This is a genomic window from Candidatus Methylomirabilota bacterium, from assembly GCA_003104975.1.
GTDB lineage: Bacteria > Methylomirabilota > Methylomirabilia > Methylomirabilales > Methylomirabilaceae > Methylomirabilis.
The window spans coordinates 1-56,341 of the sequence record PQAM01000012.1 but is presented as its reverse complement, the minus strand read 5'-3'; the positions used below and the strand labels follow the sequence as shown (position 1 = coordinate 56,341).

Sequence of the window (56,341 nt, the reverse complement as noted above, 5' to 3'; positions counted from 1 at the left end):
GCTGATCACGCCCCCTCGAGTGCCGCCGCTAAACGAGCCGCCGCTCCGACCGCCCCCGATAATGGCGCCACCTCCAAAGCCACCGGCGCGGCCTCCCCCTCCGCTCCCTCCGCCACCACCTCTGGCGCCTGCTTGAGCGAGATCCGCTGGAGCCGCGATAAGCAGCAGAAGGATCAGAGCCTCCGCAACGATCGCGGGAATCAGTCTGCGGTACTTCATGTTCGCTCCTTTACAGCGACTGAGCCGTCTTGATACGACCGATGGGCGTGCGCCGGTTTTGTCAGGCTGACCAGCCCCTACTGAAAGTCTCCCTCCGAAAGCTGAAGTCGAAAGCTTCGATCTCTCGGGTCGATCTGAATCTGCCGCTCGTAGCGCGCGGGCGGTACCCCTGCGGCCGCCGTTGGCGTGGCGACGACTCGATGGGGCCCGGCGACCAGCGCCAGTTGCCGGGCCTCGCCCGGTCGAAGTGTCACGAGAGGCGGAACGCCCGGGCTGGCAGGGTCGAGATACACATTGACGGTCCATTTCGTTGCGTTAACCACTGTTCCCGGCGTCCTGGGTATACCGGCAGTTGCCGGCGGACCCTGCCACGCAACCGGTCTTGGCGGCGGGCAGAAGCGCCATCCCTCCATAGCCTCGATGGCCTGTTCATGTTGGATCCCGGCCTCGGAAATACCCAGCGTGATGATACCGAGAAAGAACCGTGCCGCGTATTTCGAGTCGCGAGTTCCCACCGAATCACAGGGGCGGACTGCGAGACTGGCGCAACCGGTCAATCCGATGGCTAACATTGCGAATACAAAGGCACGTTTCACAGCAATCCCCCCGCGCTGTTCGGTCACAGTCTGATGGCCGGGTTACGCGTTCTACGCCGGTTGGCGCACCCGGGCAGTCTCAGTAGCCGTAATACCCGCAATCGTAGCGATAGTACCCAAACACCCAGTTGCCGTAGCCGTCATAGTACCCCGGGACCCAAACCCGCGCGCATGGAGGATAGACCCGATAGTGTGGAACCGGCGCATAGTGTACGGGTGGCGGATAGGGGTAGGCATACACAGGATAGGGCGCAAGGGGAACCCCAACATGTACACCGAAGGAGAAATTCGTCCGTGCTGAGGCAGAGTTCGCGGCTACGAGAATAAAACCGGTCGCGAGTAAGATTCCGATCATCAGGACCGTCACGCTCCTCCTGAAGGCTTTCATGTTATCCACCTCCTCTCAATTCTAAACTACGTCTCGATGCTTTTATGGTAACATGCTTCATCAAACTTTCGAAGAATCACGGGGTCAGGGACCATGATCATGACGTGTCCGATATCATCGGTATCGTCGTATCATCTGTACGATACGCAATAAGCCGCGCAGGGACTATCCGACCTATTTGATGTCGTCTCGGGGTATTGGGTTTACTGGTCTGATCCACTAGAGAGGGTGGAGGAGGATTGATGGTTCACGCCTATGTCTTCATTACGACGAACAAGGCCAGGGAGGAAGAGGTGGCCGATACGATCAGAGAGCTGCAAATGGTGAAATTTGCACATACGGTAACCGGCAACATCGATGTTGTTGCCTTCATTGAGGCCCCGGACCTCAGCGCGCTCTGGGATACGGTGAATCATATCCAGGCGCTTCCGGCGGTGACGCGTACCACCACCAGCCTGGTGATCGAACCCGTGTAAGGGATTCCGACCTCAAGCGAGGTCGGCCAGCGATGCGGCTGAGGCGGCCGCAACCGCCGTTACCTGCTGCAGAAAGCGAAGATTAAGCGTATCGAGGGTGTCTGAAGCAAGATGATAGTGTGGATTGCGTAGGAAAGCGGTATCGGTAATCATGAGGGCCGGGTACCCGGCATCCCAGAACGGCGCATGGTCGCTCTGGCGCACAAGCGGCAGGTCCTCCCCGTTTCCCTCAACCACGAACGTCCGTACAGGCAACGTAGGGGCGACCAGGGTCGCCGTCTTCGTAAAGAGGGCAACCAGTCCATCCGAACGCCGATTCCCCACCACGCCGATGAAATCGCCCACCGTAGGCGCATCGATTCCGGCAGGGATCCGTTGGTTCGGCCCGGTATAGCCGATCATCTCCAGGTCGAAGACTCCGCCTATCGGCGTGCCATTAGCCGCGGCCTGCTCGACATAATGCAGACTGCCGGGGTTCCCGTACTCCTCGAGGGCGAAGGCGATGAAGACCAGATCCTGCGCGAATTGACGGCCGGCCAAGGCCGCCGCGGCCTCAAGGAGGCCGGCGACACCGCTGGCATTATCGTCAGCCCCAGGGCTGTTCGGAACGGTGTCGTAGTGGGCAACCAGTAGGACCTGTCTATGCCGGATCGATCCCGGCTGTAAGGCGATCACATTCCGGTACCAGCGACGCTCGCACCTGAAGCGATCCTCGGTTATCTGCAGGTCCAGGCCCCTGAAGCCCTCTGCGATCGTCTCGGCGGCTGCCTCCATGCGACCATAGCCGTCAAACGGATCCCTCGCCCCGACAAGTCGCTCGAGGTGGGCCCGAACCCCTGCCTTGGAGACGGTGTCCGCGATTCCGCGGAGACGATCGATCTGTGTCACGTACTCGGCGCCTCCAGGAATCCGGCGCGAAGGGAATTACCGGGTCGGCTGATTCACGCCTACGCCGTCCAGCGCCTTGTTATTCGCGTAAATGGGGACCCCCGACCGCAGCGCAAGGGCAATGGCGTCGCTCGGGCGGCTGTCGACTGTAATCTCTTTACCGTCGATCTCGATAGAGAGGGTCGCATAGTAGATATTATCCTTGAAGTCGCTGATGACGATTCGTCCAAGGTGAGCACGGAGGGCCGTCAGGATAGACAGGGTCAGATCGTGCGTCAAGGGACGGGGAGGCTTCAGTTGCTGGAGTGGGACTGCGATGCTTTGGGCTTCAAGAGGTCCGACAAAGAGTGTAAGCTCGCGCTTGGCGCTCTTGCCGCGAAGGAGCACCGCGGCCTGCTCGCCTCCAGACGTCGGAGCCACGCCCAACACTTCCATTTCATAGAGGCCGTTCGGTTCTTCGGCCAGCACGGCGGTCAGAGGGACCAGCAACCAGAGGGTGAGCAACGAGACAAACGCGACGGTCGGCCCTGGCGCCCACCCGTGTCTCGGCCTATTCATTCAGACAACGGACGAGACGCCATCCGTTCAGGAGATTCACGCGATGCAACTGCTCCGGGATCAGTTGCGCCGCCCTGAGGACCGGCATCAGCTTCAGGTCGGTTTTAAACCCGAGCCTCGTACAGAGCGGTGCAATCAACTCCTCCATGGTGCCGACAACCGGGTTCTCACTCTTGAAATGGTTCAAGATCACGATGTGACCCTTCTTCTTGCACACCCGCTTGATCTCTCGAAGGACCTGAACCGGCTCCGGAACCGCACTGATGACGTATGTGGCCAATACATGGTCGAAATGTTCGTCCGGGAACTCCAGTTTCGATGCGTCCATCTCTTTAATGGTGACGTTGGTCATCCCGTATTCCCTGACCTTGTCTCTAGCCTTGCTGAGCATCTCCGAGGACAGATCGATCCCCACAAGGTGGCAATCTTGCGGGTAGAGTGGAAGGTTCAATCCTGTGCCGATCCCTACCTCGAGTACCACGTCGTTTGGTTTGATTCCAAGAAGCGGTATCGCCGCGACCCGTCCCGGAAGAAAGATCTTATCGAACAGGAGATCATACATAGGGGACAATATGGCATAGGCCCGCGTGATCTGCTTGTAATCTAAGGCAACCATTCAACCCTCCGACAGCCGTGTTCCGGTTCAATCGTTTGTCACGATGACACGCTTTACTCGGGAACGCATTATACTCTACATGGATTGCCGCGAAAATAGGTTTTCATCAAAATCGACCGGCAGCCGGACCGCTCGCCCCTGGATGTCCCGGTACAAAAGATAGCCGTGCTGTCGTCCGAAGTCATACAGCCGTTTGGTCAGGAAGACATCCTGTTTGCAATATTCGATGACCCGCTCGATCTCGCCCGCCTTAAACCAGGCCAGGCTTTGGAGACCATCCGCCGACTTCCTTTCTCCCAGCGTCTCTTGGGTCAGATGATCCAGCTTCAGCCGGAAACCCAATCGTCGGTAGATACACTCCAGGATATCCAGTGTGGGTAGGGCATTCCAGTCGAGGTCGGCATACGCCCGCAAGACATCAAAGTCAAAACGTCGCAGGTTAAATCCAATGATGAGACGCGCGCCGACCAGATCGCGGATCAATGCCTCAACCTGCGACTCGGTATAGACGCGAAACTCTGCCCGATCCAGGTCGTAAACGACGCCGACCGCAAGGCCCATCCGATCCCGATGCTCCCATCCACCGACCTCGTCGGCGCTGCGCTGCGTCTCCAGGTCAAAGACCAGGGCAGAGGGTGCCGTAGAGGCGGCCCGAGGTTCTTCCACGACCCGTGGGTCCGATACAGTCATCGACAGGTGTTGAGAGCGCGGCTGTGTCGTCTCGGCCCATGACGCCTCCCCGAGCAGTCCTTGCAGCGTCAGGTGGGCGCCGGGTTTATCGAGCGGTTTATTGCCCGAACCGCACTTGGGCGAGTGAACGCACGAGGGGCATCCCGTTTCGCACAGACACTCTTCCAGGAGTTGTCGTGTCTTCAGGAACAGCTCCGGCAGGACCCGAAACCCGCGCTCAGTCAGCCCGATCCCGCCGGGATAACCGTCGTAGATAAAAATGGCCGCGCGGCCGACCTGGGGGTGGATCGGGTACGAGATCCCGCCGATATCAGAGCGATCGCAGAGGGCATAAAGCGGGAAGAGGCCGATCATGGCATGTTCTACCGCATGAATACTGCCCATGAAGTGGCACCCCGCCTGATCGACGGCCGCCCTCAGGCCGTCGGGCACCTCGAACCAGAGCCCGACCGTTTCAAAGGTGTGAGGCGGCAGATCCAGGCGATACGAGCCGATCTTATCCTGACCGAGGATCCGTCTGCGCTCATACCCAAGCACCCGCTCGGTCACCTTCAGCCGACCGAGGCGATAAGGGATCCCCCGGTGGTCCCTGGATTCCAGGATCTCAAGGATCTCCGTATCCTTTTCGGCGAGTGGTGTGGTGTAGTAATCGACAGTCACCGGTCTGGCGTGGACCTTGTGCTGAATCAGGTCCAGGTTCAAGACCTCGTACTGTTGTCCCTGATGAAGATAGACGGCCCCCGGATGACACTCGTGGACGGCGCGTATCCCGTCAATGGTACCGATCGCCCGGCCGGCCTCGTTCAGGATTGTGCAGCTCTCCCCGAGGGAGCGGATATTGATGCGGCGCTGGGGGTTGCGTTCCCTGGCGTACCATTCCGTCCCATCCGCCGACAACAGCAACCGTCCTTGGTCGTGCAGCGCCTGGATGAGTTCCTTTTCGGCGGCATAGAACGGATCATCCGAACGTAACGGCACCTCCGAGGCCGCCGCCACCACGTGTGCCGCCAGAATCTGATCGTTGCCGGGATCGACGATCGCCGCTTCGTAGGGCCGACCGAAGAAGTCGTCCGGATGGCGGAAGAAATACTGATCGAGGGCATCAGGCAGCGCGATCAAGATGATCAGCGCCTCTCGTCGGCCACGGCCCACCCGGCCGCCCCGTTGCCAGGTACTGGTGATGCTGCCGGGATACCCGACGAGGAGACAGGCGTCCAGTCCGCCCACATCGATTCCAAGCTCGAGGGCAGAGGTTGTTACAACCCCGGCTAGTTGTTCGCTGAACAACCCCCGTTCGATGGCTCGGCGCTCGTCGGCCGTAAAACCGGCTCGATAAGCGGCCAGTCGGTCGCCGAGCGTTCGATCGGCTTGGCGGGCCCACATGGCGATCAACTCGGCGATCTTTCTGGCCTTGGCGAAGGCGATGGTCTTGAGCCCGTTTCGGAGGCATCGGAGCAGCAGATCGGTCGCCTCGGTGTAGGGGCTGCCGCTCGGATTGATCAGGAGGAAACGCTTGCCCTGCTGGGGCGCGCCATCGGCATCGATCAGGTGAAAGGCATGGCCGGTCAGTTGCGCCGACAGGCCGAGGGGATTGCTGATCGTCGCCGAGCAGGCGATGAACTGCGGCTGTGATCCGTAGGCAGCCGCTACCCGCCGCAGGCGTCGCAGGACGTGGGCGATGTGCGAGCCAAAGACCCCGCGATAGGTGTGCAGTTCATCGAGCACGACATAGCGGAGGTTGCGCCACAACTCGCGCCACTGCGCATGATACGGCAGCAACGACAGATGCAGCAGGTCCGGGTTACTCAGCAGAAGCTGGGGCGGATTCGCTCGAAGCTTCTCGCGCCGAGAGGCCGGCGTGTCGCCGTCCACGATGGCGGCCTCGATCCCTGCACCGGGAGGCAGCAGTGTCTGCAGCGTCTTCAATTGATCCTGCTCCAGCGCCTTGATCGGGAACAACAGCAGGGCTCGGGCCGAACGATCGTTCAGCAGGTGTTCGAGGATCGGCAAGAGATAGGTGAGACTTTTCCCGGATGCGGTGGAGGTCACGACCAAGGGATGACTGCCGGCGCGGGCCGCCTCGATCGCCGCACACTGATGCGTGTAGAGCCGCTCAACGCCGATTCTTCGCAGTGCGTCATGAAGCGGCTCGGGTAAAGGATGAGACAGATCAGAAAAACTCGGTGATTTTGAAGGGATGTGTCTGAGGTGGACAAGGTGGCCCCGGGTCGCGTAGCCTCGGCGCAACTCGTCGACGAACCGATCGACCTCGAGGGTGATGTGAGGCGCAGAGGATCGCCCAGCGGGATGTGCCGTGACAGGTCGCATCATGCTCAGGCGGGCTGGATCGAATCCCTCATACTATCTGCCATGATTCTTGGCCACATATGCGCTATTCCTTTATCATGGCGTGTGAAAGCGTGTCAAGGCCAAAACCCATTTCGACCTTGACAAAGATGGCGGTGAGTTTATGATAGCCGTTCGACGGTCAAGTAACCGCTGTCCTTTTCGAGCTTACGACCCATCACTATTACCGCACAGCTATCAGCTATTCGCTGATGGCCGACAAGCTGCAGCGATGAAGATTCATGAATTTCAGGCGAAGGCGATCCTGGGCGCGTACGGGGTGCCGATCCCAAAAGGGGAGGTAGCCACCACACCCGCTGAGGCCAGGGACGCGGCCGAGCGACTTGGCGGCGCCGTGGTGCTGAAGGCCCAAATTCACGCGGGCGGCCGCGGGAAGGCCGGCGGGGTCCAATTAGCATCGTCACCGCAAGAGGCCGAAGGAATTGCGCAGCGACTCATCGGTTCGCGCCTGGTCACGCATCAGACCGGTCGCGAAGGCAAGGTCGTGAAGCGAATCCTCGTCGAGGAGCAACTGGCCGTCGGTCGCGAGCTGTACGCCGGGATCGTCCTGGATCATCAGGCGGCGCGGCCGGTCATCATGGTGAGCGCGGCCGGGGGGGTCGAGATCGAAGCGGTGGCGGCGACCGATCCGGGCCAGATCAGCAGGGTCGTCGTTGATCCGGCCATTCAGCTTCAGCCCTTTCATATTCGTCGACTGGTGGCGGGTTTGGCATTGCCGCCGTCGATCCGGCGAACGGCCGGCGGTCTCCTGTCCGCCCTGTATCGCGCGTTTCAGGAGAAAGACTGTTCGTTGGTCGAGATCAACCCCCTTGTGGTGACTACCGACGGCAGCCTCCTGGCGCTGGATGCCAAGCTGAATGTCGACGACAACGCCATGTTTCGCCACCCGGAGCTGGCGGCGCTGCGCGATCCGGACGAGGAGCTCCCGCTCGAGGTAGAGGCCTCGCGATTCGGACTCAACTATATTAAGCTGAACGGGACCGTGGGATGTATGGTCAACGGGGCCGGCTTAGCCATGGCGACGATGGATCTGGTCAAGCTGGTCGGCGGCGAGCCCGCTAATTTTCTCGATGTTGGAGGCGGCGCCAGTGCCGACCAGATCGAACGGGCATTTCGTATTTTGGTTTCGGATCGGTCGGTTAAGGCGGTGTTGATTAATATCTTCGGAGGCATCCTGCGGTGCGACCGGCTCGCGGAAGGGGTAATCCGCGCGGCGCGGGCGCTGCAGGTGAGCTGGCCGATCGTCCTTCGGATGGAGGGGACCAACGTGGACGAAGGCAAGCGCATGCTGGCCGAGTCCGGCCTGAATTTCATCACGGCGGACGGGATGCAGGAAGCGGCCGAGTTGGCGGTGAACGCCGCCAAGGCGACAGTCTGCGGGTGAGAGAAGTTTACCCTTGACCGAGTGGCGTGGTGGTTGGCTCTGCTTAATTTCGCCATACATCCATGTACGGCTCAAATCGGCGCTGGCGGGCTGCGCTTTCCGTGCTGCGCCTGCCATCGACGACGCTTCGCCAACCACCACTATTCGAGTAGGGCTGTTCGGGAAATACGTTAGGGGCTATGAGCGTACTCGTTGATCGACAGACACGGGTGGTGGTGCAGGGGTTGACCGGCAAGGAGGGGACCTTCCATGCCCTTGCGTGTCGGGCATACGGGACCCGCGTGGTTGCCGGGGTGACGCCGGGCAAAGGGGGCATGCACCACGAAGGCTTTCCGGTCTTTGACACCGTGCGCGAGGCCGTGGACCGCGAGGGCGCCAATACCGCCCTGATCTTTGTCCCGGCTGCCTTCGCCGCCGAGGCCGTCTTGGAAGCGATCGATGCAGCGGTCCCGCTGGTGGTGTGTATCACGGAAGGGATCCCGATTCAGGACATGGTGCGGGTGAGCCGTATCCTCAGCGGATCGAACACCCGTCTGATAGGACCGAACTGTCCTGGAATTATCTCTCCGGGAGAAGCGAAGGTCGGGATTATGCCGGGACACATCCACAAGCAAGGTTATGTCGGGGTCATCTCGCGGAGCGGAACGCTCACCTATGAGGCGGTCAATCAGCTCACGCGCCTCGGTGTAGGTCAATCAACCTGCGTGGGGATCGGTGGCGATCCAATTATCGGGACGACCTTCGTCGATTGCCTGGCACTCTTTGAAACCGATCCGACGACCCACGCCATTCTGATGATCGGCGAGATCGGAGGTGTTGCTGAAGAGGAGGCTGCGGTATTTGTGCAGCGTCACGTCTCGAAACCGGTCATTGCCTACATTGCCGGGGTCGCGGCGCCTGCAGAGCGACGCATGGGTCACGCGGGGGCCATCATATCCGGCGGAAAAGGAACGGCAATGGAGAAGATCGCTGCGTTGGAACGCGCCGGCATCACGGTCGTTCGCAACCCGACCGAGATCGGTGCGACGGTGAAAAAGCGTGTAGCTGACAGTTGACAGCTCTCATAACGGAGTAACGACATGGAGCAAACCTTAGTGATTGTGAAGCCGGATGCCGTCGCCAGGGGTCTGATCGGCGAGGTCATTCGGCGGTTCGAGGCGGAAGGGTTGGTGGTCTGCGGGTTGAAAATGCTGTGGCTTGGACAGAAAGAGGCGGAAGGTTTCTATCAGGTGCATCGGCAGCGACCATTTTTTGGGAGCCTCACCCATTTCATGGCCTCCGGTCCGTGCGTCGCCATGGTCCTTGAAGGGGAAGAGGCGATCGGGCGTGTGCGGACGCTGATGGGTGCCACCAACCCGGCTGAGGCTGCGGAGGGGACGTTGCGGCGCAGCTTTGCGACCAGCATCGAGAAGAACGTTGTGCATGGCTCCGACTCAGCGACGTCTGTCGCCTTTGAGATCCCCTACTTTTTTAATCGTCTGGAGATTCAGCCCACGATCGAGCGGCGAGGGATCGGTACGACGTAGAGGCAAGAGACGAGTATTTTGCCTGAAAAATCCTTGACTTGAGCGCGTTTCCTGTGTAACATGCCGCTGGACTGGTGGAGTATTGAGCATGTTGGTGGAACGGTCACAGATTCCTCCCGAAGGGCTGGATCTGAGGCTATGCGAGGAGCCTCAGTGGGAGGGGGTCGAAGGATTATGGCTGTCGCTGGCGCCGGTAGAGGTCTCGCTCCATTTGGAACGAGAAGCCCAGGGCATCCTGGCAACCGGAACCTTTGCCACTACGGCCGTTGTACCGTGCAGTCGATGCTCCGAACCGGTATCGATTTCGATTGCTGACTCGTTCACGGTTCTCTATGCGGAGGCGCGGGAAGCCTTTGATGCCGACGAGATAGAGCTGAGCGCCGCCGAGATGGATGTCGATGTCCTGCAGGATGATCGACTCGACGTCAGTGAGTTGCTGCGGGAGAATGTCCTGCTGAACCTGCCGCTTCAGCCGCTGTGTCGGGCCGATTGCCAGGGGCTGTGCCCTCATTGCGGAATCAATCTGAACGAACGCTCGTGTCAGTGTCGCGCCGAGGAAGGCGATCCACGATTGCTTCCTCTTCAACAATTACTCTAGCCTGAGAAGTCCAGGAGGACTCGGATGCCCCTGCCAAAACGTCGTCACAGTAATACCCGGTCGCGAAAGCGACGCTCCCATGACGCCTTGACGACCCCCAATCTTGTGGAGTGTCCCAACTGCCATGAGCGGAAGCTGCCCCACCGGGCGTGTCCGGCCTGTGGGCATTATCGTGGTCGGGAGGTCGTGAAGCGGGAAGAGGCCTAGTCCCGCCCGCTTCTCAATGCGCAGACAGGTATGGGAATCCGAATAGCCCTTGACGCGATGGGCGGCGATCGCGGCCCCACAGTGACCGTCGGGGGCGCTGTCGCCGCGGCTCGCGAGTTCAACCTGTCTGTCGTGCTGGTGGGAAACGAAGAGGAAATCGGTCCGGCCCTGCAGCAACACGCGACACGGGGTCTGAGCATCTCGATTCGACACGCACCGGAGGCGATCGGGATGCAGGAGTCACCGTCCGTCGCCCTGCGAAAGAAGAAGCAGTCCTCCATTCGAGTCGGCTTGGAACTCGTGAAGAATGGGGAGGCCGATGCCTTTATCAGTGCCGGCAATACGGGGGCAGTGATGGCCACCGCATTGGTGACCCTTGGCCACCTTCCCGGCGTCGAGCGTCCCGCCATCGCCCTCATGATTCCAACGTTGAAGGGTCAGTCGATCCTGTTGGATGTCGGTGCCAATGCCGATTGTAAGGCGCGCCATCTTCTCCAGTTTGCGATCATGGGAAATGTCTACGCGCGGCAAATCATGCGGAAGTCATCGCCGACCGTCGGTTTACTGAGCATCGGTGAGGAGGAGAGCAAGGGGAACGAACTGACCCGCGAGGCCTTCAGGGGGCTTGAAGAGGAAGATTCCCTGAACTTTATCGGCAACGTCGAGGGCCGCGAGGTGTTGACAGGGGCGGCTGACGTCATCGTGTGCGATGGCTTCACCGGCAATATCGCCTTGAAGATCATCGAGGGCGCAGCAGAGTTCTTTACGCGCCTGTTGAAGGAGGAGCTTGGCAAGGGGCTGGCCGGGATGGTCGGCGCCTTGCTGGCTCGCGGCGCCTTTAAGCGTTTCAAGAAAGTGGTGGACTACACCGAGTACGGCGGGGCGCCGTTGTTGGGGGTCCGGGGTATCTGTATCATCAGCCATGGCCGCTCGACCGCCAAGGCTATCAAAAATGCCATTCGGGCCGCCGCGGAATGCGTCGAAAATCGCGTGATCGAGCATATTACCGAAGGAATCGCCGTCAGTTAACGACAGGATGTGTGTGATGTACGGTAGCAGGATTGTCGGAACGGGGGCCTGGGTTCCGGATCGGGTGCTGACCAATGCCGAACTGGAGGGGATGGTCAGTACCAGCGACGAGTGGATCGTCACTCGGACGGGGATTTCGGAACGGCGGATTGCGTCCGACGATCAGGCGACGTCGGATCTGGCCGAGGTGGCCTCGAGACGCGCGCTTGAGGCGGCCGCCGTCGATCCCCACGACCTGGACCTTATCCTCGTCAATACGGTTACCCCAGATATGTTCTTTCCGTCCACCGCGTGCGTGTTGCAGGAGCGGCTTGGCGCCTCACGGGCGGCGGCCTTCGATCTGTTGGCGGCGTGCGCCGGCTTTGTCTACGGCCTCTCGGTCGCGGATGCCTATCTGCGGGCCGGGGTCATGCGCAATATCCTGGTCATCGGGGCGGACATCATGTCGAAGGTCGTCGACTGGAGCGACCGCGGGACCTGCGTCCTGTTCGGCGACGGCGCCGGAGCCGTCGTCCTGCAGCGGACCAGTGCGGAGCCCTCGATCCTCTCCACGCACCTGTATTCCGACGGATCCAAGGGGAAGCACCTGATTATCCCGGGAGGCGGTTCGCGACGACCTGCCACTCACAAGGTTGTTGACGAGAAGCTCATTACGATCCAGATGCCGAACGGCAACGAGATCTTCAAGACGGCCGTCCGATACATGGAAGAGGCAGCGATAGCGGCGCTGAAGGCGAACGGGTTGGAGGTCTCCGACATCGACCTCTTTATCTCTCATCAGGCCAACGCCCGCATCATCCACGCCGTTGCCGAGCGGCTCGATCTGCCGCGGGAGCGGATCTTCATGAACATCGACCGGTATGGGAACACCTCTGCAGCCTCAATCCCGATCGCTATGGATGAAGCGGTCCGAATCGGACGGTTGAAACGGGGCGATCTGCTGTTGCTGACGGCCTTTGGGGGCGGGATCACCTGGGGTTCGGCGCTCATCCGATGGTAAGGTTAGACGCGGCCTGCCGATGAACGGGATTGCGCTGGTGTTTCCCGGCCAGGGCTCCCAACGGGTCGGTATGGGCCGGGATTTCTGGGCGCAGGTCCCCGATGCCCGCCGGCTGTTCGAGCAGGGGAGCGAGGTACTAGGGATCGATCTTGCCCGTCTCTGCTTTGACGGGCCTGATGAGCAACTGACGCTGACGACCAACGCCCAGCCGGCCATCATGGCGGTCAGTATGGCCGCGTACGCCGCGCTCCGACACGAGGGGGTCGCCGCAGACTATGTGGCTGGCCACTCGCTCGGGGAGTATTCGGCGCTGGTGGCCGCCGAAAGCCTCGCGTTCGAGGATGCCATTCGTGTGGTGAGAAAGCGGGGCCAGTTCATGCAGGAGGCGGTCGCGTGGGGCGCCGGCGGGATGGCGGCGGTGTTGGGTCTGGACACCGGGAGCGTCTATGCCGCGTGTGAGGAGGCCGCGTCGTATGGGATCGTAGAGGTGGCCAACCTGAACAGCCCCGGCCAGGTGGTCATTGCCGGACAGACGGAGGCGGTCGATCGAGCGGTCGAATCGGCCAAGCGGCTGGGCGCCAAGCGGGCGGTGCGATTGCAGGTCAGCGCCCCGTTTCACTGTTCACTGATGCGACCGGCGGCCGAGCGACTGGCCAACGAGCTTCAGACGATTGCGATCGCCGACCCGATCGTCCCGCTGGTGAATAATGCCGAGGCCGAACTGCTGACGCGTGGGAGCCAGATCGCCGACAGTCTGGTCCGGCAGGTCACCAATCCGGTGCGGTGGGAGGACGTGGTGCGGCGGCTGGTAAAGGAGGGCGTTACCCTCTTTCTGGAATTGGGGCCCGGCAAGGTGTTGACCGGTTTGATCAAGCGAATTGCGCCGGAGGCAGCGGCGCTGCACGCGGAGGATCTGACTTCGCTGCGAGTCGCGGCGAACGAAGTCGCGGCGCTTCGTTAGTGTCCTGTTTCCAAAAAACGCTCACACACTAACCAATCGATTTCGGCTACCCCAGCTTGGCGGGCGTGAGTCGGAATCCGAAAAACAACGAGATTTCGCGATGGGACTGGAAGGGAAAGTAGCGGTCGTGACCGGCGGCTCCCGAGGCATCGGACGGGCGATTGCGCTCACACTCTCGGCGCAGGGTGCGAAGGTGGCCATCTGTGCCCGGAGCTTGGCGGCGGCAGAAAAGGTTGTGGCCGAGCTCGAGGCCACCGGGACCGAGGGGCTGGCCGTTGCGGCCGACATCGCCAAAGAGTCGGAGGCCGATGGACTCATTCAGGCCAGTATCAAACGGTTTGGTCGCCTTGATATCTTGGTGAACAACGCGGGCATCACCAAGGATGGCCTGTTGATCCGGATGAAGGAAGCGGACTGGGATGCGGTGCTTGACGTCAATCTGAAGGGGGCCTTCTTTACCACACGGGCGGCGATTCGACCGATGCTCAAGGCGCAGCGTGGCCGCATCGTCAATATCAGCTCGGTGGCCGGCACGATGGGGATTCCCGGCCAAGCCAACTACTCGGCGGCGAAGGCTGGCCTGATCGGCTTCACAAAGGCGGTCGCCAGGGAGGTTGCGTCGAGGGCCATTACGGTCAACGCGGTGGCGCCCGGCTTCATTGAAACAGAGATGACGGCGGTCCTGCCCGAGGAGCGCCGACAGGCCTACCTCGGCCAGATCCCCGCGGGTCGATTTGGGACATCGGAAGAGGTCGCGGCGCTGGTGGCATTTCTGGTTTCGGACGCGGCGAGCTATATTACGGGTCAGGTTATTACGATCGATGGCGGTTTGCGAGGCTAACCACAAGACGGCACTGAGGCCGTAGAGAGGGGGACAATGGCGGACGTTATGGAGGTTGAGGAGCGGGTGAAGAAGATTATTGTGGATCAGTTGGGCGTCAATGCGACAGAGGTGACACCGGAGGCCTCCTTCGTGGAGGATCTCGGCGCGGACTCCCTGGATACGGTGGAACTGGTGATGGCCCTGGAAGAAGAGTTCGGCATCGAGATTCCCGATGAAGAGGCCGAGAAGATCGTCACCGTGAAAGACGCGATTACCCACATCAAGGCGCATCCCGCCGCGTAGCAGGAGGCGTGTTGTCGTGGATCAGAGCGGGGCACTGGGATAATGCGATGAGACGAGTCGTTGTCACGGGTCTGGGGGTGGTGGCGCCGAACGGAATCGGTGTCGATACCTTCTGGGAGAGCCTCACACACGGGGTCTCAGGTATCGACCACATTACCCGATTCGACGCAAGTCAACACGACACCAAGATCGCCGCAGAGGTCAAGGGGTTTGACCCTCTTCTCTATATGGAGAAGAAGGAGGTAAAGAAAATGGACCGGTTCATCCACTATGCGATGGCCGGTGCAGTCATGGCGGCGGAGGACGCCACACTCACGGTGAACGAAGGCGAGCGCAGCCGCTTTGGAGTCCTCATCGGAACCGGGATGGGCGGGATACCTTGCCTGGAAGAAACACATAAGATATTACTCGAAAAAGGGCCCGGTCGCATCAGTCCCTTCTTCATTCCCTCGATCATTACAAATCTGGCCTCCGGCCATATCGCCATTCGCTTCGGACTCCGCGGACCGAACTCATGCGTTTCAACGGCGTGTGCCACCGGCAATCATGCTATTGGCGATTCGTTTGAACTGATCAGGCGAGGTATGGCTGACCTGATGTTTGCCGGCGGAACTGAGGCCGTCATTACTCCGCTGACGATCGGCGGGTTCGGTGCGATGAAGGCGCTGTCAACCAGAAATGATGAGCCGCAGCGCGCCAGTCGCCCGTTCGACCGGGGACGCGACGGCTTCGTCATGGGCGAGGGCGCGGGGGTGCTGATCCTTGAGGAGCTGAATCATGCGCTGGATCGAGGCGCCAGGATCTACGCCGAGCTGCGCGGCTACGGGATGTCGGCTGACGCCTATCACATGACCGCACCGGAGCCGGAAGGGGCCGGTGCGATCGCCTCGATGGGCCTCGCCCTGGAAGACGCCGGGCTCAAGCCGGAAGAGGTCGACTACGTCAATGCCCACGGTACATCAACACCCGTCGGCGACACCGCCGAGACGAAGGCCGTCAAGAAGGTCTTCGGAGATCATGCCTATCGTATGGCGGTGAGCTCCATCAAGTCGATGACCGGACATCTGCTGGGAGCGGCGGGCGGGGTCGAGGCGGTCGCGACGGTCCTGACGCTGCATCACGGCATCATCCCGCCGACTATCAACTATGAAGATCCGGAGCCGGAGTGCGATCTGGATTACGTGCCGAATCACGCCCGCCAGGCTCACGTCCGTGTGGCCTTCAGCAACTCATTCGGCTTCGGCGGCACCAATGCTACGCTGGTGTTCAAGCAGTACCCGTAAACAGATCTCCCAGGCCGGACGCAAGTACACCACCCATCGATCGTTGCACATCACGATCCCATCAGAAGCCCACACCGGCCGTGCACCCTCCAACAGTATAGCCGTTTCGAACGGACCTCTGCTATCTTATGAATAGTGGCGAATATACGCCACCGGTAACAACGTAGGGGTCACAGTCATGGTAAGCCGTATAGGTTCGGTCCTCATGTTGGTCTCTGGTGTGATCAGTTGGGCATACCTGCCACAGGTTCCGGGAGAGGCGACCACCTCGCCGCCGAGACAACACGTGCAGTGGTATGAACAGGAACTTCAGGACTGGCGCCAGCGACGGGATTTCCTCGACGCGCAGATCGCGGATATTGAGGCCCGGCTTAAGGATCCGACACTGCCGACAGCCGAGAGGACGGCGTTAGCGCATCAGAAACGGGAGTTAGAAGGGGAGCGGAGGAATGCCGATGAGTGGATCCAACGGATCTTTCAACGACTGATCCACATCCCATAATCCGGGTGGTCAATGATATTATCCGAGCGGGGCAGGGGAGTGATTTTTTGCGAGGGCGGCGAGTTTGTCCAGAACGCCGTTCACAAAGGCGCCGGAGTCCTTGCCGCCGAAGGCCTTGGCCATCTCGATGGCCTCGTCGATAACCACCTTCCACGGGGTCTTGCCGTAGAACAGCAGTTCAAAGGCGGCGAGACGCAGGATACAGAGATCGACCAGCGCCAGCCGTGAGAGGATCCAGTGTTCCACGTGCGATGCGAGCAGGTCATCGATCGGCCTTCGATGCTGCAGCGTTCCCCGAACCAACTCGTCAGCCAGCGAACGGGTTTCCGGTCCGGCCGGGTGATCCGCCCAGAACGCGCCCGACTGCACCTCAAGCGCCTCGATAGGGTAAAACTCAAGCTGATACAGAAGTGCGAGCGCGAGCTCTCTTGCGCGATGACGTTTACCCATTTTTCGAGGTAGCGGTCAAGGTATTGAGGTTGAAGGCGAACGCCTCTCCATGATCTTCTGGGATGCGAATTAAGCCGTTCACGATCTTTCCGGTCCCCCTCCCTCAATGCCTTCAGTCTTTAGTCTACTCATTTGAGTTGGCTGAAGAGGCTCGCCATTTCAATGGCCGACAGTGCCGCGTCGAACCCCTTGTTGCCGCCTTTTGTCCCGGCCCGCTCGATTGCCTCATCCAGCGTATTGGCGGTGATGACGCCAAAGATAATGGGCACGCCGGTATCGAGGCTCGCTGAGGCGATGCCCTTCGCGGCCTCGGTCGCGACGTACTCGAAGTGGGCGGTTGCCCCCCGTATGACGGCGCCCAGCGCAATGACGGCGTCGTAACGTTGTGAGGCGGCCAGGCGCTTGGCGGCGTACGGGAGTTCAAAGGCGCCCGGTACCTTCACCAGGTGCAGATGCGCATCGTCTGCCCCATGACGAAGCAGGCAGTCAAGCGCCCCCTCCAACAGCCGCTTAGCGATCAGTTCGTTCATACGACTCACGACGAGGGCGAATCGATATCCCTTAGCCTGATATGTTCCTTCGGTCGTCTTCAACGTCCACCTCCGCGAAAAAGCAGCAGTCACCAATCAGCGTTCAGGCACCAGCGGACGCCACCTGAGAGCTGACCGCTGATGACTGGTGGCCGTCGCTTCACTTGACGGTTTCAAGCAGATGGCCGAGCTTCGTGAATTTGGCATGCAGGTACGCACGATTCTCGGCGTTGGGATGAATCTCGATGGGGACCCGCTGTACCACGTGGAGGCCATACGCCTCAAGCCCGACGATCTTGCGCGGGTTGTTGGTCAGTAGTCGGATATTACACAGCCCGAGGTCCGACAGGATCTGAGCGCCGATCCCATACTCCCTCAAATCGGCTTGGAACCCGAGCGTGACATTCGCCTCAACCGTATCCAGACCGGTGTCTTGTAATTCGTAGGCGCGTATCTTATTCGCCAGGCCGATCCCTCGCCCTTCCTGTCGAATGTACAGCAGGACCCCTTTGCCCTCCTTGGCGATCAGTTCGAGCGACCTTTCCAACTGCGGTCCGCAGTCGCACCGGAGCGAGCCGAACACATCGCCGGTCAGGCACTCCGAATGGACACGCACCAGCGTATCGTCGATGGCGTTCAAGTCGCCCATGACCAGGGCCAAGTGGTGTTTGTTCTCCACCTGACTGTGATACAGGATCGCCGTAAAGCGACCGTAAGGGGTCGGCAGTGTCGTCGTGGCGACGCGCGTGACGAAGCGCTCGCGTTTGAGGCGGAACTCGATCAGGCTCTTGACGGTGATCAACTTCAGATCGTGCTTGCGGGCGAAGCGATAGAGCTCGGGCGTTCTCGCCATCTCGCCGTCATCGTGCATGATCTCGCAGATCACGCCGGCGGGGTAGAGCCCGGCCAGACGGGCCAGATCGATCGCGGCTTCGGAATGGCCTGCCCTCGTCAGAACGCCCCCCTCCCGTCCGCGGAGAGGAAAGGTGTGCCCGGGGCTGGTCAGATCCTCGGGGGTCGCATTCGGATCGATGATGGTCCGAATGGTCATGGCCCGATCGTAGGCCGAGATTCCGGTCGTCACCTTGTGTCTGGCATCGACGGAGACACAGAAGGCGGTCTCATGGGGAGAGGTATTGTCCATCACCATCGGCGGAATACGGAGCTCATCCAATCGTTTGCCGATGACCGGCATACAGATCAAGCCCCGACCCTGTGTGGCCATAAAGTTGATCGCCTCCGGCGTCACCTTTTCGGCGGCCATCGTCAGATCGCCTTCGTTTTCCCGATCGTCGTCGTCGACGACGACGATCATCTTGCCGTCGCGCAGGTCTCGGATCGCTTCTTCGATCGAGTGAAACTGGATGGTGTCTTCCATAGCCATTCTCCCTCAGAAACCACTCTAGCCGAATCCCAGTTCCCGAAGTCGCGATTCGGTCAGGGGTACCGTGTGTGCTGTAGACCCGCGTCCTTCAATGTAACGGACGACGTACTTGCCAAGCAGGTCGGTCTCCAGATTGACCCGCCCACCGATCGGCTTCTGGCCCAGCGTCGTGTGGCGGTAGGTATGCGGGATGACGGCGACTCCAAAACAATCGTTATTGAGCCGACCCACCGTCAGGCTGATGCCGTCCACCGCAACCGACCCCTTTTCGACCATCAGCGATCGCAACGCCTCAGGATAGGTAATCGAGAACCACCACATCCCCCCGGTTTCTCGAATCTCGTGAATCGTTCCAACCCCGTCGATGTGCCCGGTGACGAAGTGACCTCCCAGTCGATCCGTCGGCCGGCACGGGCGCTCGAGATTGACCGGGTCACCGACTTGACGGTCGCCCAGGGTCGTACGGCCCAAGGTTTCTTCGGACAGATCAGCCTCGAACAGTGTCGATGCCGTCCTCGTCACTGTGAGGCAGGCCCCATCGACGGCAATGCTGTCGCCGACCGCAAGTGCAGAGGTGGTCTGCTGACCCCGGATGGTCAGTTTGGCCACGCCCCCTTCCCGGTGGACCCGCTGAATGTAACCCACCTCCTCGACCAATCCGGTAAACATCCGTTGCCTAGCAGACGCCTTCATGGGACGGGCGGTATCCCTCAAGCAGCAGGTCTTCGCCTACCGGTTCTGTCCGTATGTGAGACAGTCGTAAAGCCTGGCCGATCGTCTCAACGCCCGTCCCGCCCATCAGGCTGGGCGCGCCCTTCCCACCGACAAGAATCGGCGCCACAAATAACAGAAACTTATCGACGATCCCCGCCTCAATAGCGGAGGTAAAGATGGCTTCGCCCCCTTCGATCATCACGCTCGTGATCTCTCGCTCGCCGAGCCGTTTCAGAAGCTGTGTGAAGCTGACCCGTCCGCGGGAACCGCCCGCTTCGAGCACCGTCAGTCCGCGACGCTCCAAGGCGTCGATCCGCTCTTCCGGGGTATCGGCGGCGACGGCGATCCAGGTTCGTGCGGTCGCGCCGTCCTGAAAGATCTGGGCATTCAGCGGGAACGGACCAACGCCATCGACGACGATTCGAATCGGGTCGCGCCCGCCTTCCGGAAGCCTGGTTGAGAGCCTGGGATTGTCGCGCCGAACGGTACCGATCCCAACGACGATCGCGTCGACCTGGTCCCGTAAGCGATGGACCTGCTCGCGCGATCGTTTGCCGGAGACCCACCGGGCGTCTCCGGTGCGGGTCGCAATCTTGCCGTCCAGACTGATCGCGGCCTTGAGAGTCACGAACGGAATACGCTGTGTGATGAATTTCGTAAAGGCCTCATTCAGGCGGTTTGCCTCTTCCGCACAGAGCCCCGATTCGACGACAATTCCCGCCTCGCGCAAGATCTGCACGCCTCGTCCTGACACCAGCGGATTGGGATCGAGGGTCGGGATCACGACCCGATGAAGTCCCGCCCGAACAAGTCGATCGGTGCAGGGTGGGGTGCGACCGTAATGGCAACAGGGCTCCAGGGTGACATAAAGGTCGGCGCCGCTCGCCGCGCCGCCGGCCTGGTCCAGCGCTGCAATCTCCGCATGCGGCGCGCCGGCCAGGGCGTGATACCCCTCCCCGACGATCCGGCCCTGCCGGACCACCACCGCGCCGACCATGGGGTTGGGGCTGGTGCGGCCGTACCCTTTTTTTGCAAGGGCCAGCGCGCGCCGCATAAAGCGTTCATCGTCAGGGGTGACCATTCCACCTCATAGCAGGTAACGAGAAAGCGGACTTTCTGAGGAAATACATGAAGTTACCTTAACACCGCGGGATCAGGGGTGTCAAGCGCAAAGCGGGCGACCGTCTCTGCTGGAAAGGCAACCCGGTGACGCTCGTCAGCGGGTAGTACGGAAAGGTCTCCGGACTTCAGCCGTGGCGTGCTACACTACAAGAAAAGGTCGAGAAAGCGGAGGGGGCAATGGGGCGGAACGCGCAACGCATGAGATGGGTAACCAACCTGTGTCTGGCGGGCCTGCTGATATTTTCGGTCGATGAAAGCGGCGCCAAGGAGCCGAAGCAGCCTGTTGCGGGGCCGCTGATCACGCTTTATGCGCCGCATCGAGAACAGTATGAAGTGGTCCTCGATACGATCGAGCTTCAGTGGCCGATGTCGGACAAAGGCGGCGTTCCCGCCGTCGATACGCCGGTCATGGTCTACGGCGCGCGCGTGGTGGACAGCGAGGCCTCCAGAGCTGTCGTTGCCCTGTCAGAGATTACCACCCTTGCGGATCTGTCGGCGATGACCGCAGCTTTGAAGGCCGTCAACCCCGGTGTTGACATCTACCCGGTCCTCTTTGAATCCGGACTCCCGCACAGTAAGAGCACCCGCCGCCTGCTGACTCGAGAGGTTGGTCTGTTGGTGGAGGAGGGGATAGATGTGCAGGATCTGGTCGCAGGATTGGCGGTCAGATCTGTCCGATCGATTCCCGGCGTTCCCGGGGGCTACGTTGTCGATGCGAGCGATCCGATTGCGACCCTCACGCTCGCTGAGGCGCTGCGCGAGCGCCCGGGAGTGCGCAGCGCCTATCCGCTCTTAAAACGCGCCTACGTCGCGCGCTGATCCGGGTCAGGTTGCAGGCGTCACGGACCTCTCGGGACATTAGCGGAGGGTAGCGGTGCCGATACCGACTCAGTCGACCACTTTCAAAGCATGGTCAGCGATGTGGCGCGCAGGATGGTTCTGGCGCGCCGTGTTGACCGCCGGTCTGATGTGGCTCGTTGGTGGCGCGGTCGCGCACGCAACAGCCGTCGCTGCCGTGGAACCCGATCAAACACTCCCGGTGATCCGGACCGACAGCGCCTCGACCGATCCATTACTCGATCAGCAGTGGCATCTCAAGGCGCGTGGCGAAGAGCCGGCCGGGACCAACGTTCGGGCGGTCTGGCCGACTACCAAAGGCGCGGGAATTGTAGTCGGCATCGTCGATGACGGGTTACAGCACACCCATCCCGACCTGGCCCCCAACTATATGAGCGATCTCTCATGGGATTTTAACGGCAATGACGCCGATCCGAGTCCGGATATTAACGCGGGAGATTTTCACGGAACCGCTGTGGCGGGGGTCGCCGCCGCCAGGGGGGATAACGGCATCGGGGGCAGCGGCGCGGCGCCGCTCGCATCCCTGGCCGGATTGCGCCTGATCGGCAGCCCGGTGTCGGACGCTCAGATCGCTGCGGCGCTCGCCCATCAACGGGACGCCATTCACATCCTCAGCAACTCCTGGGGTCCGCCCGATAACGGGAGTACCCTGTCAGGTCCCGGTGCTCTCGCGCAGACGGCGATTGAGACGGCGATCATGCAGGGGCGGAGCGGCAAAGGGAGGGTCTTTCTCTGGGCCGCCGGCAATGGTCTCACAAGAGATGATAACTGCAATTTCAATGGATTCGCAAATAACCGGTTCGTAATGGCGGTGGGTGCGCTGGCCGATAACGCGCAACAGGCGCCCTACAGTGAACCCTGCGCAGCCATGTTCGTCACGGCCCCCTCTAACGGAGGCACGCGGGGGATCACGACAACCGACCTCGTAGGTGCGCCGGGTGATGCGCCGGGCGACTACACGAGCGGTTTCGGGGGAACATCCGCGGCTACCCCATTGGTCGGCGGTATTGCGGCGCTCATGCTGGCCGAGAATCCCTCGTTGACCTGGCGCGACGTCCAACACATCCTGGCGCATTCTGCGGTGCGGATCAACCCGGCGGATTCCGGGTGGACAACCGGATCCTTCGCCCACAACGAGCGGTTCGGATTTGGATTGGCGGACGGACAGGCGGCGGTCAATCTGGCCGCCACCTGGAGCCCTGTTCCAGCCGAGAGCGCCGTACCCGCCGTCACACGTTCAATCGGCCGCGCCATCCCGGACGACGACACGGCGGGTCTGGTGGATAGTATTTCCATTGACAATGCATTTATCAACTTCACCGTCGAACATGTCGAAGTGATATTTGATGCCACGCATCCGTATCGCGGTGATTTGGAGGCCACCTTGACCTCTCCTGCGGGCGTCATCAGCAGGCTGGCCACGGTTCGAGCCTTGGACGCCGGTGAGAATTTCAGCTTCTGGCGCTTCGGATCGGTGCGTCATTGGGGGGAATCGGCGGCCGGTACCTGGACGCTTCGGGTTGCTGATCTGGCTCCCGAGGATGTCGGGACCTGGAACAGTTGGAGCCTCAGAATATACGGCATCGCGGGCCCGCCGCCGCTTGGAATTACAACCGCCGGTCTGCCTGTTGGAGAGCGGGGTGTAAGTTACCTGACAGGACTGTCGGCTGAAGGCGGTACACCCCCCTATCTGTGGCGACTGATCAAGGGGAAGCTTCAACCGGGACTGGTCCTCGACGCGGCGGGTACGATCAGCGGGATCCCGACAAAGGCCAAGTCGGCCAAGTTTACCGTCGAGGTCACGGATAACGCAGGGGCCGCATCTACGCAGCGGGTGTCCCTGAAGATCGTCAAGCCGGTGAAGCTTACGACTGATACGCTGAAGCGTGGTCGGGTGGGGATCCCGTACCCTGCCACGCTGAAGGCCAAAAGAGGGATACCGCCGCTGACCTTCAGCCTCATCGGCGGTACGCTTCCACCCGGTCTGAACCTTGATTCGGCCACGGGGCAGATCGTCGGGACGCCCACGACGGTCGGCACCTTCGATTTTCAGGTCATGGTGACCTCGAGTGGCGGCTCACATGATCAGGAGGAGCTGCGGATCAAGATCAGGTAGCGGTTGGAAGGATGCGGAGACGATGGGATGACAGATCAGGAATTCGCGAAGAGGGCGTCGGCAAAGGTTTCCGGGACGAACGGCTGCAGATCGTCGACCCCCTCGCCAAGACCGACATAGGTGATGGGAACCTTGAGCTGATCCGCGATCGCCACCACCACACCCCCTTTGGCCGTACCGTCCAGTTTGGTCAGGATCAGGCTCGTCAGCCCCACCGCCTCGTGAAAGGTCTTCGCCTGTACCAGCGCGTTGAGGCCGGAGGTCGCGTCGAGCACCATGATCCGTTCGTGGGGCGCATCCGGCATCTGTCGCGCAACGACCCGCTGGATCTTTTTCAACTCCTCCATCAGATTCCGTTTGGTGTGCAGACGGCCGGCCGTGTCGATCAGCAGGTGGGTTGCGCCGCGCGCGCAGGCGGCCTGCACCGCGTCGAACACCACGGCAGAGGGGTCGGCCCCCGCCTGGTGGCAGACGACATCGGCGCCCACCCGCCGGCCCCACAGCCCCAACTGTTCGATCGCCGCCGCTCGAAAGGTATCGGCACCGGCCAACACCACGCTGCCACCCTCGGCAATCAGGCGGTTCGCGAACTTCCCGATCGTCGTGGTCTTGCCGGATCCGTTGATGCCCAGGAAGAGCAGGACCTGCGGTGTAGTCGGATGGTTTCGGGATGAAGGGGGTGGCGCAACGCCAGCCAGAATAGCGAGAATCCCTTGCTTGAGGGCCGCCGCCACCTGCTCGACGCTGTTGAGATCCCGGCGACCGAGACGCTGGTGGAGAGGCGCGATAAGTCGTTGGGCCAGGGCCGGACCGAAGTCGGCGGCAATGAGAATCTCTTCCAGCGCCTCAAGGTCGGCGAGGCTCGGCGAATGGGAACCGAACAGTCGTCCGATCTGTCCTACCAGACCCTGGCGGGTTCGCGCCAGCCCTGCGACAAATCGTCCCAGAAGGCCCTGACGTGGAGGGTTGCCGGTAAACATCGGGAATCTTCCTGCGCGGCCCCGGTCAGGCGGCTCGACCCATGTGGAGCGACAGCAGCTTAGAGACGCCATGCTCCTCCATCGTCACGCCGTAGAGGAGGTCGGCCGCCGCCATCGTCCGTTTGTTGTGGGTAATGAGGAGAAACTGGGCGCTGGCGGCCATCTCCCTGAGCAGCGAGGCGAGCCGTTCGGCGTTTGCATCGTCGAGCGGGGCATCGACCTCATCCAGCAGGCAAAAGGGGCTCGGACGGGTGTGGAACAGGGCCAGCAGCAGCGCCAGGGCCGCCAGCGCCTTCTCACCTCCGGATAACAGGTTGAGGGTCGCCCGTTTTCCGGGGATGCGAACGGTCATCTCCACCCCCGGTTCCTCCTCACCATCCTCCGGTTCGGCCAGGGTCAGCGTCGCCTGACCTCCGGGAATGAGGCAACTCCAGAGTCGATCCAGATGGTCGGCTACGGTCTTCAGGGTCTCGCTGAATCGTTCCTGAATTGTCTGATTGATCTCTGAGATGGCGGTTCGGAGCGACTGCGCAGAGGCGCCAAGGTCTTCAGCCTGAGCGGAGAGGAAGCGGTGGCGTTCGGCCAACTCCTGGTATTCCTCGAGGGCAGCCATATTGACCGCGCCGAGTTCCGCAATCCTGTTGGTGAGATCCGTCAGTTCGCTATTGGCCGCTTCGATACCCAGCCCGCTTTCGGACAGCCGTCGGACAATCGCCTCGATGTCGGCAGGTCCCTCCGATCTCAGCGCCTCCTCCAGGAGCGAGATCGTATTCCGCAGTTCGGCAAGTCGAATTGTCGCCTCGTTCGACGCCTGTTGGGTGTCGAACAGCGACCGCTTCAGCCCCAGCAGGCGTTCGTCGATGGCCTGACGCCGCTCGCTCAACTCCCGACGGGCCTCATCCAGCGCCACGACGACTCGATGCGCCTCCTGCTCCTCCTCGACCAACGCACTCAACCGGACCTGAAGCCCTGCGACGCTCGCCTCCATCTGCGCTTCACGACGCTGTTGCTCGGCAAGTTCGACCTCGATGGACCCCAGTTCGGTTGTTACCTGGTCGAGTTCCTCCACCGTCCTGGCGAGGCCGCGAGCCAGGATCTCACGCTGGCCCTGCAGTGCCGTCAGCCGAACGCGGTATTCCCCTGCCTCCCGGATCAGGCCGTCCCGTTCCTGCTGGCGAGCGGTTACGTCGGTCTCGAGCATCGCGGTCTCGCGCTGAGCCGCCTGCCCGCGGTCTTCAAACTCCATAAGCGAGTGTTCGATGGTCCGGATCTCTGCGTCGAGGACGCGGAGGTCCTCATCATGGCTCTGACCTTCATAGGTCAGCACCTCGATCTGCTGCAAGAGGCGTCGTCGCTCCGCACTGGTGTGGGCAAGTGCCGTCTCCGCCTTAAGGCGCTCGATCTCCAGTTCATGGAGACGCCGATTGACCAGCTCCAACGATTCCCCGAGATCGGCGGAGCGGCGACAGGAGCTCTCCCATTCGGCCTCGGCCGCCTGCAGGGTATCGCGCAGTTCGCGGTTGCGATCTCGAAGCCGAGCGATCTCCCGGCGTCGCGGCAGGATCCCGGACCCACCCCCCGGCCCGCCGACGATGATCCCTTTGGCGGTGATGAGTTCGCCGGCGAGTGTCGCGACGGCAAAAGGAGCAGGGAGGCAACCGCCGAGTGCGAGCGCATCGGACAGCTCTCGGACGATGATCCCGTCGGCGAGGAGGGCTGCCACCAGCGGCCGATCCTCGTCGACGCAGCGGATCAGATCGAGCGCGAGCCCTTCCACCGGGGTGCCTGAGGCGGCGAGGACATCACGCAGCCGAGCGGTCGTCATGTCGGATTGATCGCTCACGGCACCACGATGGAGCAGAAACGTCGCCCGCCCCCGGCCCCGCTCATTCAGCCGTCGAATGGCCTCCTCGACATCCTGCGGCCGTTGCATCACGAGCCCCTGCAATGCATCGCCGAGCAGGGCCTCGATGGCGCGCTCGTAGGGGGCGGGCACCTCGAGCCGATCCGCCAGCGCGCCCTTCAGTCCTTCGACTCTCGACTCGCCACGCACGTGTTGCTGGAGGAGATACCGGTGACCGTCAACGTATCCTTCGAAATTGTCGCTCAGCTCAATGAGGGATGCGAGACGGCTGCGGAGCGACGCCGATTCATTTCGCAGCGCCTCAAGTCGGGGTCTTGTCGCCTCGCGTGCGGCATCCTCTTCGGTGCCCTGATGTGTGAGCCGCGTCCGTTCTGTCTGCAATGCCTCCAGTCGCTCGACCGCCTGTTCAAATGCGACGCGTTGCGCCTCCTCCAACGGGATGAGGTCGCGGTCCTGTTGCTCCAGTCGGGCCGTGCGCTCACTCGCCAGATCGCGTTGGGTGCCGTAGAGGCGTGCGCGTTCTCGAAGGCTGGTCAGATGGTTACGGCGGTCCGCCAGTGCCGCCGCCTCCTGTACGAGACGCCGACGCGACGCCTCAAGTGCCCGCGTCGTTGTGCCGATCGTCTCTTCCAGCGCCGCCAACTCGGACGACTTCAGGTTGAGCTGCGTACGACCGGCTTCCAGGTCATCGATCAGCCGCTGCGCCTGCGCCTTGGCCTCGGCCTCTTGCTGTAGGAGCGTCGCGCGACGGTCGTGCAGCAGCGCCGAGCGGTCACGACGCTCCTGTTTGCGACGCGACGACTCCTCAAGCATCTGCCGCAGATGGTTCATCTCGGCCTCATCGTGAGACAGGGCGCTGCGTAGTTCGTGCAACCGCTCCTGCGCGGCAGCTCTGGCGCGCTCCTGTTCGAGTTCGCCGACCCGGACGATCTCCTGTTCGGCCTCCACGCCGGCGACCGCCGCCTGTACCGAGTCGAGCTCCTGCTGCGCCGCCGAGGCGGTCTGCTCGAACAGGGTGCGTTGATGCCGCAACTGTTCCAGTTCAGAGAACTTCACAAAGCCCTTCAGCTCACACGCCCGATCCTGATAGGTGCGATATCGCTCTGCCTTATTCGCCTGTCGTTTGAGGGAATTCTTCTGCCGCTCGACCTCTCGGATGATGTCGCCGACCCGGAGGAGGTTCTGTTCCGCGGCCTCCAGCTTGGCGAGGGCGGACCGCTTTCGGACCTTGTAGGTCATGATGCCGGCCGCCTCCTCAATCAGGAGCCGACGTTCGGCGGGCTTCGCACTGACAATGCTGCCGATACTTCCCTGTTCGATCAAGGCATACGGTTCACCCCCGAGCCCGGTATCCAGGAACAGATCGGTGATGTCGCGAAGCCGGCAGGGAATATGATTCAAGAGGTACTCACTCTCACCGGAGCGGTAGAGGCGACGGGTCACCGTGACCTCGTGAAACTCCGTCGGGATGTTGCCGTAGTTGTCGGTAAAGCTCAGGGAGACCTCGGCCATACCCAACGGCTTGCGACTGCCGTTGCCCGCAAAGATCACGTCGTCCATTCGATCTCCGCGCAACAGCTTGGCGCTTTGCTCGCCCAGGGCCCATCGAATGGCATCGGAGAGATTGCTCTTACCGCAGCCGTTCGGTCCGACGATCGCCGTCACGCCGGGCTCGAAGGTCACCTCGATCTTTTCGGCGAACGACTTGAAACCGAATGCGGTCAATCGCTGAAGCCGCATTGCCCGACACCAGGATCCGCCAAGACCATCACCACGCCATTCTGCCTCATGCTCAGGCCTCCTCACTCCGCAAAGACACGATACAATGGTGACACCCTACCAGACCCAGGACATCCCTGTCAAGGAAAATACTAGAATCAGTAGTCTGATCTATTGCGACTACAAGATGTTGTGGAGAGTTCAGTCGGTAGCGAACGCAGCGCATTTCGGGCGGCGTCACATTCGGCTTCTTGCCTATTCGGACCGTTGCCCCTGGCCATCCGGGATCGGTTGACTATCACCTCAACCTCGAACGTCGGTGCATGGGGGGCGCCGGACCGGCGAACCAGACGATAACGGGGTACCGTGTGGACGCGAGATTGAATGAGTTGTTGCAGGACCGTCTTCGGATCTGTGATGACCCGTGCCTCTTCGAGGTTTCTCAGGCAGGTCTCCTGCGCCAAGCAGCGAATGACGTCGATTCCCCCGTCGAGATAGATGGCCCCGATCACCGCTTCAAAGCTGTTCGCGAGGACCCTGGTCTTTTGTCGCCCGCCCGTTGACTCCTCCCCCTTGCTCAGCAAGAGCAGGGGGGCAAGACCGTGGCGCTGGGCCATCTCGGCCAGGGCGACGGCGCTGACAAGGCCGGCTCGTCGCCGGGTCAATTCCCCCTCCGACGCCGTCGGCAGGAGGGCACAGAGGACCTCGCTCACATAGAGCGTCCAGACCGCATCACCCAGAAACTCGAGCCGCTGATAGCGAAGACGGACATCGGCCTGCGAAGGATCGGTGAAGGAGGGGTGGGTCAGCGCCGCCTCAAGGAGCGCCGGATCGCGAAACCGATGGCCGCAAAGGGACCTCGGGAAGGATGGTGCGGCCACCTCGGAGGAACTGCTCATAGGTTACGGATACCATACTTACCCTGGGCCGTCAACACCGCTTCCGGTACACCGTTCTGGCGCATATGCACTATTCTGAGCGGTGTGACACCGTATACGCCAAAATGTGTATTGACGGATTACTGACTATAAAGTAGTTATACGCAACCAGAAAAGGGGATGGAACGGCTGTCGCAGCAACAGCTCAGGGTTCTCCTCGAATTCATGCGAGGCTTCTACGCCTGCCATGAACGGGATGCATGCGTCAGCTAGCTCTTGTACGGGATCTCGACACTCATCCCTGCGGAATTCGCAGCGTTTACTGCGATTAATGGTGACGGACGGATCACCGATGTGAGGGCTGAGACGCGCGCCGCCGCCGCGCGTATGCTGGCGCCGGGAGCCCTCCGTCAGCGGTGATCGCTTTTCCGCCGCGTCTCCCTATCCGTATCCTCTCATCAGCGACAAGGGACGTGTTTCGGGCCATGCCTTCATGGCGACAGGTGTCGTACCGAGGTCGTCACGAAACCACGCCAGACGCCTCCGGCATCCATGTAGTAGCCGAGCACCTCGCTACGAGCGTTAATGCCGAAGGGCGCGGGCCGAGCACGGCGGATCACAAACTGTTGCCTTCTCATGGTCTCCTCGTCTCTGTGATGTGTCCCGACCCACGTATCCTGCGTCGCCACACTCAGTTCGAGCAACACCGATGCGGACCAGCCGATGTTGCTCGAACTCTCCGCAGCCCGGACTGCTACTTGCGAATGGCCGGGAGGCCCGGCGGATCCGGCTGCGGGTTGAAGCCGCGGATCACCGCGGGGTGCAGGACGAGCGTGCTGGCGCCGGTGGCCACGTCGTAGACCTCGACGCTCGGCAGAAGCGCCGCACACGGATCGTCGCCCATGCGGCCTGTCCGGTCGCCAATATCCGGTGCTACTGCCCTGCCACCGTCGATGATGAACCCCCTGACCTGCAGACGCGATGCTGGGCCGGCGTCGTCGAAGGCATCGAAGAAGACGTCGAAGAATGAGGCCTGGCCGGGCAGGAGGGCGGCCGTCGCGCGTCCGAGGCTCCGCCCTTGGCCGTCCACGAACCCGAACTCCACCTGACACGGGCTCGAACGATCGCCGGGGTCGACCATCGCGCGCGCGTTCACGACGTTGAGCCGGGCGGCCTGGCCGCGGACGATGCCGACCATGCCGAACATGTCGACCGGGCGCGCATCGACCTCTTTGAAAGCGTCGGCGGGGCTCGCGGCCAGGAGCGGCAGGGCAAGCAACAGCCCTGCCAGGAGTCGTACGGTCTTGGTCTGCGGGGCTCGAATAGTGTGAAGCGTTCGTTTCATGACGCCGACCTCCTTGTGATGTGTGCGGGTTGGTGAGCATACCTTTCTGTCTTGAATTACCTCAGGTCCTGCCGTGCCGTCAATACGCCTTTTGGCGTATAGGGGCTCGCGCCGAGTCGCAGGCGTGAGGGATGGATCGGCAGCCGGTCGCCCACGATGACACGGTGCACCGGACAACGGATCGTCCTCGGCGTTCGCCACTATGCCCGCATGAGACAATTGGCATGGTGTCCCCGCAGTTCAACCGGATGTTGTTGTTGCGCAGCCCACCGCGTCACGCTATGATAAAATGCAATGGCGTTGTGGGTGGTGGCGAACAGTTCTGATCTTGATGGGAGGATCGACATGCAGGCCGTCCGCATCGAAACGACGATTGGCGAGAATGGTGAAGTGCGGCTGACAAAGCTGCCGTTTAAAGCCGGCGAAGAAGTGGAGGTCATTGTGTTGCCCCGGGGAATGCGCCCCACAACTGCAGATCGTTTTCCGCTGCGCGGCGTTGCCATCGACTACGAGCGGCCCACTGATCCCGTCGCAGAAGAGGACCTGGGAAGTCGCAAAGCTCGTTGAGTACCGTAATGGACGTCTTCTGGACAATAGGGATGACGTCCTGATCTATGAGCCGCGCTCAGCCGACGACGACGCCGTGCGCGAGCGGGGGCACGCCCCGCCCGCGCAGGATCAACATGCAACGTCCCAAATGGTCAAAGGACGACTAGTGGGCGGCGCGAAACCCGGGGCTGCCGACCAAGCTGTCCGTGCGCGACGGGACGAGGCCAGCGACCGCGAAGACGCCGGCAGACGAGCCGTTGATGAAGCTGCCGCCGCGAATCAACGCGCCGAGGCCATCAGTCGTGGACGCCCCGGCGAGGCACATGAAATCGTCACTGAACAGGCCCCAGCCGGGACAGTCCGTAGACAGCGGCACCCAGTCCGCCACCCACTCCCAGACGTTCCCCACCATGTCGAAGGCCCCCACGTTGGAGACACAGGCCGACCGGGATCCCGTGGCCATCACGTCAAGCGCCAGATTGTCGGTGTTGCAGGTGGTTGAACCATTGTCGGCGCCGCCGGTGTCCGGTGTCCCCAAGGCGACGGCCTGCCACTCGGCGTTGATCGGCAGCCGGTCGCCCACGATGACACGGTGCACCGGACAACGGATCGTCCTCGGCGTTCGCCACCATACCCGCATGAGACAATTGGCATGGCGTCCCCGCAGTTCAACCGGACGTTGACAGGGCGGTTCAAACAGCTTGACAGTCGATCTCATGTCCTTTAATATAAAATTCAATTATCGAATGCGCTTGCTTGGGAGTCCGGCGAGGCTTTACTTCATGAGGACAGGCGGAGGGATGTATGGCGTCAGAGAAGGTCGTTCATCTCACAGACCGCGATTTTGACGAGCGGGTTATCAAAGGACAGGGTCTGATCCTGGTTGATTTCTGGGCCGAATGGTGCGGTCCCTGTCGGATGATCGCACCCATCCTGGATGAGTTGGCAAACGAACATGACGGGCAGGTCACGATCGCCAAGTTGAATGTGGACGAGAATCGGGAGAGTACGGCTCGATTCGGAATTCGAAGCATTCCGACGATCCTCCTCTTCAAGGATGGGGCGCAGGTCGAACAGATTGTCGGGGCGTTGTCGAAATCAGCCCTTCAGGCCAAGATCCAGCAGCATCTGTAACGTACTGCTCTACCGGCGAGCCTCCCGCACACACACGACCTCCATCGCCTCCCGTCCGGGTTTGGCCTTGACCGCTTTTTCTCCCGTATGGTAGGGTGAGCCCTACTGTTCAGCCCACTACCTTGGTACCCACACATGGCGGAGATGCTGCATCCATCCTTCGACGAATTTGTGCGGAAGAGCGCGGCCGGCAACCTGATCCCCGTCTACCGCGAGATCGTCGCCGACATGGAGACGCCGGTATCGGCCTTTCGCAAGATCGACCGCGGCGACTACGCCTTTCTGTTGGAGAGTGTCGAAGGGGGGGAAAAGTGGGGCCGCTACAGCTTCCTCGGCAGCAATCCCGCCCTTGTCTTTCACGCAAAGGGCACGACAGCCACAGTGACGACCGCAGCCGGGGCCCAATCTCATACGATCGAACAGGACCTGCTGGAGCCGTTAAAGTCGATCTTGCGGCGCTATCGGCCGGTTCAGGCCGACGACCTCCCGAGGTTTTACGGGGGGATCGTGGGATTTCTCTCCTACGATGTCGTTCGACAATTCGAACGACTGCCGGCAACGACTAAAAATGATCTCGATCTGCCCGATGCCTTCTTTCTCCTGCCCGATACCCTGCTGATTTTCGATAACGTCTCTCACCGGATCAAGATCGTAGCCAATGCCTTTGTTCCGGAGACCGATCCGCAGCAGCTTCGTGAGGCATACGATGAGGCTGCGAGAAAGATCGACGACGTCGTGGACGCGCTGCGGCGGCCGCTGCATATGGGCCGGAGGCCCGGCGGAGACGGGGGGGAGTTGCAACTGAACTCGACCATGAGTCAGACCGAGTTCGTTCGCGCCGTAGAGCGTACGCAGGAATATGTGCGGGCGGGGGACGTGGTCCAGACGGTCATCTCTCAACGACTCTCCACCAAAACCACCGCCGATCCGTTCGATATCTACCGGGCCCTCAGAACGATCAACCCGTCGCCCTATATGTACTATCTGCGGCTGGGCGAGATCCGTGTGGCCGGCAGCTCACCGGAGGTGTTAGTCCGATTGGAAGAGGGGCGGATCGATCTGCGCCCGATTGCCGGGACCCGGCCGAGAGGACGCAGTGATGCGGAGGATCTGGCGTTCGAGCAGGAGCTCCTCGCCGATCCGAAGGAACGGGCGGAGCATATTATGCTGGTGGACCTGGGACGCAACGATGTGGGGCGGGTGGCTGTGATCGGATCCGTTGCCGTGTCGGAGCTGATGACGGTCGAGCGCTATTCGCACGTCATGCACATCGTCTCCAACGTTCAAGGGATACTGGCCGACGGGCATGATGCCTTCGATCTGTTGCGCGCCTGCTTTCCCGCAGGAACCGTCACCGGCGCACCCAAGATCCGTGCCATGGAGATTATCGAGGAGTTGGAGCCGGTGCGTCGAGGCCTCTATGCCGGTGCGGTCGGCTATTTCGGCTTCTCCGGCAATATGGATACCTGCATCACCATCCGCACCGTCATCATCAGCGACGGAACCGCATATGTCCAGGCGGGCGCAGGGATCGTGGCCGACTCCGACCCGGAACGCGAATACGAAGAGACGATGAACAAGGCGAAGGGGATGCTCAGGGCGATCCAGATGGCCGAATCGGGCGATCTGTGGATCGGAGGGACAGGGTAGGCGCACATGCTGGTCGTCATCGACAACTACGACTCGTTTACCTACAATCTGGTCCAATACCTCGGCGAGCTGGGCGAACGCCCGCGCGTCTTCCGGAACGACCAGATTGCGCTGGACGAGTTGGCGGCGCTCCGGCCTGATCGGATCGTGATCTCTCCGGGACCGAAGAGCCCAAAGGAAGCCGGGATCAGTTGCGATCTGATCACGCGTTTCGCCGGGCAGGTCGCCATCCTCGGCGTCTGTCTGGGCCATCAGTGCATCGGCGCCGCGTTCGGCGGGCGGATCGTGCGGGCAGGCCGCCTGATGCACGGCAAAACCTCTCCCATCCACCATGACGGGCGAACCATCTTTTCCGGGCTTCCGAATCCTTTTGATGCCACGCGCTATCATTCGCTGCTCGTGGATCGCGAGGGACTTCCGGATTGCCTGGAGATCTCCGCGCAGACGGCAGAGGGAGAGATTATGGGCATCCGCCACACGCACTATCGGATCGAGGGGATTCAATTTCATCCCGAATCGATCCTCACGAGAGAGGGGAAGGCGCTGCTCAAAAACTTCCTCGCCCTTCGCTGATGAGACAGCGTACAGACGACGATTACAGAGACGATACGGTTGAGATGCTGATTCTGGACGCACTGCACAAGGTGGTCGACCGGCGGGACCTGAGCGCCGATGAAGCCTGTGCGGCGATGGAAGAGATGATGTCCGGACGGGCGTGCGACCCGCAGATCGCAGCCTTTTTGACGGCGCTGCGGCTGAAGGGGGAGACGGCCGCTGAGATCACCGGATTTGCACGGGCTATGCGGGCGCATGTCTGTCGCATCAGGGTTCGTGGGCCGGCCGAGCGTGCGGGGGGTGAAACCGGCGGCGGGCGGTTGGTCGATACCTGCGGCACTGGGGGAGACGCCGCCCACACCTTCAATATCTCGACAGCCGCGGCCTTTGTAGTGGCGGGGGCCGGTGTTCAGGTCGCCAAACACGGCAATCGCTCGGTATCGAGTCGTTGCGGGAGCGCCGACGTGATGGAGGCGTTGGGGGTGGATCTGACGCTCGCGCCGGAGCAGGTGGGGGCGTGTATCGACGAGGTCGGCATCGGGTTTCTGTATGCCCCGCTGTTGCACCCGGCCATGCGGCATGTGATGACCGCCCGCCGCGAGATACGGATTCGGACGGTGTTCAACATCCTCGGCCCCCTCACCAATCCGGCCCAGGCGCCCGCTCAGGTCGTAGGGGTCTACGAGCCGCGCTTGACCGAACTTTTGGCAACCGTCCTGGTCGCGCTAGGGTCGGAGCGGGCCTTTGTGGTCTGCGGTCTTGACGGACTGGATGAGCTATCGCCGGCCTTGCAAAGCCGGGTGTCGGAGATCAAGGATGGACAGGTCCACACCTACATGCTGGCCCCGGAGGATTTCGGCTTTGCGCGGGCGAGCCTCGACGATCTGCAGGGCGGCGGTGCCGGCGAAAACGCGCAGATGATCCGGGCGATTCTGACTGGTGAGCGGGGGCCGAAACGGGATGTGGTGATTATGAACGCGGCCCTGGCCGTAATCGCGGGCGGGACGGCCGATGACATCCAGAGCGGCGCCAAACTGGCCGCCATGTCGATCGACAGCGGTGCCGCGATAGAGAAACTGCGGGCTCTGGTAGAGTTCAGTCGTCGCCACGGCCGACAGGCCGCGTAATACCATGATGCTTCGGTACATTCTTGAGCACAAACGGCAAGAGGTCACCGAGCGCGAGGCGACTCTGCCGCTTGTAGAGTTGAGGGCGCGCGCCTCGGACTCGCCGCCCCCGCGCGATTTTGTTGCAGCCATCGCCAGAAAACAGACAGAGGCGGGAAGCCGGGAGCCGCTCAAGGCCATCGCAGAAATTAAACGCGCATCGCCGTCGGCAGGGATCATCCGCCGTCCGCTTGACGTCACGGCGATGGCGGCGTCCTATCAGGCGGCCGGTGCCAGCGCCATCTCGATCCTGACGGACGGCCGGTTCTTTCAGGGGAGTCTAGAGGATCTGGTGACGGCCAGAGGGGCGGTCGATCTGCCGGTGCTCAGGAAGGAGTTCATCGTGACTCCCTACCAGGTGTATGAGAGCCGCGCGTATCCGGCGGACGCGATCCTGTTGATCGCGGCAGCCCTTGAGCCGTCACAACTGCAGGATCTCTACGGGCTGGCCGTGTCGCTTGGGCTGCACCCGCTGGTAGAGGTCCACACCATGGCGGAGCTTGAGACCGTAAAAGGGGTAGGCGCCTCACTGATCGGTATCAACAATCGGGATCTGGCAACCCTGGAGACCCGGCTGGAGACGACCTTTGCGCTGCTGCCGCACCTGCCGCATCAGGCCGTCGTCGTGAGCGAAAGCGGCATTAAGCGCCCCGAAGAAGTCCGACGCCTGGCCGACGCCGGCGTTGACGCGATCCTGGTTGGCGAATCCTTGCTGGCGAGTCCGGACCCCGGGGAGAAGCTGCGCGAGTTGCTGACGGGAACCGGCGGTTGAGTTGCGTCCGATGGTGCGCGTAAAGATCTGCGGAATCACCTCGCGTGAAGACGCGTGGGCCGCAGTCGAGGCCGGGGCCGATGCCCTGGGGTTTATCTTTGCGGAGGGGACGCCCCGTTATATCCACCCGCCGGCAGCGGCGGCGATCGTCGGGGAGATGCCGCCGTTTGTGACGACGGTAGGGGTATTCGTCCACCGACCGCCTGACGAGATCGAGCGGATTGTCGGCGTATCCGGCGTCGGGCTTGCACAACTGCACGGTCACGAGAGTCCGGACCTATGTAGTCAACTTCGTACCCCATTTATTAAGGCGATTCGGGTGCAGAGTACAACCGATCTGGAGGTCGTAGCTCATTACCCGCGGGCACGGGCCTTCCTGCTGGACGCCTACGTCGCCGACCAGCCGGGTGGGACCGGCCGAACCTTTCCGTGGGAGATCGCGGCGGAAGCCGCGCGTCGGACACGGGTCATTTTGTCGGGCGGACTGAGACCCGACAATATCGCCCGCGCAATCGCGCAGGTCAGGCCGTACGCCGTGGACGTCTGTAGCGGCGTGGAAGCCTCTCCCGGTCGAAAAGATCATCAAAAGGTGAGGGAATTCATTGAACAGCTTAGAAAAGCCGACGCACGTTGAGACATGTAATCCGGGTCCGCTTCCTGATCCTCGCGGCCACTTCGGCAGGTACGGCGGGCAATTCGTTCCGGAAACCCTGATGGCGGCCCTGGCCGAACTGGAGACCATTTATCTCCAGGCGAAGGCCGATCCCGGCTTTGAGTCAGAGATGCAGGGCTATCTCAGACACTACGTCGGGCGTCCGACGCCGCTCTATTTCGCGCGCCGACTGACCGATTATCTCGGCGGGGCGCGAATCTATCTCAAGCGCGAAGATCTCTGTCATACCGGCGCGCATAAGATCAATAACACCCTCGGTCAGATTCTGCTCGCCCGCCGCATGGGAAAGTCCCGGGTCATCGCCGAAACGGGCGCCGGACAGCACGGCGTGGCGACCGCAACCGTCGCCGCCAGGTTCGGGTTGACCTGCGAGGTCTATATGGGGACGGAGGATATGCGACGACAGGCCCTCAACGTCGTTCGGATGCGACTGTTGGGCGCCAAGGTCGCCCCGGTGGAGGCGGGCAGTTGCACGCTGAAGGATGCTATCAACGAGGCGATGCGTGACTGGGTGACGAATGTCGATACGACCCATTATGTGCTGGGCTCGGTCCTGGGCGCCCATCCCTACCCGTTGATGGTTCGCGATTTTCAATCGATCATCGGTCGAGAGACCAGGACCCAGATCCTGGAACTGGAGGGCAGACTGCCGGACTATCTGGTCGCCTGCGTCGGCGGCGGCAGCAACGCGATCGGTCTGTTTCACCACTTTCTGGATGAGCCGGCCGTTCGAATGATCGGGGTCGAGGCGGGCGGACTGGGGATCGAATCCGGGCGGCATGCGGCGCGGTTTGCCGGCGGTGAACTGGGCGTCCTGCACGGGACGATGAGCTTCGTCCTGCAGGACGGCGACGGCCAGATTCGCACGACTCATTCGGTGTCGGCCGGACTGGATTATCCGAGTGTCGGGCCGGAGCACGCCTACCTCCGGGACCTCGGGCGGATCGATTTTGTGTCGGCAACGGATGCCGAGGCGTTGGAGGCGTTTCAGCTCCTGAGCCGGCTCGAGGGGCTCATTCCGGCGCTGGAGAGCGCGCACGCCATCGCCCATCTCAAGACACTGGCCCCGACGCTGAACCGGGACCAGATTGTGGTGGTCAATCTCTCGGGTCGTGGCGATAAGGATGTTGAGACGGTGGCGAATCTGGTATTGACTGAGGGGTCTCGACCATGAACCGTATCGATGAGCGTTTCCGTCGACTCAGGGAATCCGGAGAGCGAGCCCTGATGCCCTACCTGACCGCAGGTGACCCTGACCTCGCTACGACCCGTTCGTTGATCCTGGAATGCGAACGGCGGGGCGCCGATCTGATCGAGATCGGCGTACCCTTCTCGGATCCACTGGCCGATGGTGTGACCATTCAGCGGGCGTCTCAACGGGCGCTACGGGGCGGAACGACCCTTGCGGGGATTATCGAGATGGTGGCGGATCTTCGGACTGACTGTCGCCTGCCGCTCTTATTAATGAGCTACGTCAATCCCATTTTTCACTTCGGATATACGCGATTCGCAAAAGAAGCGGTAGCTGCCGGCATCGACGGCCTGATCGTGCCGGATCTGCCGCCTGACGAGGCGACCGAGTTGATCGAGGCCGCGGGCGCGTACGACCTGTATACGATCTTTCTCATTGCGCCGACCAGCCCGCCTGAGCGGATACGAACGATCTCGGCCGCCTCAAAAGGATTCATCTATTATGTCTCGCTGCGAGGTGTGACGGGGGCCCGGTCCAGGGTCAGCGACGATCTCGAAACCGGCCTTCGGATCATCCGACGCGAAACCGGCCTGCCGCTGGCGGTAGGGTTCGGCATTTCGACGCCGGAGCAGGTACGGGTGGTCGCGACGATGGCCGACGGTGTGATCGTCGGGAGTGCGATCGTCTCGCTGTTGGAACAGACGTCCGGACAACCGGACCAGTTGCAACGCGTCGGCGAGTTCGTCGCGTCGCTCAAGGCAGCCACACGAATCAAAGCCGTCTCAGGCCAATAGTCATCGGCTCTCCCGCGCAGCCCTGGCCCAACGCTACATTCTCAACTTCCACATTCTCGAAACGTACCGTAACACACCTGCCGAGACGCCGCCCGTCCTCGCCTCTTCCGGCTCATTTGGGGCACATCCGGCACCCTCGTATAGTTGGCGACTAATCCTATTGATTCTTGCATAGGTAATGCGACTATTATAGATCCCTCCGTTCCGTTCGTGGTGAGCCTGTCGAACCATGAGCGGAGCGGCCTTCGACAAGCTCAGGCTGAACGGATGCGGGAGCAGTTCGTGTTTCATTACCTATGCAAGGTTCAGTAGTACACCCGGCGCCTATCTGGGTCTGACCACCCTCATATGATGTATTTTGCTTGACAAGTTCAGAGTAACGTCGTACAAGCTCGATGGAAGCACAACCTATCAGCAGATCATGGCTCGGCACAGGTACTCATGATGTTTTCATGGGGGTCTCGCAAAAGGGAACTGGTCGGACTGGATATCGGGACCAGTTCCGTCAAGGCCATACACCTTCAACAATCGCGGGGTTCCTATCGCGTCGCCGAACTCGGCATGGTTCCCATCCATTCCGACGCGATCGTAGACGGCATCATCGTCGACGCCGGTGCGGTCAGCACGGCTGTCCGACAACTGTTCGACAAACACGCCATCACCCTTTCTGATGTCGCCTGTTCAGTATCCGGAAATTCGGTCATTATCAAGAAGATTACGGTGCCTGCAATGCCGGCGGCAGAGCTCAGAGAAGGGATTGCGTGGGAAGCAGGACAACATATTCCCTACGCCATCGATGACGTGAATCTGGACTTCCAGATCCTGCGAAGGCTCGGTACCGGCGAGCAAGAGATGGAGGTCCTGCTGGTGGCGGTCAAGAAGGACATCCTGAACGACTACCTCACCGCCATTTCCGCCGCCGGCCTGAATGTGGTCGTGGTCGACGTCGACGTTTTCGCCATCGGGAACGCGTTCATGATACTCAATAAGATTGAGCCCGGCGAGGTGGTGGCCCTTGTAAATGTAGGAGCAGCGGTCACGAACATCAATATCCTGGCCGGCGGTATCTCGGACTTTACCCGGGATAGCCCTCTGGGCGGGAACCGACACACCGAATCGCTGGAGAGAAGTTTCGGCTTGAGTGTCGAGGAGGCCGAGGCGCTAAAACGAGGTCAGACGATTGCCGGGCACAGCTTCACAGAAGTAGAGCCTGTGGTCCGGACGGTCAACGGTGAATTGGCCGAAGAGGTGCGCCGTTCATTCGATTTTTATTACTCCACGAGTCAACGGGATACGATTCACCGCATGATATTAAGCGGCGGATGCGCGTTGTTACCGGGGCTGGCCACGTACCTGTCACGTACGCTTGAGTTGCCCGTTGAGATTGCCAATCCGTTCCAACATATCGCGATCAACGCGAAAACGGTTGACGCTCAATATCTGGCGACGATTGCGCCCCAAATGATGGTCGGTGTGGGATTAGCCCTTCGTGATGCCGACGAGGAGAGCGTATGATCAAGATCAATCTCCTTCCGCGTGAGAAGCGCCCCAAAAGAGGAGAGATCAAGGCCCCTCGGACCGTATCGATCGTCGTGGCTCTTCTTGCGGTCGCTGGAATGGCCGGATACTGGCTCTTTGTGAAATGGGACATACAACGACTGCGGACGAGTATTGCGGTGACACAGAGCGAGGTGGCGGTGAACCGGCAGTCTGCTCAGGCGGTCGAGCAGTACGCCCGCAAGAAGCAACAACTGGGAGAGCGGCTGGCGCTCGTCCAACGATTGGCGACACACCAGGACCGTCCGGTGCGCTTGCTGGATGGTCTGAGCGAGGCGCTGCCGGATGGGGGCTGGCTGACCAGCATCAGTAAGAGTTCCGGCACACTCACTATTCAAGGATATGCCTCGTCGCACTTTGTCGTCGCCGAGTTGATGCTGGCACTTCAGCGGATGACACGCCTGGTCACGAATGTTGAGCTGAGCTTTTCCGAGCTCGAGTTATATGAGGGCAGGCCGGTGGAACGATTCGAAATTCTCGCGACCTTGTCGGGATAATCGGAAGGAGCCTGTCATGCCGTTTTCGATGGATCTCTCGGCCCATACGGCCAATATCCCGCGGCAGCAGAAGATTGCGCTCGGGGTCATCGTAGGCGTGTTGACCCTCCTCCTCTATTGGCAACTGTTGCTTCAGTCGGCGTGGACCGCACGGAGCGAGGCTCAAGCGGAGCTGCTTCGCGTGAGAGCAGAGGCGGATCGGACGAGACAGATCGCAAGCCAACGACCTCGCCTGGAACAGGAGATCACGGTTTTGGAAGCACAACTTGAGCGTACGATCCGGCAGCTACCCACTAAAAAGGAGATTCCGGCGTTGTTGAAACGGGTGGCCGGTCTTGGTCAGGAGACGGATCTGGACGTCGCCTCGTTTAAACCGGCGAGCGCTGTGGCGAAGGATTTCTATACCGAGATCCCGGTACAACTGAAGGTGAGGGGAACCTACCACGATCTTGGCCTCCTTTTTGAGCGGCTTGCTCAGTTGGAGCGGATCGTGAATGTTACCGATCTGACCATTCGACAGGCCGCCAAAGGTCAGAAGCCCGGAGACACGATCCAGGCCGAGTTTGGCGTTGTGACCTACACCTACTCAGGCGCTTCGGGGGCGAAGAGTGGTGAGGCGGCAAGGACGGAGAAATAGGCCCTCTCATAAGAGGGCGGTCGGCGCGATGATGGTCTGTATACTGGCCGCCGTCGTGGGCTGCACGAGCGAGACGACACCGACGACACCGCCTGCTGTCCAGCAGACAGCGCCACCGCCTGCCCCTGAGGTCGCCTCGCATCAAGAGGAGAGAGAGGAGCGGGCTACGTACCGATCCAGGGGACGGCGAGACCCATTCCGTCCGTCTCGATCCGTCGTCGCAGAAACACCGCCGACGGTGCCTCTGACGGTAACCGGGATTATTCGAGAGGCTCGCTCCTTTTATGCATTAGTAGAGTCAGAGCTATCGGCGGGACGGGCGTACATCATCCGGGAAAACGACGTGGTTGATTCGGCCAAGGTCGTCAAGATTAGCAGGGATCGTGTAGTATTCGAGGTACGAACCAAGAATCCGGAGGGGAAGGTGCGTATACGTTACGTCGAAAAACAGCTACCGGCGGACGTACCACGATGAATGTACGCGCAGTCTATAAGTTGTCGTGCCGGCCGAGACGACGGCTCACCGGCGCCGTACTCTTTCTATTGTTTACGTCCTGCGCAACGTCCGGCGTATCCACCAGAGAGACCTTGCCATTATCATCCGGCGAATCGTCTTTATCGAACGCCGCTCCGGCGGCGAGCGTCGTCAATGTGACCGGCGTACAGGTCCGAATGGAGCAACAGGACCTGGTCTCAATCACGGTCAGCGGAGATGGAGGGTTGGCCGATTATGCCTCGTATACGGTACAGACGCCGCCGGCGCTGGTCATCGATCTCTCCCGCGCTCGAGACGCGATCAGCGAGCCTGTTGCGCTGCCGTCTGAGTCTCCTGTCCTGCGAGTGACCACGATGCAGCTCCAGCAGGCCTCCGAGCCGACCCTTCGCCTGATGTTCGATCTGAGCCGATTGCTGCCGTATCGCATCGAGTTAACCCATGATGGACTGCAGATCCTGGTCAGTTCCGAGGTCGCTGATCAGAAGGCGACCACACAGGAACTCGTATCACTGAAGCGGGCCGATGACTCAGCCGCGAGTCCGCCCGCCAGGAAGGATGGGGGTGTCGAGAGCGTGATGTCTGCAGCAACCATGATGATGGCGGAATCGGCGCTGAGTCCCGATGAGCCGCCGCCGCAGAAGTCCTCCGCCGCTTCTGCACCGCAGGCGTCCGTGGACTCGAAATCTGAGGAACGCCGGCGTGCATCGACAAAGGCAGAGGCGCCGCCGGCCGGACAGCCGCCAATTGGAGCCGGAAGTCCGCCCCCGCCGCAAAAGCGTGCGGCGCCAACAAATGCCAAAGACGTAAGCCGCCAGACGCCGGGTTCGCCGGGGCAGGAGCCGGTGCCGCCGAGCTCGGCCGGCGTCTCGCAGACCATTGCCGCGACCCCGACCACGGCCGGCGCTAAGCGCCTGTCGCTCGATCTCAACAAAGCGGATCTCGATGAAGTGCTGTTGCGTATTATCCCGGAGGCGACCGGTCTGAATGTCGTGGTCGCGCATGGCTTGAAGAAACGGGAAGAACGCGAGGTGACCGTGCGTCTGCATAATGTCGAGTGGCGTCAGGCGCTGGACATGATCCTTCGAGCCAAGGGTCTGAGTTACGAGCAAGACGGCAATCTGATCTATGTCGGATCGAAGGCCGACATTCAAAAGAGTAAGGATGAGCGCGCGAAAGATATTGAGCAGGCGATCAGCATCCAGGAGGCACGGCGGAAGACCGAGGAGGCACGGCGGAAGGCCGGAGAGGAGAGAGAGGCGAAGCGAAAGGCCGAGGAACAGGAGCGAAAGAGGATTGAGGAGGAGGAGCGGCAATACGCGAAAGAGCCACCGTGCACAATGGTGATTCGCGTGGCGCACATGAAGGTCTCTGATATGAGACGACACCTGGAACGCTTAAAATCACGACGGGGCACCATTGAACTGGAGGAGACCACGAACACCCTGATCGTCAACGATGTGCAGCCCGTCTGTCAGAGGATGACCGCACTCGCCAGGGAACTGGATAGCCCGCCAAAAGAACCCTTTGTCACCAGACTGCTGCCGTTTAATTACGCGAAGGCGACGGATCTCAAGACCCATTTGACTGCGCTCAAGTCAAAGGACGGCAGTGTCATCGTTGATGAACGATCCAGCCGGATCATCGTCAAAGACCTTCCGGAGGCTGTAGAACGGATGGAGACGCTGCTGAAGCAGATCGATATTCCGACGCCCCAGGTATTGATCGAAGCGAGAATTGTCGAGGCAACCCGTCAGTTCTCTCAAAGCCTTGGGGTTCAATGGGGGGGGACCGGGGTTCCGACGAAAGCTGGAGCCACCACGGGAGTGACGGCCTTTGGAGGAAGTTCCCCCTCCGGAACGAGTTCGAGCAGCGGAGGAGGTGCGACGTCCGGTGGCGCGTCCTCCTCCGGGACAAGCGGCCTTCCGCTCCGGTTCCCCAACCTTACGCCGGCCACGGGCAACCCGTTTCCGGCGAGCGGTGGGACCGTTCCCTTCCTGGGCCCCATACCGCTGGCGGTCAATCTCCCGGTCGCATCGCCACATTTCGCGTTGGGCATGACGATCGGCAGCCTGGCCAATCGATTCCTGGTTGGCGCCCAGCTTTCGGCGGCAGAGACCCAGGGGAAGATACGAACCCTATCCTCGCCGCGTGTGGCAACCCAGGACAACGAAGAGGCTGAGATCAAGCAGGGGACTCAGGTTCCCTATACGACGATCGATAGCTCAGGAAGAACAGTCGTACAGTTTCAGGATGCCTTCATTAAACTGAAGGTTAAACCCCACATTACGCCCGATGGTCGGGTCTCCATGAAGGTCGAGGCGGAGCGGTCGTTCCCCGGGCAACGGGTCGACTTTTCGCAAGGCTTCGTATTTCCGATCAACACGCGGAAGGCCACAACGAACATCATGGTTCAGAACGGCTCGACCGTCGTCATCGGCGGTCTGCTTCAATCGACCGAGGCCATAACTACGGATCAGGTTCCGTTTTTCGGTGATATCCCCATCCTGGGCTGGTTGTTCAAGCGGCGTTCGCTCGGACCGGATGAGCGTATCGAGCTGCTGATATTCCTGACCCCCTCTGTTCTGCAGGATGCACGGCTCTAGTGTCGGATGAGAGACAGGAGACATGGCCGGACTTCGCCATAGACGCGAGTTATTCGTTATGGCCGTGGCAACAGGGCTGAGCGTCATATTCTGGTCCGCCGGGCCGATCCGCGCTGAACAGCCCCGTCATGAGTTATGCGAAGAGATAAAGCAGATGCCGCAGGATCGGGATATCGATTTTCCTACCCCGGATGATCCTAGGGGCCAACAGGAGGCCTTCGAGAGGGTCGAATGGGGACTCGCCAAATTACGGTTGACCCCGGCGGATGAGTTGGCGCCACTTGCGAGGGATCAACACAGGCTCACCGATCTCCTCGTCAGATCCAACGAGCCCCAATGGCGGCAAGAGATTCGCGAACTCACCGATCGTCTCACCAAGCTAAGAGATCTCCTCCCGCTGGCGGAGAAGGAGTTGAAGCTGAAGGAGTGTAAAGAACGCCTTGCCGAATCCCAGGCCTTCCTGCAACTCCTTGACAGGGTTCATGCGGGGCGCGCTGCCACCGAGTCATCACTCGCGGCCTCAGCAGAGTGGACCTCCGTTCGCGAAACCCTCCTGGACCGTATCACACAGTTACAGGACACGACCGATCGTAACCAACAAATCGTCCGTGCTGAAGAAGAGCTATACCGTCGCGCGTTAACGAGGGAGAGGCAAGCGCTGGCTGATCTCCTGGCGGGAAAACGGTCTGAATTGTTGATCGAATCCTTGAAACGGACCGAGTGCCGGGCCGGCGATCGACCATGCCTGGAGCGACAGCTCAACACCCTCTGCCAAATCAGGTTCACGTCATCCGATAGTGAGCGACTCCACATTATGCGCCTGATTGGAAACATTGTCAGCCGACTGGATAACACGGGACAGGCCGGGTCGGCGAACTGCGAAGATCTCTAGGGCAATGGCAGGGACTCGTCATTCGGGAATTCTGGTGATGTTGTGCCTTGTTGGGCTGCCCTCTGTCTCCACTGCCGAATACCTCATCTACCTCAAGGGCGGTCATTTTATGATCGTCGATGATTGCTCCTTTGCCGACAGCCGTGCGGCGGACACGGCTTCTGAGACCGATGAGCAATCGGTCCTGGTCGATGACTGCGCAAGGGGGAAGCCGAAGGGCCCTATCTATTGGAGTACCGGCAATGGGCAATTCGGGGAACTGGACGCTGACGACGTCTATGCCATTCTCGGAACCAAGGACCTGCCGTCTGTCAAGCCGAGCGGCGTCGCCACCCCGCTGGAAGATTACCTGGTGACGACCCGTGACGAAAGCTTTATGAATGCAAAGATTGTGGAACAAGAGGGCGTTGATGTGTACGGACTGAAGCGTGACGAACTGGCCACGATGAAGCAGCGCGGGGTGAGAGAAATTGCTCCGGAACGTTTGGCAAAAAGCCGCTCCGGCGAGGGACTCTGTTCGGGGGAGCCGCCGGAATTCGCGGTGAGCGAGGTTGACGTGGTGGAGGGTCACCTGCTGGGAAGCGTAACCAACCGCAGCAAAGAGGCGTGGCGTGCGGAACTGGAGGTTGAAGTTCGGGTGAAAGGTCGCTTTTTGGGAAAGTTCGAGGTCAAAGACCGCAATGTCCTCGATCCCAATGAAAGCAGTTCTATCGACTCACCGGTGGATCCCCGTTTTCTCAAAGAGTTGACGGGGTTTAAGGATCCCGATGCCGGCGTTCGCCTGTGCTATCGAAAGATCAAGACGACGGCCGGGTCGACAGCGAAGTAACTATCTTCAATCACATCATACCCCGTCCGACCCGGATCTGAATCCTCATCATCCGTGCTCGCCGCCGGGCTTTTCCCTTTGCGAGTGCCGTCAGTTGGGGTACAATCCAGCCTGCGTAGGACATGGGCCATGTGTAAGCTGCTGAAACGACGCCTCTTCGGCGGCAGATTGTTGGTGATTACCGTCGTCGCGCTCGTAATCGGTGGGGTCGTCGGCCCGCGTGACCTCAGGGCGGAGAAAAGTGCGCCGGCGATCCTATCGCTTGGCGATGACGCCTATGTGGCTTGGTCCGAGGTGGAATCGAGCACGGGAGCTGTCGTCAGCCGCGAACCGGGGGAGACGCCGCTGACGTCGTTTTCGCTGATCGTCCTCTCGAATGTGGCGTACGACAGTCTGCCGGATGCAGTGCGCGATGGGTTACCAGACTATCTGGCCGGCGGCGGTTCGTTGCTGATCACCGGTGGGCAACGGTCCTATGGCAGCGGCGGCTATGCGGGAACCGCGATCGGGGAGCTCTTGCCGCTGAGGCCGACGCGCGATGACTGGCTGCCGCACCCGTTCGGTCCGACGTTGATTTTCCAGCCCGGTCATCCGATCCTGCAAGACGTTGTGATTCCGACGATGGCCTTCTTTAACGAGCTTGACCTGCGCGACGACGCGACGGAGGTTGCTCAGTATCGTAAGGCGTCGAAGGCCGCCTTTGCCGGTGGAGGGGACCCGGGTGGCGCGGAGATCGCCGGAGGGGGGCGGCGCCCGATGCCGCTGATCGCTGAGCGCAGCGTCGGCCAGGGAACGATTCTGGCCATCGCGTTGGATATGACCCTGACGGGCGAGTGGAAGGATCGAAATCGTTTCGCGCAGAACTGCGTCGAGTATCTGTTGCAGCGTTCCAGGATCCAGCCATCCGAAGGATAAATAAGCACGATCACGGAGTCACGACATGTTGCGCTACCTGACGGCCGGCGAATCCCACGGCCCGATGCTGACCGCGATTCTTGAGGGGATCCCGGCCAATCTTCCGCTGGCGGCCCACGAGATCACGCATGAGCTGACGCGAAGGCAGCAGGGGTACGGACGCGGCGGCCGGATGCGCATTGAAAAGGACGAGGCCGACCTTGTGGGCGGCGTTCGTCACGGTCTGACGCTGGGGGGACCGATCGCCATCCTGATTGCGAACCGCGATTGGGACAACTGGAAAGCGACGATGGACCCGACACCGGTCGGAAGGGAGATCGATCCGAAAGAACCGGTTACCCGTCCACGACCGGGGCACGCAGATCTGGCCGGAGCGCTCAAGTACGGACAGCAGGATATCCGCAACATCCTTGAACGTGCCAGCGCCCGCGAGACGACCGCCCGTGTGGCGGTCGGCGCCGTGTGCAAGCGGCTGTTGCGGCAGTTCGGCGTCGAGCTGTTCAGCCATGTCGTCGGGATCGGATCGGTCGCAGCCGATACGTCCGGTCTGTCGTTTGCGGACATCCGAGAGCAGGCAGAGGGTTCACCGGTACGCTGTGCAGATGGGGCGGCGGCCGATGCGATGATGAGACAGATCGATGAGGCGAAGGGCAGGGGCACCAGTCTTGGCGGCGTGTTTGAGGTGATTGCGCTCAATTTGCCGGTCGGGCTCGGCAGTTACGTGCAGTGGGACCGCAAACTGGACGGTCGGCTGGCCCAGGCACTGATGAGCATCCAGGCCATCAAAGGGGTCGAGATCGGTCTCGGATTCGAGGGCGCCAGACGATTCGGGTACGAGGCGCATGATGAGATCTTTTATGAAGAGGGTCGATTCGTGCGCAAGACCAACCGGGCCGGAGGGCTTGAAGGCGGAATGACGAACGGCGAGCCGATCGTCATACGGGGGGCGATGAAGCCGATCGCTACACAGTACGCCCCGATGGCCTCCGTAGACCTCCGCACGAAAGAGCCGTTTCAGGCGAGCGTCGAGCGGTCGGACATCTGCGCGGTTCCCGCCGCCGGGGTGGTTGGCGAGGCCGCGGTGGCCTTCGAGCTGGCGCGGGCCTTGATCGAAAAGTTCGGCGGCGACAGCGTCGAAGAGATGATCCGTAATTACCAGGGGTATGTCACGACCATTCGCGAACGGTAACATGAAAATCGTCCTGACCGGGTTCATGGGGACCGGCAAGAGCGCCGTCGGACGTCGTCTGGCCGAACGGCTGGCGTTACCCTTTCTCGATCTGGACGAGGCGATTGAGGCGACAACCGGGCTGACGATTACCGAGATCTTTGCGGCAGAGGGCGAGCCCGCGTTCAGGCAAAAGGAGCGAGACCTGATTGCAAGCCTGGGGCATCACACCAACTGTGTCGTGGCGACGGGCGGCGGCGCCGTCCTCGACCCGGACAATCTCCGACGTCTCCGAACCGGCGCGGTCCTGGTCTGCCTGACGGCCGAGCCCGCTGTCATCCTGGAGCGACTGGGCGGTGACGCCAGTCGTCCGCTGTTGCAGGGGACAGACCGACTCACCAGGATCCGAACGCTGCTCGGGCAGCGCGCTTCTGCCTATGCCGAGGCGGATCTTACCATTGATACGAGCCGTACCGGGATTGAGACGATCGTGGATCAGATTATCGGTCATTTCGGTCTGCAGGCGGTCGCGATCGGGAAACGCGGGCGATGAAGAGTGAAGCCAGGGTCCCGGTATCGCTCGGCAGTCGCAGTTACCAGATTGCCGTCGGCAGCGGCCTTCTGAAGCAACTGGGCGATCTGTGCGGTGAGCTGCTGCCGAGCCGGCGGGCGATGATCGTGACCAATCCCGTCGTCAATCACCTCTACGGGGCCACGGTCTCGGCCTCGCTTCGAAAGGCCGGATTTCACGTCGCACTCACAGAGATTCCAGCCGGCGAACGGGCCAAGTCGCTCCGTCAGGCGGCCCGCCTCTATCAGGCCTTCTTGAAGAATCGGATGGATCGTCGCTCTGTCGTGGTGGCCCTGGGCGGCGGGGTGATCGGCGACCTGGCCGGGTATGCAGCCGCCACCTATTTGCGGGGCATCCCGTTGGTGCAGGTCCCAACGACGCTGCTGGCGCAGGTGGACAGCAGCGTCGGCGGCAAGGTCGCCGTCAATCTGCCCGAGGGGAAGAACCTGGTCGGCGCCTTTTACCAGCCGTCACTGGTCGTCGCCGACGTGCAGACGTTGCGATCACTGCCGCTGCGCCAGATCCGGGCAGGCCTGGCGGAGGTGGTCAAATACGGGATGATCGCCGACCGCGAGCTGTTTGCCTCTATCGAAACCGAGTTGGACGCCATCCTTCGCGCAGAGCCGGAATCGTTGACCCACCTTGTCACGCGCTCATGCGCCATCAAGGCCCAGGTTGTCGAACAGGACGAACGGGAGGAGGGGATGCGCGCCATCCTCAACTTCGGGCATACCGTTGGACATGCCCTCGAGACCCTCGCCGGGTATCACCGACTTTTGCACGGTGAGGCGATCGCCATCGGGATGGTGGTCGCAACGATGCTGTCGGTCAACCGAGGGCTGTGTGAACGGGGCGAGCTTGATCGGCTTCGAACGCTGCTGATGAGAATCGGGCTCCCGACGAAGGCATCAGTTGACATGAAACAACTTGTACCTACAATAGGTTATGATAAAAAGGTGAGAAATCGGATGATCTATTTCGTCCTGACAAAGGGGATCGGTCACGCTACCTTGGCCGAGATCTCGGATCTCGGTGAGCTGAGGTCGGCGATCCGAGCCGCGTGGAGTGTGTGAGATGGGCGAACAGGAATACGGTTCGGCAAGAAAGCGGATTCTGGTGTTGAATGGCCCCAACCTGAACCTGTTGGGCCGTCGAGAACCGAACCATTACGGTCGTACGACACTAAAAGAGATAGAAGAGGCGTTACGATCCTACGCCGACGCGCGGGGCGCCGAAATCCGATTCGTTCAATCCAATCACGAAGGCGCGCTGATCGACGCCATTCACGAGGCGATCGGTTGGGCCGAGGCCCTGATCGTGAATGCCGGCGGCTTGACTCATACAAGTGTCGGGCTGCGGGATGCGATTATTGCCGTGTCGATCCCGACGGTTGAGGTCCATCTGTCGAACATCTACCGCCGCGAGCCGTTTCGTCATCGGTCGTTGATCGCCGACGTGGCGGTCGGTCAGATCAGCGGATTCGGCGCCTTGAGCTATCGGCTCGGGCTCGACGCGGCCCTTCAGCTACTCGAGAAAAAGGGATGATAAGATGAATGCTCGGATATCGCTTACTTATGGAGAACAGAAGAGATGATGATTTCTGGAGGAGATCTGCGCCCCGGGGTGAAGGTGGAATTGGACGGCACCCCATACGTGGTTACGGACTTTCAATGGGTCAAGCCCGGCAAGGGCGGCGCCTTCATGCGGACCAAACTGAAGAACATGAAGACCGGCGGCATCATCGACCGGACCTTCAGAACCGAAGAGAAGCTCCCGAAGGCGGAGGTGGAGGATCGAAAGGTACAGTTCCTCTATCATGATGGCGACGTCTACCATTTTATGGATACCGAGAATTTTGAGCAGTTTACGATAGACGAGAAGTTGCTCGGAGAGGCCAGCGGCTTTCTGAAAGACGAGATGATCATCTCGGTGATGAACCATCGCGGCGAGCCGCTCGGCGTGGTGCTGCCGACCTTCGTCGAGCTGCGGGTGGCGGAGACCGAACCGGGCCTTCGCGGCGACACCGCAACAGGCGCCACCAAGCCGGCGACGCTGGAAACTGGCGCGACGATCCAGGTACCGCTGTTCATCAACATCGGCGACCTGCTGCGCGTCGATACCCGCACCGGCGCCTACGTCGAGCGCGCCTGAGCATCGTGATTGCTGCGGATGCATGCCGCCTGTGCGTCATCACCGACCGACAGTCGGCGCGCGGGCTGAGCCACGTCGAGATCGCGGCGCGCGCGGTGGAGGGCGGCGCGTCGATGATCCAGCTTCGGGACAAGGTGGCAGGACCCGGGCAGCTTCTGCCAGAGGCGCGTCAGATCGCCCAACTCTGTCGCGAGCGCGGCGTCTGCTTCATCGTCAATGACCGACTGGACCTGGCGCTTGCCGCCGATGCCGACGGCGTCCATCTGGGGCAGGACGACTTGCCGCCACCGGCCGCGCGTAGGGTCCTGGGGCCGGACAAGATCCTCGGGGTTTCCACCCACTCGCTTGAGCAGGCGCTCGAGGCGACGGAGCAGGGGGCCGATTACCTGGGCATCGGACCGATCTTCGCGACCGGGACGAAGGCCACCGGCTACGAGCCGCGGGGCTGCGGCATCATCCGGCAACTGCGGTCCCGGATCGATCTGCCGCTGATCGCCATCGGCGGCATCGCACTCAACAACGTCGGCGAGGTGATCGCCGCCGGCGCAACCGGGGCCGCCGTCATCTCGGCCATCGTCGGAGCCGCCGACATCACCGCCGCGACCGCTGCCTTCGCGACCGCGATTCACGCGGCAAGGGCGTGTCTGCACAGTGGGCGCGCTATAATGTCAGATTAGGATGCGAAGGCGCCTGACGGTTTTGCTGGATACCGGCTTTCGCCGGTATGACGATTTATGTACGCTAACCGTCGCAATGAAGTACTGGTGCAGTGTATCTAACGCTTCCTTAACATTCGTTTTGGAGCCGTCATTCCCGCGGAAGCGGGAATCCAGAGCAGAAAGACTGGATTCCGGGTCAAGCCCGGAATGACGAACTCTGTAAGCGCGTTTCTGGGACACTACACTAGTGGCCGTTCCAGGAGAGAGGAGGAGGAGGACAAAGAATGGACGAGAGCACGCCGCGAATGACGACACCTGAGCGGAGGGAGATGAAGCTCAAGTGGATGGGGATCATGCTTGCAGCCGGGACAGTCATGTGTGGGGTCGGGCTCGCCCTATTCGCTGTCCCTGGGATTGGTGGTACCGCAGGGACCCTCGGCTTCCTGCTCGGCACGATGCTCTTTTTTCTCGCCCCCATAGGCTTTTTCATCTCGATTCTTGCCGGTCCGTGCCCGTACTGCGGCCATGACGTAGCGGTCTATCGGGCGAAAGCAATTACGTGTTCCGCCTGCAAGCAGCGGATACTTGTTCGTGGCGGTAAGTTTTATACAACGTAACCGCCATCCGGCAAGCCACCCAACATCGTTCATCGCCTCCCATCGCGCTGTATTCCAACCGCCCATCCGCACTCTTTCGCTTCACTGCACCCCCTCGTGTCATGGGTTAGAAAGTCTCCCGTATCGGTCATTGCGAGGGAGCGTAGCGACCGAAGCAATCTCACCGTTCTTCGCACTATCGCCAGATTCAGGACTTCGAAAGCCCCATCGCGTCATTGCGAGGAGCACCGCGACGAAGCAATCTCACCGTCTTTCAGGGCCACAGCGCTGTGACTGCCACACCCTGCGCTGCTCCCAATGTCAAATACAGGAACAGATTACGCGCCGCAATTCTCACTGTGGAGCCGCAACTTTCTATTGACATCTGCTGATCTTTCCGGCAGATTCGTCCTATTCTCTGAGCGCTTTGTGTCGCTATCGTCCGATGTGTCGTCTAAGGATGCTGCAAGCTTGTGATCCTTGCCGTCAATGTGATGAGAGGCCATCATGTTACATCATCGGAGGACAGAGCACGCGAGATGAACATGAACGAAACAGCGACGCACGAGCCCCTCAATGGAGACCAGGCGCTCTCGCCCAACGGCGGGTTGAGGCTCGCGGTCGGTCATTATCGGCTCCTCTTCGCGCCGGACAGCACAACGGGCTGGCCCCACTTTTCGGGATCTGCCTGGCGCGGCGCCTTTGGGCGCGCCCTGCGCCAGGCCGTCTGCGTCACCCGCCTGGAAAGCTGTACTACCTGTCTGCTGAAGGCAACTTGCGCGTACTCCTACCTCTTTGAGACGCCAATCCCAAATGGCAGTCTTAAGATGCGGCGTTATACTGCTGCGCCCCATCCGTTTTCACTCCAGATCCATGATGTTACCGCCACAAGCGGCGCCAATATGCTCGGCCTGAACCTGTTTGGCTACGGCAACCGCTACCTGCCGTATATCATTCATGCGATGACACGAGCGGCTGCTGATGGGATCGGGCGACGGCGAATCCGGCTGTCGCTCATCGAGGTTCGACAGGCCGACTGGACGACTGGGGATTGGCGGAGGATCTATGCGCCGGAAGGCCAACTCAAGCCCCTGCCGCCCGAGATGCCCATCCCGCCAACGTGTCCCGCGTTGGTGAGAATCACGCTGTCTTCACCTCTTCGACTGCAGCGACGCGAGGCGCTTGTGGGTCCCCAGGAATTCGTCTTCGCGGACCTTTTTGGGACTCTCCTTCGACGGCTGTCTATGTTGACCTATTTCCACGGGGACCTCCCGCTCGACATCGATTTTCGCGGTCTGCTGGAGCAGGCGCGGCAGGTGCGGCTCCTCTGGACCACACTCCAATGGCACGACTGGACTCGTTACTCGTCGCGACAACGGACGATGATGCAGATGGGCGGCCTGATGGGAGAATTTGGGCTTGACGGTGGTGAGATCGTCCCGTTCTGGCCATACCTGTGGGTAGGGCAGTGGACCCACGTGGGGAAGGGCACCAGCATGGGACTGGGCCAGTATACCCTCACCCTCTCCCTCTCCCCTGGTGGGAGAGGGAGAGGGTGAGGGGGTGCGGAGTATGTCGATGGGGCCACGAAGATCGATGTACGGCACCATCATGGAAGCTCACACAAGATGACACACTACCTCGATCCTGCAGCTCCTCATATGTACCCGAAACGGATTCTCCTGGCCGTGACCGGCCTGTCGCCCCAGGTGGTCACCGAAACCCTGTACGCCCTGGCGGTCTGTCAATCACCGCCCTTTGTGCCGACCGAAGTCAGGCTCATTACGACCGCCGAGGGCGCGGAACGCGCCCAACTGGCGCTGCGTTCTGAGGACCCAGGCTGGTTTTCCCGCTTGCGCCGCGACTATGCGCTCCCCCACATCGCGTTTGACCGCAACCGTATTGCGATACTCTCCGACGGTGACGGTACCTTGACCGACATCCGTACGCCTTCCGATAACGAGCGCGGCGCCGATCTCATCACTGAGACCGTCCGGCAACTCACCGCCGATCCGCAGACCGCCCTGCACGTCTCCATCGCCGGCGGGCGCAAGACCATGGGCTTCTACCTCGGCTACGCCTTATCGCTCTATGGGCGCCTACAAGACCGGTTGTCGCATGTGTTGGTGAGCGAGCCATTCGAATCGAGTTGGGACTTCTTCTATCCGACGCCGTACGAGCGGATCATTACCACTCGTGACAATAAGCTTGCGAATTGCGCCGATGCGCGGGTCGCGCTGGCGGTAATCCCCTTCGTGAGTCTGCGCCACGGCTTACCCGTGAACCTGCTCACAGGCCGGTCGAGCTTCAGCCAGACCGTTGCTGCGGCCAGACGTGTCCTTGGACCGCCCGATCTTACCATCGACCTGAGGCATCGATCTATCAGTGTAGCCGGCCAGACCGTCACCGTTCCGCCCGTGGAACTCGCCTTCTACAGTTGGCTCGCGCGCCGCTGTCAGCGAGGGCAGCCGCCGCTGGCCTGCCCTAAGGACGGGGTTCCGGAGCCCGATTATGCTCAGGCTGTGCTGGCGGAGCACCAGGCGATCATCGGGGTTCTCGGGGATAATGATCGGACGGTGGCGGCCCTACGGCAAGGGATGGACAAGAACTTCTTCGAGCGCCGCAAATCCCACGCTAATCGGCTGCTGAAAGCCGCCCTTGGCCCTGCGGCTACGCCGTACCTCATCCAGCGCTTCAACCGGCGTCCGAACTGGACACACGGCTTGGACCTTGAGCCCGTCCAGATCAGGTACACGACCATTGCGACGGCCGAAAGAGGAGACAAGTGACCGGCGCGTGAGCGATCGAACATCGACGGCGGCGGCAAGCTTGTCAAACGTAAAGCCAAGCAGAGGCGATGACACAATCGCAATCAGGAGTCGGCACAATGCGGACACTCGAATATAAAGTTACCTTCACCACCCCCGCCTTCCTCGGCAACGCCGAGCAGCAGGCCCAGTGGCGCACCCCGCCGTTCAAGGCCCTACTCCGGCAATGGTGGCGGGTGGCCGCCGCGCGCGATTGCGCTTTCAACCACGCCCGGTTGCGCGAAGCGGAAGCGCGGCTATTTGGGGCGGCCAATGACAAGGGTGGGGAGAGTCAGAAGAGCCAGGTCCGGTTGCGTCTGGACATATGGGCTCAAGGTACACTTCAAGGCATTTGGGGTAATGACCCGAGAGTCGACCATCCGGAAGTGGGCCCTAACGGCAGAGAGGTGGGTGCCCATCTCTACCTGGGATATGGCCCGCTCCGGTATCAACAAGGGACCGCCTTGAAAGCCAACGTAGCCATACAATCTGGAGAATCAGCCCGCCTTCGACTGGTTTGGCCGGATGACGAAACCGCGGTGGCAGATGCCATCCAGCTCATGCAGTGGTTCGGCAGTCTCGGCGGCCGTTCGCGCAACGGCTGGGGTTCGATTTCCCTGGAACACGCGAGCATCACCGCCGTCATTCCCGCGCAAGCGGGAATCCAGAATGGTTTGTTGGGCCGGGTCTCGCGCCCGCTGAGGGAATGCCTAGAACTGGACTGGCCGCACGCGTTGGGCCGAAGCGCCGATAACCATTTGCTGGTCTGGAGGTCGAAAGAGACCTTTTCTGACTGGCGGGCCGCCATGCAAGCTCTGGCTAAGGTCAAGATCGGGTTCCGTACGCAACTTAAGCTGGGTGCGCAGGGACCGTTCGAACGGCGTCATTTACTGGCTTACCCCGTGACAAATCACGCGGTCCAAGCATGGGGTAATCAATCGCGCCTTGCCAACCAACTCCGCTTCAAGGTGACCCCCAATGCGAAGGGACGCGTGATGGCCTTGATCTACCACCTGCCTTGCGGCCTGCCACGTCCGCTCGCGCAAGAGCTTAGGGTTCAGGCGCCTTCCGTTAAGGACCATGATCTTCCCCCGGTAGCGCGGA

At 61.2% G+C, this 56,341-nt stretch carries 60 protein-coding genes (1 of these 60 cut by a window edge); 42 read left to right on the top strand and 18 right to left on the bottom strand.

Going from position 1 to position 56,341, the window contains the following annotated elements; translation table 11 throughout:
- The 3 genes from C3F12_10615 to C3F12_10605 form a co-directional block, all read right to left on the bottom strand.
- Positions 1–219 carry the 5' end (the start) of a hypothetical protein gene (locus tag C3F12_10615; protein PWB44834.1) on the bottom strand. The gene continues 375 nt to the left of window position 1, outside the view, so the window shows 219 of its 594 coding nt (coding positions 1–219); its start codon is at positions 217–219; the stop codon falls past the left edge of the window.
- A 77-nt stretch (positions 220–296) separates the two neighbouring features.
- A complete protein-coding gene (locus C3F12_10610) occupies positions 297–791 on the bottom strand; it encodes a hypothetical protein (protein ID PWB44833.1) in 495 nt (164 codons plus the stop codon).
- 103 nt (positions 792–894) lie between these two features.
- Positions 895–1,170: a hypothetical protein gene (locus tag C3F12_10605; GenBank protein ID PWB44871.1), complete on the bottom strand. Its 276-nt coding sequence runs from the start codon at positions 1,168–1,170 to the stop codon at positions 895–897.
- 275 nt (positions 1,171–1,445) lie between these two features.
- On the opposite strand from C3F12_10605, the gene C3F12_10600 reads away from it, so the two are divergent.
- The gene (locus tag C3F12_10600; GenBank protein PWB44832.1) at positions 1,446–1,679 is read left to right on the top strand and encodes a hypothetical protein; all 234 of its coding nucleotides are present in this window, start codon (positions 1,446–1,448) and stop codon (positions 1,677–1,679) included.
- Between the two features lie 12 nt (positions 1,680–1,691).
- Here the strand turns inward: C3F12_10600 and C3F12_10595 are convergent, their stop codons facing one another.
- The 4 genes from C3F12_10595 to C3F12_10580 all read right to left on the bottom strand — a co-directional run bounded on the left by C3F12_10595 (position 1,692) and on the right by C3F12_10580 (position 6,759).
- The gene (locus C3F12_10595) at positions 1,692–2,567 is read right to left on the bottom strand and encodes a peptidase M28 (GenBank protein ID PWB44831.1); all 876 of its coding nucleotides are present in this window, start codon (positions 2,565–2,567) and stop codon (positions 1,692–1,694) included.
- 36 nt (positions 2,568–2,603) lie between these two features.
- Entirely contained in the window at positions 2,604–3,125 is a 522-nt protein-coding gene (locus C3F12_10590) for a bifunctional nuclease family protein (GenBank protein PWB44830.1), read from the bottom strand.
- Entirely contained in the window at positions 3,118–3,741 is a 624-nt protein-coding gene (locus C3F12_10585) for an SAM-dependent methyltransferase (protein ID PWB44829.1), read from the bottom strand. Before C3F12_10585 ends, C3F12_10590 begins: the two co-directional genes overlap by 8 nt.
- A gap of 75 nt (positions 3,742–3,816) precedes the next feature.
- Positions 3,817–6,759, bottom strand: a complete 2,943-nt coding sequence (locus C3F12_10580) for a DEAD/DEAH box helicase (protein PWB44870.1) — start codon at positions 6,757–6,759, stop codon at positions 3,817–3,819.
- A 250-nt stretch (positions 6,760–7,009) separates the two neighbouring features.
- Here C3F12_10580 and C3F12_10575 point away from each other — a divergent pair, with 250 nt between their 5' ends.
- The 12 genes from C3F12_10575 (at position 7,010) to C3F12_10520 (ending at position 16,414) form a co-directional block, all read left to right on the top strand.
- Positions 7,010–8,182, top strand: a complete 1,173-nt coding sequence (locus C3F12_10575; protein PWB44828.1) for an ADP-forming succinate--CoA ligase subunit beta — start codon at positions 7,010–7,012, stop codon at positions 8,180–8,182.
- Positions 8,183–8,361: 179 nt separating this feature from the next.
- The gene (locus C3F12_10570; GenBank protein PWB44827.1) at positions 8,362–9,237 is read left to right on the top strand and encodes a succinate--CoA ligase subunit alpha; all 876 of its coding nucleotides are present in this window, start codon (positions 8,362–8,364) and stop codon (positions 9,235–9,237) included.
- A 24-nt stretch (positions 9,238–9,261) separates the two neighbouring features.
- The gene (locus C3F12_10565) at positions 9,262–9,708 is read left to right on the top strand and encodes a nucleoside-diphosphate kinase (GenBank protein PWB44826.1); all 447 of its coding nucleotides are present in this window, start codon (positions 9,262–9,264) and stop codon (positions 9,706–9,708) included.
- Positions 9,709–9,796: 88 nt separating this feature from the next.
- Entirely contained in the window at positions 9,797–10,306 is a 510-nt protein-coding gene (locus tag C3F12_10560; GenBank protein PWB44825.1) for a hypothetical protein, read from the top strand.
- A gap of 24 nt (positions 10,307–10,330) precedes the next feature.
- Positions 10,331–10,513 carry a 50S ribosomal protein L32 gene (locus C3F12_10555; GenBank protein PWB44824.1) on the top strand — a complete coding sequence of 61 codons (183 nt, stop codon included), beginning with the start codon at positions 10,331–10,333 and terminating at the stop codon, positions 10,511–10,513.
- Positions 10,514–10,543: 30 nt separating this feature from the next.
- Complete coding sequence (locus C3F12_10550; GenBank protein PWB44823.1) at positions 10,544–11,542, top strand: phosphate acyltransferase PlsX; 999 nt, start codon at positions 10,544–10,546, stop codon at positions 11,540–11,542.
- 16 nt (positions 11,543–11,558) lie between these two features.
- The gene (locus C3F12_10545) at positions 11,559–12,542 is read left to right on the top strand and encodes a 3-oxoacyl-ACP synthase (GenBank protein ID PWB44822.1); all 984 of its coding nucleotides are present in this window, start codon (positions 11,559–11,561) and stop codon (positions 12,540–12,542) included.
- A gap of 19 nt (positions 12,543–12,561) precedes the next feature.
- Positions 12,562–13,503 (top strand): [acyl-carrier-protein] S-malonyltransferase, encoded by a 942-nt coding sequence (gene fabD, locus C3F12_10540; protein ID PWB44821.1) that lies wholly within the window; start codon positions 12,562–12,564, stop codon positions 13,501–13,503.
- Positions 13,504–13,603: 100 nt separating this feature from the next.
- Positions 13,604–14,344, top strand: a complete 741-nt coding sequence (gene fabG, locus C3F12_10535; protein ID PWB44820.1) for a 3-oxoacyl-[acyl-carrier-protein] reductase — start codon at positions 13,604–13,606, stop codon at positions 14,342–14,344.
- A 48-nt stretch (positions 14,345–14,392) separates the two neighbouring features.
- Positions 14,393–14,629, top strand: a complete 237-nt coding sequence (locus tag C3F12_10530) for an acyl carrier protein (protein ID PWB44869.1) — start codon at positions 14,393–14,395, stop codon at positions 14,627–14,629.
- A 47-nt stretch (positions 14,630–14,676) separates the two neighbouring features.
- Positions 14,677–15,912, top strand: a complete 1,236-nt coding sequence (gene fabF, locus C3F12_10525; GenBank protein ID PWB44868.1) for a beta-ketoacyl-[acyl-carrier-protein] synthase II — start codon at positions 14,677–14,679, stop codon at positions 15,910–15,912.
- Positions 15,913–16,117: 205 nt separating this feature from the next.
- Positions 16,118–16,414 carry a hypothetical protein gene (locus C3F12_10520; protein ID PWB44819.1) on the top strand — a complete coding sequence of 99 codons (297 nt, stop codon included), beginning with the start codon at positions 16,118–16,120 and terminating at the stop codon, positions 16,412–16,414.
- Between the two features lie 18 nt (positions 16,415–16,432).
- Here the strand turns inward: C3F12_10520 and nusB are convergent, their stop codons facing one another.
- The 5 genes from nusB to ribD form a co-directional block, all read right to left on the bottom strand.
- Positions 16,433–16,864, bottom strand: a complete 432-nt coding sequence (nusB, locus tag C3F12_10515) for a transcription antitermination factor NusB (protein ID PWB44818.1) — start codon at positions 16,862–16,864, stop codon at positions 16,433–16,435.
- Positions 16,865–16,992: 128 nt separating this feature from the next.
- Positions 16,993–17,457 (bottom strand): 6,7-dimethyl-8-ribityllumazine synthase, encoded by a 465-nt coding sequence (locus C3F12_10510; GenBank protein PWB44817.1) that lies wholly within the window; start codon positions 17,455–17,457, stop codon positions 16,993–16,995.
- Positions 17,458–17,554: 97 nt separating this feature from the next.
- Positions 17,555–18,772: a bifunctional 3,4-dihydroxy-2-butanone-4-phosphate synthase/GTP cyclohydrolase II gene (locus tag C3F12_10505; protein ID PWB44816.1), complete on the bottom strand. Its 1,218-nt coding sequence runs from the start codon at positions 18,770–18,772 to the stop codon at positions 17,555–17,557.
- A gap of 24 nt (positions 18,773–18,796) precedes the next feature.
- Complete coding sequence (locus tag C3F12_10500) at positions 18,797–19,471, bottom strand: riboflavin synthase (GenBank protein PWB44815.1); 675 nt, start codon at positions 19,469–19,471, stop codon at positions 18,797–18,799.
- Positions 19,455–20,573, bottom strand: coding sequence for a bifunctional diaminohydroxyphosphoribosylaminopyrimidine deaminase/5-amino-6-(5-phosphoribosylamino)uracil reductase RibD (gene ribD / locus C3F12_10495; GenBank protein ID PWB44814.1), 1,119 nt, complete (start codon positions 20,571–20,573; stop codon positions 19,455–19,457). Before ribD ends, C3F12_10500 begins: the two co-directional genes overlap by 17 nt.
- A 218-nt stretch (positions 20,574–20,791) precedes the next feature.
- On the opposite strand from ribD, the gene C3F12_10490 reads away from it, so the two are divergent.
- On the top strand, positions 20,792–21,433 hold the full coding sequence (locus C3F12_10490; protein ID PWB44813.1) for a hypothetical protein: 642 nt from the start codon (positions 20,792–20,794) through the stop codon (positions 21,431–21,433).
- Between the two features lie 100 nt (positions 21,434–21,533).
- Positions 21,534–23,588: a hypothetical protein gene (locus C3F12_10485; protein ID PWB44812.1), complete on the top strand. Its 2,055-nt coding sequence runs from the start codon at positions 21,534–21,536 to the stop codon at positions 23,586–23,588.
- 35 nt (positions 23,589–23,623) lie between these two features.
- On the opposite strand, the gene C3F12_10480 is transcribed toward C3F12_10485, so the two are convergent.
- The 5 genes from C3F12_10480 to C3F12_10460 all read right to left on the bottom strand — a co-directional run bounded on the left by C3F12_10480 (position 23,624) and on the right by C3F12_10460 (position 30,374).
- The gene (locus C3F12_10480; protein ID PWB44811.1) at positions 23,624–24,568 is read right to left on the bottom strand and encodes a signal recognition particle-docking protein FtsY; all 945 of its coding nucleotides are present in this window, start codon (positions 24,566–24,568) and stop codon (positions 23,624–23,626) included.
- 25 nt (positions 24,569–24,593) lie between these two features.
- Positions 24,594–28,172 (bottom strand): chromosome segregation protein SMC, encoded by a 3,579-nt coding sequence (smc, locus tag C3F12_10475; protein PWB44810.1) that lies wholly within the window; start codon positions 28,170–28,172, stop codon positions 24,594–24,596.
- A gap of 137 nt (positions 28,173–28,309) precedes the next feature.
- Positions 28,310–29,050, bottom strand: a complete 741-nt coding sequence (rnc, locus tag C3F12_10470; GenBank protein ID PWB44809.1) for a ribonuclease III — start codon at positions 29,048–29,050, stop codon at positions 28,310–28,312.
- Between the two features lie 470 nt (positions 29,051–29,520).
- Positions 29,521–29,736, bottom strand: a complete 216-nt coding sequence (locus C3F12_10465; protein PWB44808.1) for a hypothetical protein — start codon at positions 29,734–29,736, stop codon at positions 29,521–29,523.
- Positions 29,737–29,783: 47 nt separating this feature from the next.
- Positions 29,784–30,374: a hypothetical protein gene (locus C3F12_10460; GenBank protein ID PWB44807.1), complete on the bottom strand. Its 591-nt coding sequence runs from the start codon at positions 30,372–30,374 to the stop codon at positions 29,784–29,786.
- A gap of 345 nt (positions 30,375–30,719) precedes the next feature.
- Here C3F12_10460 and C3F12_10455 point away from each other — a divergent pair, with 345 nt between their 5' ends.
- Entirely contained in the window at positions 30,720–30,941 is a 222-nt protein-coding gene (locus C3F12_10455) for a hypothetical protein (protein PWB44867.1), read from the top strand.
- 145 nt (positions 30,942–31,086) lie between these two features.
- On the opposite strand, the gene C3F12_10450 is transcribed toward C3F12_10455, so the two are convergent.
- Positions 31,087–31,641, bottom strand: a complete 555-nt coding sequence (locus tag C3F12_10450; GenBank protein PWB44806.1) for a hypothetical protein — start codon at positions 31,639–31,641, stop codon at positions 31,087–31,089.
- Positions 31,642–31,727: 86 nt separating this feature from the next.
- On the opposite strand from C3F12_10450, the gene C3F12_10445 reads away from it, so the two are divergent.
- From C3F12_10445 to C3F12_10320, 26 genes are all read left to right on the top strand, one after another.
- Complete coding sequence (locus C3F12_10445; protein PWB44805.1) at positions 31,728–32,057, top strand: thiol reductase thioredoxin; 330 nt, start codon at positions 31,728–31,730, stop codon at positions 32,055–32,057.
- Positions 32,058–32,201: 144 nt separating this feature from the next.
- The gene (gene trpE, locus C3F12_10440; GenBank protein ID PWB44804.1) at positions 32,202–33,707 is read left to right on the top strand and encodes an anthranilate synthase component I; all 1,506 of its coding nucleotides are present in this window, start codon (positions 32,202–32,204) and stop codon (positions 33,705–33,707) included.
- A gap of 6 nt (positions 33,708–33,713) precedes the next feature.
- Entirely contained in the window at positions 33,714–34,280 is a 567-nt protein-coding gene (locus tag C3F12_10435; protein ID PWB44803.1) for an anthranilate/aminodeoxychorismate synthase component II, read from the top strand.
- A 44-nt stretch (positions 34,281–34,324) separates the two neighbouring features.
- Entirely contained in the window at positions 34,325–35,389 is a 1,065-nt protein-coding gene (trpD, locus tag C3F12_10430; GenBank protein PWB44866.1) for an anthranilate phosphoribosyltransferase, read from the top strand.
- 7 nt (positions 35,390–35,396) lie between these two features.
- Positions 35,397–36,200, top strand: a complete 804-nt coding sequence (locus C3F12_10425; GenBank protein PWB44865.1) for an indole-3-glycerol phosphate synthase TrpC — start codon at positions 35,397–35,399, stop codon at positions 36,198–36,200.
- A 10-nt stretch (positions 36,201–36,210) separates the two neighbouring features.
- Complete coding sequence (locus C3F12_10420; protein PWB44802.1) at positions 36,211–36,834, top strand: phosphoribosylanthranilate isomerase; 624 nt, start codon at positions 36,211–36,213, stop codon at positions 36,832–36,834.
- The gene (trpB, locus tag C3F12_10415; GenBank protein ID PWB44801.1) at positions 36,803–38,047 is read left to right on the top strand and encodes a tryptophan synthase subunit beta; all 1,245 of its coding nucleotides are present in this window, start codon (positions 36,803–36,805) and stop codon (positions 38,045–38,047) included. The genes C3F12_10420 and trpB overlap by 32 nt, the downstream gene beginning before the upstream one ends.
- Positions 38,044–38,859, top strand: coding sequence for a tryptophan synthase subunit alpha (locus C3F12_10410; GenBank protein PWB44800.1), 816 nt, complete (start codon positions 38,044–38,046; stop codon positions 38,857–38,859). The genes trpB and C3F12_10410 overlap by 4 nt, the downstream gene beginning before the upstream one ends.
- A gap of 441 nt (positions 38,860–39,300) precedes the next feature.
- Positions 39,301–40,374, top strand: a complete 1,074-nt coding sequence (locus C3F12_10405; GenBank protein PWB44799.1) for a pilus assembly protein PilM — start codon at positions 39,301–39,303, stop codon at positions 40,372–40,374.
- Positions 40,371–40,913: a hypothetical protein gene (locus C3F12_10400; protein ID PWB44798.1), complete on the top strand. Its 543-nt coding sequence runs from the start codon at positions 40,371–40,373 to the stop codon at positions 40,911–40,913. Before C3F12_10405 ends, C3F12_10400 begins: the two co-directional genes overlap by 4 nt.
- Positions 40,861–41,550 carry a hypothetical protein gene (locus C3F12_10395; GenBank protein ID PWB44797.1) on the top strand — a complete coding sequence of 230 codons (690 nt, stop codon included), beginning with the start codon at positions 40,861–40,863 and terminating at the stop codon, positions 41,548–41,550. Before C3F12_10400 ends, C3F12_10395 begins: the two co-directional genes overlap by 53 nt.
- 28 nt (positions 41,551–41,578) lie before the next feature.
- A complete protein-coding gene (locus C3F12_10390; GenBank protein PWB44796.1) occupies positions 41,579–42,025 on the top strand; it encodes a hypothetical protein in 447 nt (148 codons plus the stop codon).
- Positions 42,022–44,649: a hypothetical protein gene (locus C3F12_10385; protein ID PWB44795.1), complete on the top strand. Its 2,628-nt coding sequence runs from the start codon at positions 42,022–42,024 to the stop codon at positions 44,647–44,649. The genes C3F12_10390 and C3F12_10385 overlap by 4 nt, the downstream gene beginning before the upstream one ends.
- Positions 44,650–44,671: 22 nt before the next feature.
- Positions 44,672–45,541 (top strand): hypothetical protein, encoded by an 870-nt coding sequence (locus C3F12_10380; GenBank protein PWB44794.1) that lies wholly within the window; start codon positions 44,672–44,674, stop codon positions 45,539–45,541.
- A 4-nt stretch (positions 45,542–45,545) separates the two neighbouring features.
- The gene (locus tag C3F12_10375) at positions 45,546–46,370 is read left to right on the top strand and encodes a hypothetical protein (GenBank protein ID PWB44793.1); all 825 of its coding nucleotides are present in this window, start codon (positions 45,546–45,548) and stop codon (positions 46,368–46,370) included.
- Positions 46,371–46,499: 129 nt separating this feature from the next.
- Positions 46,500–47,285 carry a hypothetical protein gene (locus C3F12_10370; GenBank protein PWB44792.1) on the top strand — a complete coding sequence of 262 codons (786 nt, stop codon included), beginning with the start codon at positions 46,500–46,502 and terminating at the stop codon, positions 47,283–47,285.
- Between the two features lie 25 nt (positions 47,286–47,310).
- Positions 47,311–48,474, top strand: a complete 1,164-nt coding sequence (locus tag C3F12_10365; GenBank protein ID PWB44791.1) for a chorismate synthase — start codon at positions 47,311–47,313, stop codon at positions 48,472–48,474.
- Between the two features lies 1 nt (position 48,475).
- Positions 48,476–49,006, top strand: coding sequence for a shikimate kinase (locus tag C3F12_10360; protein ID PWB44790.1), 531 nt, complete (start codon positions 48,476–48,478; stop codon positions 49,004–49,006).
- The gene (locus C3F12_10355; GenBank protein PWB44789.1) at positions 49,003–50,097 is read left to right on the top strand and encodes a 3-dehydroquinate synthase; all 1,095 of its coding nucleotides are present in this window, start codon (positions 49,003–49,005) and stop codon (positions 50,095–50,097) included. The genes C3F12_10360 and C3F12_10355 overlap by 4 nt, the downstream gene beginning before the upstream one ends.
- A 1-nt stretch (position 50,098) precedes the next feature.
- A complete protein-coding gene (gene aroQ / locus C3F12_10350; GenBank protein PWB44788.1) occupies positions 50,099–50,569 on the top strand; it encodes a type II 3-dehydroquinate dehydratase in 471 nt (156 codons plus the stop codon).
- Positions 50,570–50,614: 45 nt separating this feature from the next.
- Positions 50,615–51,175, top strand: coding sequence for an elongation factor P (efp, locus tag C3F12_10345; GenBank protein ID PWB44787.1), 561 nt, complete (start codon positions 50,615–50,617; stop codon positions 51,173–51,175).
- A gap of 5 nt (positions 51,176–51,180) precedes the next feature.
- The gene (gene thiE, locus C3F12_10340; GenBank protein ID PWB44786.1) at positions 51,181–51,852 is read left to right on the top strand and encodes a thiamine phosphate synthase; all 672 of its coding nucleotides are present in this window, start codon (positions 51,181–51,183) and stop codon (positions 51,850–51,852) included.
- 266 nt (positions 51,853–52,118) lie between these two features.
- Positions 52,119–52,451, top strand: a complete 333-nt coding sequence (locus tag C3F12_10335) for a hypothetical protein (protein PWB44785.1) — start codon at positions 52,119–52,121, stop codon at positions 52,449–52,451.
- A gap of 524 nt (positions 52,452–52,975) precedes the next feature.
- Positions 52,976–53,989, top strand: a complete 1,014-nt coding sequence (locus C3F12_10330) for a hypothetical protein (GenBank protein PWB44864.1) — start codon at positions 52,976–52,978, stop codon at positions 53,987–53,989.
- Between the two features lie 102 nt (positions 53,990–54,091).
- A complete protein-coding gene (locus C3F12_10325) occupies positions 54,092–55,219 on the top strand; it encodes a TIGR02584 family CRISPR-associated protein (GenBank protein ID PWB44784.1) in 1,128 nt (375 codons plus the stop codon).
- 98 nt (positions 55,220–55,317) lie between these two features.
- Positions 55,318–56,341, top strand: a 1,024-nt coding sequence (locus C3F12_10320; protein PWB44783.1) for a hypothetical protein, incomplete at its 3' end; no start/stop codon positions are given.

Excerpts from the sequence above, each read along its gene's own strand:
- C3F12_10330 (PWB44864.1), top strand. The coding sequence starts at position 52,976 with ATGAACGAAACAGCGACGCACGAGCCCCTCAATGGAGACCAGGCGCTC.
- C3F12_10565 (PWB44826.1), top strand. The coding sequence starts at position 9,262 with ATGGAGCAAACCTTAGTGATTGTGAAGCCGGATGCCGTCGCCAGGGGT.
- efp (PWB44787.1), top strand. The coding sequence starts at position 50,615 with ATGATGATTTCTGGAGGAGATCTGCGCCCCGGGGTGAAGGTGGAATTG.
- C3F12_10590 (PWB44830.1), bottom strand. The coding sequence starts at position 3,125 with ATGAATAGGCCGAGACACGGGTGGGCGCCAGGGCCGACCGTCGCGTTT.
- C3F12_10480 (PWB44811.1), bottom strand. The coding sequence starts at position 24,568 with ATGTTTACCGGCAACCCTCCACGTCAGGGCCTTCTGGGACGATTTGTC.
- C3F12_10450 (PWB44806.1), bottom strand. The coding sequence starts at position 31,641 with ATGAGATCGACTGTCAAGCTGTTTGAACCGCCCTGTCAACGTCCGGTT.
- C3F12_10335 (PWB44785.1), top strand. The coding sequence starts at position 52,119 with ATGGACGAGAGCACGCCGCGAATGACGACACCTGAGCGGAGGGAGATG.
- C3F12_10420 (PWB44802.1), top strand. The coding sequence starts at position 36,211 with ATGGTGCGCGTAAAGATCTGCGGAATCACCTCGCGTGAAGACGCGTGG.
- C3F12_10455 (PWB44867.1), top strand. The coding sequence starts at position 30,720 with ATGCAGGCCGTCCGCATCGAAACGACGATTGGCGAGAATGGTGAAGTG.
- C3F12_10490 (PWB44813.1), top strand. The coding sequence starts at position 20,792 with ATGGGGCGGAACGCGCAACGCATGAGATGGGTAACCAACCTGTGTCTG.
- C3F12_10530 (PWB44869.1), top strand. The coding sequence starts at position 14,393 with ATGGAGGTTGAGGAGCGGGTGAAGAAGATTATTGTGGATCAGTTGGGC.
- C3F12_10360 (PWB44790.1), top strand. The coding sequence starts at position 48,476 with ATGAAAATCGTCCTGACCGGGTTCATGGGGACCGGCAAGAGCGCCGTC.
- C3F12_10355 (PWB44789.1), top strand. The coding sequence starts at position 49,003 with ATGAAGAGTGAAGCCAGGGTCCCGGTATCGCTCGGCAGTCGCAGTTAC.
- C3F12_10375 (PWB44793.1), top strand. The coding sequence starts at position 45,546 with ATGGCAGGGACTCGTCATTCGGGAATTCTGGTGATGTTGTGCCTTGTT.
- C3F12_10370 (PWB44792.1), top strand. The coding sequence starts at position 46,500 with ATGTGTAAGCTGCTGAAACGACGCCTCTTCGGCGGCAGATTGTTGGTG.
- aroQ (PWB44788.1), top strand. The coding sequence starts at position 50,099 with ATGGGCGAACAGGAATACGGTTCGGCAAGAAAGCGGATTCTGGTGTTG.
- C3F12_10445 (PWB44805.1), top strand. The coding sequence starts at position 31,728 with ATGGCGTCAGAGAAGGTCGTTCATCTCACAGACCGCGATTTTGACGAG.
- C3F12_10600 (PWB44832.1), top strand. The coding sequence starts at position 1,446 with ATGGTTCACGCCTATGTCTTCATTACGACGAACAAGGCCAGGGAGGAA.
- fabG (PWB44820.1), top strand. The coding sequence starts at position 13,604 with ATGGGACTGGAAGGGAAAGTAGCGGTCGTGACCGGCGGCTCCCGAGGC.
- C3F12_10390 (PWB44796.1), top strand. The coding sequence starts at position 41,579 with ATGATGGTCTGTATACTGGCCGCCGTCGTGGGCTGCACGAGCGAGACG.
- C3F12_10505 (PWB44816.1), bottom strand. The coding sequence starts at position 18,772 with ATGGAAGACACCATCCAGTTTCACTCGATCGAAGAAGCGATCCGAGAC.
- C3F12_10520 (PWB44819.1), top strand. The coding sequence starts at position 16,118 with ATGTTGGTCTCTGGTGTGATCAGTTGGGCATACCTGCCACAGGTTCCG.
- C3F12_10585 (PWB44829.1), bottom strand. The coding sequence starts at position 3,741 with ATGGTTGCCTTAGATTACAAGCAGATCACGCGGGCCTATGCCATATTG.
- C3F12_10610 (PWB44833.1), bottom strand. The coding sequence starts at position 791 with ATGTTAGCCATCGGATTGACCGGTTGCGCCAGTCTCGCAGTCCGCCCC.
- C3F12_10385 (PWB44795.1), top strand. The coding sequence starts at position 42,022 with ATGAATGTACGCGCAGTCTATAAGTTGTCGTGCCGGCCGAGACGACGG.
- fabD (PWB44821.1), top strand. The coding sequence starts at position 12,562 with ATGAACGGGATTGCGCTGGTGTTTCCCGGCCAGGGCTCCCAACGGGTC.
- C3F12_10460 (PWB44807.1), bottom strand. The coding sequence starts at position 30,374 with ATGAAACGAACGCTTCACACTATTCGAGCCCCGCAGACCAAGACCGTA.
- C3F12_10550 (PWB44823.1), top strand. The coding sequence starts at position 10,544 with ATGGGAATCCGAATAGCCCTTGACGCGATGGGCGGCGATCGCGGCCCC.
- C3F12_10560 (PWB44825.1), top strand. The coding sequence starts at position 9,797 with ATGTTGGTGGAACGGTCACAGATTCCTCCCGAAGGGCTGGATCTGAGG.
- C3F12_10425 (PWB44865.1), top strand. The coding sequence starts at position 35,397 with ATGCTTCGGTACATTCTTGAGCACAAACGGCAAGAGGTCACCGAGCGC.
- C3F12_10485 (PWB44812.1), top strand. The coding sequence starts at position 21,534 with ATGTGGCGCGCAGGATGGTTCTGGCGCGCCGTGTTGACCGCCGGTCTG.
- fabF (PWB44868.1), top strand. The coding sequence starts at position 14,677 with ATGAGACGAGTCGTTGTCACGGGTCTGGGGGTGGTGGCGCCGAACGGA.
- C3F12_10400 (PWB44798.1), top strand. The coding sequence starts at position 40,371 with ATGATCAAGATCAATCTCCTTCCGCGTGAGAAGCGCCCCAAAAGAGGA.
- C3F12_10365 (PWB44791.1), top strand. The coding sequence starts at position 47,311 with ATGTTGCGCTACCTGACGGCCGGCGAATCCCACGGCCCGATGCTGACC.
- C3F12_10500 (PWB44815.1), bottom strand. The coding sequence starts at position 19,471 with ATGAAGGCGTCTGCTAGGCAACGGATGTTTACCGGATTGGTCGAGGAG.
- C3F12_10435 (PWB44803.1), top strand. The coding sequence starts at position 33,714 with ATGCTGGTCGTCATCGACAACTACGACTCGTTTACCTACAATCTGGTC.
- C3F12_10405 (PWB44799.1), top strand. The coding sequence starts at position 39,301 with ATGATGTTTTCATGGGGGTCTCGCAAAAGGGAACTGGTCGGACTGGAT.
- C3F12_10545 (PWB44822.1), top strand. The coding sequence starts at position 11,559 with ATGTACGGTAGCAGGATTGTCGGAACGGGGGCCTGGGTTCCGGATCGG.
- C3F12_10570 (PWB44827.1), top strand. The coding sequence starts at position 8,362 with ATGAGCGTACTCGTTGATCGACAGACACGGGTGGTGGTGCAGGGGTTG.
- C3F12_10325 (PWB44784.1), top strand. The coding sequence starts at position 54,092 with ATGTACCCGAAACGGATTCTCCTGGCCGTGACCGGCCTGTCGCCCCAG.
- nusB (PWB44818.1), bottom strand. The coding sequence starts at position 16,864 with ATGGGTAAACGTCATCGCGCAAGAGAGCTCGCGCTCGCACTTCTGTAT.
- trpE (PWB44804.1), top strand. The coding sequence starts at position 32,202 with ATGCTGCATCCATCCTTCGACGAATTTGTGCGGAAGAGCGCGGCCGGC.
- C3F12_10410 (PWB44800.1), top strand. The coding sequence starts at position 38,044 with ATGAACCGTATCGATGAGCGTTTCCGTCGACTCAGGGAATCCGGAGAG.
- rnc (PWB44809.1), bottom strand. The coding sequence starts at position 29,050 with ATGAGCAGTTCCTCCGAGGTGGCCGCACCATCCTTCCCGAGGTCCCTT.
- trpD (PWB44866.1), top strand. The coding sequence starts at position 34,325 with ATGCTGATTCTGGACGCACTGCACAAGGTGGTCGACCGGCGGGACCTG.
- C3F12_10575 (PWB44828.1), top strand. The coding sequence starts at position 7,010 with ATGAAGATTCATGAATTTCAGGCGAAGGCGATCCTGGGCGCGTACGGG.
- C3F12_10580 (PWB44870.1), bottom strand. The coding sequence starts at position 6,759 with ATGCGACCTGTCACGGCACATCCCGCTGGGCGATCCTCTGCGCCTCAC.
- C3F12_10380 (PWB44794.1), top strand. The coding sequence starts at position 44,672 with ATGGCCGGACTTCGCCATAGACGCGAGTTATTCGTTATGGCCGTGGCA.
- ribD (PWB44814.1), bottom strand. The coding sequence starts at position 20,573 with ATGGTCACCCCTGACGATGAACGCTTTATGCGGCGCGCGCTGGCCCTT.
- C3F12_10605 (PWB44871.1), bottom strand. The coding sequence starts at position 1,170 with ATGATCGGAATCTTACTCGCGACCGGTTTTATTCTCGTAGCCGCGAAC.
- smc (PWB44810.1), bottom strand. The coding sequence starts at position 28,172 with ATGCGGCTTCAGCGATTGACCGCATTCGGTTTCAAGTCGTTCGCCGAA.
- C3F12_10395 (PWB44797.1), top strand. The coding sequence starts at position 40,861 with ATGAGGGCAGGCCGGTGGAACGATTCGAAATTCTCGCGACCTTGTCGG.
- C3F12_10555 (PWB44824.1), top strand. The coding sequence starts at position 10,331 with ATGCCCCTGCCAAAACGTCGTCACAGTAATACCCGGTCGCGAAAGCGA.